The organism is Sorangium sp. So ce281 (assembly GCF_051527395.1).
GTDB lineage: Bacteria > Myxococcota_A > Polyangia > Polyangiales > Polyangiaceae > Sorangium > Sorangium cellulosum_B.
In genome coordinates this window covers 7150143-7207813 of record NZ_CP150322.1, presented here as the reverse complement: position 1 = coordinate 7207813, position 57671 = coordinate 7150143, and the positions used below count along the sequence as shown (strand labels likewise).

The following is a 57671-nucleotide window of genomic DNA, read 5'->3' as shown; positions in this document are numbered from 1 at the left end:
CCGACGAGAACTGCCATATGGGTGGCGGCGCTCCGTGCCGCCCGATGCAGGCGTCGCCCTTCGCCGATGTCAACCTCAAGGCGGGCACCAGCGCCTTCAGCGCGGATGCGGTCGCGGGCTCCGAGGTGTGGACGGTGGACTGCCCCGATGGCGTCGACCCGTGCCCCGGAGTGAGCGGCTCGGACCCAGCGGACGATTTCAAGCCGCTGCAGTCGGGGGAGTACACTGTCACGTACACGAAGCGCGTCCCGAGCGGCGATACCCGGAGCTGCCAGTACCCGCTCTTCGTCAGCGCGGGCGGGCTGCGCGTCGAGCTCGAGTGGGAGCACGACGTCGGCGACGTCGATCTCGATCTCCACCTCCACAAGCCGAGCAACACGCAACCCTGGAGCATGTCGGGCTCGGCGGTGGACTGCGGCTTTTACAACTGCACCATCGAGCACTTCTCGTCAAAGGCCTCGGATATCCGCTGGTTCTTGAACAGCGCGAGGCTGCCGGACCCCGTGAACTGGTACCTCGATCCGGTGCCGGGCAACAACGGCTGCTTCAACGCCCCTCGGGGCGTGGGGAAGCTATGGGAGGCGAACGGTCTTGGCTGCCACAACCCGCGGCTCGACCTCGACAACTGGAGGTGCGACCCCATCGTGACGGACCCCAACGACCCAGACTTCTGCGCGCCGGAGAACATCAACCTCGACTATCCGCCGAAGGGTCAGTGGATGCGCATCGGCGTGTATTACTTCGGTCAGGGGAGCGTGAAGGACGATATCCACCCCCGGATCAAGATCTTCTGCGACAGCGCGCTCGGGGCCGATCTGGGGCACACGGGGTTCTACAGCCCAGAGCGGCGTGTCGCGTTCAAGCCCACGGACGGACACACCTTGTTCTGGCTCGTCGCCGACGTGCTCTTCCCCGAGCCGGACGAGTGCGGCCAGGCGGCCTGCGTCGTGCGGCCGCTCTACGAGAGCGCCAGCGCGAAGACGCCGCTGCTCACCACGCGGGACGACGTCGAGGCGAGCTTCGGTCCCGCCTACCCGACGCTGCCGTGACCCCGAAGGGCGCGCGCCGGCGCGAGCGCGCGAGCTCTGCCGACGCCGCCTCGCCCCGCGCGCAGAGGTCGTGAGGCGCAACGCCACACCGGCCAGCACGGCGAGCATCGTGGTGATCTGTCTGAGGATGATTTCTCTGGCTCCTCGGGTGAGTTGGTGGTTCGCCTGACGACGCATCCGGCGAGAGCGCGTCTCGCCGGCTGAAGGCGGCTCATTGTGGCCATCGCCGGCCGGCGTCCGTGCTAGGGAGTCCTCCTCCAGCGACTCACCCTGCTGAGTCTGCATGGCAGGTGTCCTTGTTGCTCGATGAGGGTCGAGGCTTCGTGATCCGCCGTCCCGAGCCGCGCTTTCGCGCGCGCTGGGGAAACCGGTATCCGCTTTGCATCACGCCGTAGTGCCTGGTGCGCGGCGCGCTTCGCCGTCGCGCGGAGCGGGCGCAGGCCGCCGCGACACCGCGTCTAGGTCTCCAAGTGGAGGTATCATGTCTCGTCTTCGTGTCTCCTCCGTGCTCCCCGTCGTGATCGCGATCGCGGCGTCGGGCGCCGGTTTCGCGGCCGGCTGCAGCGCCGAGGGCAAGCGGCTCACGTTCGATCCGACGACGGGCGGCGGCGCGCACGCCGACGAGGCGGGCAGCGCCGCCGGGGCGGGCGGCGCCGGCGCGGCGACCGCCCAGCCCGGCGGCTCGGAAGGTTACGGCGGCTTCCTTGGCGACCCCGGCGAAGGGACGCACGAGGGCTTGCCGGTGACGGTCAACCCGTGCGGGAGCGCCTGCGGTCCGACGGAGCTCTGCGGCGTGGATGAGCTCGGCGTGGATCACGCCGGGCTGGACGACGACTGCAACGGGATGATCGACGAGAATTGCGGGTGCATCGCCGGGCAGGCGCACTCCTGCTTTCGCGGCGATCCGTCGTTCCGGCGCAGCCCGGGGTGCTTCCCCGGGACCCAGATCTGCGACGAGACGGGCACGTGGGGCCCCTGCGTCGGCGGCGTGCACGCGGACCAGGACTGCCACCGGAACGACGTGGCGGGCTGCCACCCGCTCCAGGCGGCGCCGTTCGCCACCGTCGATCTGAAGGAGGGCACCGGCTCGTTCAGCGAGGACGCGCGTCCGGGCTCCGAGGTGTGGACGGTGACGTGCCCGCCGGGCGTGAGCCCGTGCCCCGCGGTGGGCGGGCAGGGGCCGGCGGACGATTTCAAGCCGCTCCAGTCGGGCGAGTACACGGTCACGTACACGAAGAGCCTGGCGAGCGGAGAGACCGCGACCTGCGTTTACCCGCTGTTCGTCGGCGCCCGCGGCCTCCGCGTCGAGCTCGAGTGGGAGCACGAGCCGGCCAGCGTGGACATGGACCTCTACCTCCACAAGCCGGACAGCATGCAGCCCTGGACGGTCGGCGGCTCCAGCGCCGCGTGCGGCTACGGGAACTGCACGCTCGACAGCCTCTCGGGCGGCTCGGCCATCACGTGGTTCAGCGACACGGCGACGCCCCCCGAGCCGGTGAACTGGTACCTGGATCCGGAGGAGACCAACAACAGCTGCTTCTACGCGCCTCGCGGGGTGGGGGACGACTGGCGCGACCACGGCAGGGGGTGCCATAGCCCGCGGCTCGATCTCGACAACATCTCCTGCTCCCACCGCACCACGGACCCGGACGACCCGACCTTCTGCGCGCCCGAGAACATCAACGTCGATTTCCCGCCCAAGGCCAGCTGGATGCGCATCGCCGTGCACTACTTCGGCGGCAGCGTGTCGTTCGACGTGCACCCGCGGATCAAGATCTACTGCAACGGCGAGCTCGGGGCCGACCTCGGGCCCACCGGTTTCTACGACCCCGAGGTGCCCGTCGCCTTCGTTCCGGAGGACTCAGGCGACAGGTTCTGGCTCGTCGCCGACGTGATCTTCCCCGAAGCGGGGGAGTGCGGAGGCGATACGTGCGTCGTCAGGCCGCTCTACCGGGACGAGACCGTGAAGACGCCGTACCTCTCGACGGTCCGCGACGTCCGCAACGACTTCGGTCCGGCCTACCCCAGCCTGCCGAGCCCCTGACGGCGCGGCGCTGGCCGGCGGCGGGCGCGCCCCTCACGCCTCGACGCCGGCCCGCCGGAGGAAGGCGAGCGCGGGGCCGAGCGCGTAGGCGGGCGCCTTGCCCAGGCGCAGCTGCTCCCCGGTCGACAGGTGGAGGAGCAGCCAGCGCGGCGCGAGGCCCGGCTCGTCGACGTCCGCGTCCGAGGCGGGCGGGGTCGAGACGCCGACGATCGCCTGGATCGGCAGGATCCGCCGGAAGCCACGGCCGTCCTGGATGAGCTCGTCCCGCTCGAAGTCGAGGCGGAACAGCCCGTGGAGCCGGCGGCGCCGGCGGACGGCGAGCAGCGCGGCGGCGGCTCCGGCGGTCCACATCCCCGCGATGAAGAGGATGGGAAAGGGGGCCGCGTGCGCCGCCACGATGCCCGCCACGATGCCCGCCACGACGAGCGCGAACGCGGCGACGCGATGGACGGCGAGGTCGAGGCCGTCGCCACGGCACTCGCAGACGAGCACGGCGGGGCCTTGCGCCAGGATGGTGCCGTCGGTGTTCGAGAGCAGGACGTCTCCGTCAGGCACGGTGTTCCTCCCGATCGGGTGAGGTGGTCGAATACCGCAGCCTCGCGAGCGAGGCGAGGGGGCGGCGGGAGAGAAGCGCGCGCCGAGCCTCCGGGGCCCACGGCGGACGACTGGAACAGCCGAGCTGCTGGCCGCTTGGAACAGGCCATTTCCGTCCCAGCCCGGAGAGGCTCGGCGAACGGGGGCAGCGGCCGTCAATCGGCCGTCAATCGCCTGACGCCCGGCGGCGCAGCGCGGCCGCGCGGTGAGCGGGGCGCGAGGCGGAAAAGGCATTGAATGCCCGTGGATTGGCCAGGAATGGCGAGGGTGGGGCGCGCGTGGTACGTGGTATGCCGCGGTGCCGGCGAGGGCGAGCAGGCGCGCCCCTCGCGCGACCGGGGCGGTCGTCGCGGTGACTCGGGCCGAGGTTCTCATGGGGGCATGCGCGCTCGGGGCCGAGCTGCCAGAGGAGGACTCTGCGATGAGGTGGATTGTGAGACAGGCATTGCTCGCGGCAGCGGTGTGCTCGATCGCGGGCTGCGCCGAGGAGCGGCCGGCCATCAGCCAGGTGCAGGCGAACGCGCTGGCCAAATCGTTCTTCGTCGGCGCCGATCTGCAGAGCAGGGAGGACGATCCCGAGTTCTGGGCGCGGACCACGGTGGTCGACGTGGGCTACGGCGCCTCGCAGGACGGGCTCTTCTCCTCCTCGTACGCTCAGGCCGACGTCGCGCGCATCAAGTGGATCATCCAGGAAGACCTCCTGCTCGGGCGCCTCACCTACGAGCGCGTGAACGACAGCGACGGCAAGGGCGCCGGCGCCGCCACGGACGATGGCGTCGTGGTCGTCGCCTACAAGATCCTCTCGCACTTCGACGTCCAGCGCGATTACAACCGGGCGACGGGCGAAGAGAGCAACGTCGTCGTCGAAAACACGACCGATCGTCCGTGGTATGAGCGCGAGTACATGCGGGTCGACTGGTCGAAGAACCTGAACGTCGACTCCTACGACTTCGACACGCTGTCGCTCATCGGCGTCTACGGCGGCGTGCAGTACGAGCCGCTCTCCTACTACGTCAGCGACCCGAGCCACCCCGACGCGCCCCATTTCGACCCCGAGGAGGGGTATTTCGACGTCACCAACAAGGCCTTCGCGGTGCCTCAGCTCGTCGATCTCAGCCACCTCGGCTGGGGCATCGACAGCTTCCCGGCCTGCATGCTCGACACGGACTTCGCGGGCGGCACCGCGCCGGTCGGATCGTGCAACCCCGTCGAGATCACCCTCCGGCAGTCGTTCCGGCGCGTCGTCGATCGGGACTACGAGCCGGCCGAGTGGGACGGCTACCGGTTCCGGGCGTTCGGCGCCTTCGTGCGAGAGCGCTTCGGCTACGCCCGCAACTACGGCATGAGCGACGCCAAGTGGCACCGCCTGATCTCCCGTTACAACATCTGGGAACGCAGCCACTACTACGACGATCCGGAGCGCATGACGGGCGAGATCCCGTGCTTCACGCCCGAGACCACCCCCGCCGGCGCAGATCCGCACCGCGACCAGGACCGGAACGGGACCGAGGACGAGTGCGAGGCCGTCACCGGGGCGTTGATGGCCCGGGATGGAGGGATGGAGGCGGTGGGGCCCGGCTCGCGGTGCGATACCTTCAAGCAACGGTGCACCCTGCCCTACCAGCGGCGCGAGGCCGTGCCGCAGGCGTGGTACGTGACCTCGGACAGCAACCCCGACTATTTCGTCGCCACGGACATGGCGGCCCACGAGTGGGACGTCGCCCTGCGCAGCGCCGTCGTCACCGCCAAGTACGCCGAGTGCGTCCGCACGCAAGGGGACGCGGCGCGCTGCAGCGAGGCGTTCCCTGTCTACGACGGGCAGATGGACGATGACGCCGACGCCATCGCGCTCTCGCGCGAGGTCGACGCGTGCCGGCGCGGCGCGGCGCGCGAGGGGCAGCCCTGCGAGGCCCTCGCCGACGAGATCGGCGCGCGGCGCGGGACCTCGAGGGGCGTCATCGCGCTCGCGAAGATGCCCGAGATGATCGTGCTCTGTCACAGCCCCGTCGAGGCGGCCGACCCCGAGGCGTGCGGCGGTCCGCGGCTCCCGGCGGGCGTGACCGCCCGGATGTGCAGCGACGAGCGCCGCAAGCAAGCAGGGCGGGACCCGGCGCTGATGAAGGCGTGCCGCGAGGCGCTGAACGCGCGGATCGGCGACCTGCGCTATCACCAGATCAACAACTTCGAGGCGCCGCAATCGCCCTCCGCCTGGGGCATCTACAGCGACTCGGAGGACCCGCTCACCGGCGAGAAGGTCGCGGCGAGCATCAATGTCTGGACGCACGTCAGCGACATCTGGAGCCAGGGCGTCGTGGACACGGCCCGCTACATCAAGGGAGAGCTCAAGACCGAAGACGTGACCGACGGCGATTACGTCCGGGACTGGGCGCAGGCGAGCGAGGGCGCCTCGAGGGGCGGCGCGCTGCCGCGGCTGACGCGGGAGGAGCTGGCGCGGCGGATCGCCCGGTCCGCCGGGGTGGACGAGGCGGCCGTCTCCGAGGGCACCGGCCAGATGGCGCAGAACCCAGCGCTGCGCGAGAGCCTCCGGCGGCTCTCGAAGGAGGTGCGCGGCATCGCGGCCGACGCCACGGCGCCCGACAGCATGCGCGGGGTCTACGAGGCGCGCCGCAGGGCCGCGGCGGGCTCGGAGCTCGAGGCCGAGCTCACGACGAAGGCGATCCAGCAGCTCACCGGCGTCGAGGGGCTGCCGCTCACGGACGAGGTGATGCGCCTCGCGTCGCCGCTCCGAGGGGCGAACCCGAGCGTGCGGCGCGAGCTCGCGAACCTGAAGGAGATCGCGCTCGCCGAGCGCGGCGCGTGCGTGATGCACGAGGCGCCGGCGCCGCTCGCGACCGCCGACCTGGCGGACCTCCTCGAGGAGAAATTCGCGAGCAAGCACGGGCGGTTCGGCGAGGGGGACGCCGCGCAGAAGGCCCGGCGCGCCGAGGCGATGCGGCGCTACCTCGCGCAGCGGGCGCACACCTCGGTGATCCTCCACGAGATGGGCCACTCCGTCGGGCTGCGGCACAATTTCGTGAGCTCCTCCGACGCCTGGGGCTACCGGCCGCAGTACTGGCAGCTCCGCACGAGCAATGGACGGGTGAAGACGCGGTGCGAGACGCTCTCGGAGGACGGCGAGGCCTGCGTCGGGCCGAGGTATTACGACCCCGTCACCGAGAACGAGCGGAAGAACCTGATCTGGATGTTCATGCAGTCGTCGACGATGGATTATGCCGGCGAGCCCACGCAGGACCTCATCGGGCTCGGCGCCTACGATTTCGCCGCGGCCCGCCTGTTCTACGGCGATGCGGTCGCCGTGCACGCCGACCCGAGCTACAAGGCGACCACCCCGCGCGGCAAGGGCGTGCTCGCGAAGATCGACGATTTCGGCGGCATCCTCGGCATCCAGCCCGAGTACGACGACGAGGACATCCATTACTCCGAGCTGCAGAGCAAGTACGAGCTGATCGCGCCGCGCAGCTGCGTCGAGGTCGACCCGAGCGCGTACGTGCCCTCGGACTGGGACGAGGAGCTGGACGGCGTCTGGCACCCCTTGCTCGACGGCCAGCTCGTGTCGATCGGCGGCAAGACCACGCGGTGCCGGCAGCAGAAGGTCGATTATGTCCCCTGGCGCGCGCTGGAGACGCCGAAGGACGTGAAGGGGCCCTCGGTGGACCCGGCGGGGCGGACCCGCCTGCCGTACGGCTTCGCGACCGACCGGTGGGCCGACCTCGGCAACCTGAGCGTGTACCGGCACGACAACGGCGCGGACGCCTACGAGCTCTTCAATTTCTTCGTCACGCAGCAGGAGGTGAACCACATCTTCGACAACTACCGCCGCGGCCGGCAGGCCTTCAGCGTGCGCGCGGCGTCGGAGCGGACCCTGAACCGCTACAACGCGAAGATGCGCGACGGCGCGAAGGGCCTCGGGCTCATCATGAACATCTACCGCGAGTTCGCGCTGGACCGCGGCTACGATTTCGACACGTTCTGGGTCCAGGCCGCGAACAGCCTCTTCAAGGAGAACACCCTCGCGGCCGGGATCGCGTTCGATCACTTCTCGCTCCAGATGGCGCGCCCGCAGCCGGGAGAGCACTTCCTGCCGGACGGGGACAACGTCCTCCGGTCATCGAGCGACGTGTTCGGCGATCCCGGGGAACCGCTGGTGGTCGTCCCGAACGGCGCGACAGGCTATTTCGGTGACATCGCCGTCGGGGGCAAGCCGCTCGAGAACGCGCTCGCGGCGGACAAGGGCGAGTACGACTCGTCGTACACGATGAACGCCGGGGCCTATTACGACAAGGCGTGGGTGTCGATGCTGATGACCGAGTCGGTCGACAACTTCATCAGCGACTCGCGGCACGACTTCCTCGACGCGCGCTACCGGGCGGTCTCGCTCGCCGACGTCTTCCCGGAAGGGTACCGCCGCTGGCTCGCCAACAACCTCACGGGCGACGACGCCCTCAAGGGCGTGCGCGTCGAGGCGGACCAGCGCGGCCGGCCGGTCCGGGACGCGAGCGGGTATCCGGCCGGCGCGCTCGGCTGGACCTCGTGGTGGGCCGAGAGCGGGCCGGAGAGCTGCTTCCCCGCGGCCGGGAGCATCGTCTGCAGCTCCTATGGCGCGCCCGACAGCGCGCCGTGGAACCCGCGGGCCCCGGCCAAGGTCGCCATCCTCGATCCGCAGATCGGATGGGAGCAGCAGAAGTTCCTCATCGCGTGGACCCTGCTCTACCTGCCCGAGAACCAGAAGCAGAAGTGGCTGGACATGATGCACGTCTGGGAGGCCGGGGCAGACACCGATCCCGGCTTCCCGGACCGGATCGAGCTCCACCACCCGTCCGGGAAGGTGTTCGTGGCGAAGGCCTACGGGACCGAGACCGTCTTTGGCAAGGTCGTGCAGAAGGGCATCGGCGCGCGCGTCCTGGAGTACGGCAATGAGCTCCTGGCGAAGGCGTATGTCACCGAGCCGGGGCCCGACCTCGACGGCGACGGCAAGGCGGACTGGCACAAGGTGAAGCCGAACCCGGAGACCGGGCAGCCGATCGTGCGGTGGGATCCGACGATCGCCGCCATCGCGGACGACGGCGAGGTCCTGCGGGAAGGCGTGGACGGCTGCAAGGCGGACGCCGACGCGGACGACGACGATTTCAGCGATTTCTACGAGTGCACGTGCTCCTCGAACCGCGCTTGCGGCGCGCTCGAGAGCTACCTGTCGGTGCCCGCCTTCATCCGGCAAGCGCTGGCGGCGTTCAAGCTGGGCGATCCGACGATGAAGGGCCTCCACTGAGCCCACGCCCCCGCGCGCGGGCCCCCCTGTTCCCCGGTCTTCTTGGCGCCCCTGTCGGCTTGGCGGTTCGCTTCCCCGGCCGACATCCCGCAGTGGAGCCAGCGACGCCACGCGGGTCGGGGCATCTTGCCGCATGGGGCGATTCGCCCCACGCGGTCGCGCGTTCACCGCGGCGCTCCAGGTGCGCCGGCGTGGCTCGGGTTTTGCTGAACTTTTCCATGAAATGACGTGCTGCTGGATACCGCCCGCCCCATGCGGCTCCTGTGTCGGTGACGCAGGACGGCCGGGCGGGTCGCGGTGCCGATGAGCTGCAACCCGGGCCTGCCGTCGTGGCGCGCGGATTCGATCGTAGCGCCGCCGCCGGGACACGGGAAACGCAGAGCAGAGTGGCTCTCCTGCGCCGCGAGCGCCGGGAGAGCCGCTGGCTCGAGGTACGGAGAGGACCAGCGATGGAGTTCGAGAATGTCACGCACGCCCGGAGCGCGCAGGCGCGGGTGGGGACGTCGCTCAACGGCGTGTGGCGGCTGGACGCGCTGATCGGCCTCGGCGGGACGGCGGCCGTCTATGCCGCGACGCACCGGAGGGGCCAGCGGGTCGCGATCAAGCTGCTGCACCCCGAGCGGGCGAGGGATCGGGGCGATCGCGCGCGGTTCCTCCGCGAGAAGGCCATCGCGCAGACCCTCGATCACCCGGGGGTCGCCGCGGTGATCGCGGACGACGTGACCCAGGATGGAGCGCCGTTCCTCGTGATGGAGCTCCTCGAGGGGGAGAGCCTCCTCCAGCGCTGGAAGGCGCAGAGGGGCCCGCTCCCGCCGGCCGAGGTCCTCTCCGTGAGCGAGCAGATCCTGGAGGTGCTCGAGGCCGCGCACGCGAGGGGCGTCGTTCACCGGGATCTGAAGCCTGACAACATCTTCCTCACGCGAGAGCGCGGGGTGAAGATCCTCGATTTCGGCATCGCGCGCCTGCGGGCCCCCTCGGGGCAAACCTCCCTCGTGGGGCTCCGCGCGATGGGCACGCCGGCGTACATGCCGCCCGAGCAGGCCCGCGCGCGCTGGGATCTCGTCGATGCGCGGACGGACCTCTGGGCGCTGGGCGCGACGATGTTCTCGCTGCTGACGGACCGATACGTCCAGGAGGCGCCGACCGTCAACGAGCTCTTCTTCCTGAGGATGACCTGCCCGATTCCGTCGCTCGCGCGGATCGCGCCGTCGATGCTTCCGGCCGTGGTGCGGGTGGTGGACCGCGCGCTCGAGTTCGCGCAGGCGGATCGCTGGCCGGATGCGCGCTCGATGCTCGCCGCTGTGCGCGAGGCGCACGCCGCGCTCGCGCTCGCGCCGCCCCGGAGCACGCTGGTGCCGCCGCCCCGGAGCACGCTGGTGCCGCCGCCCCGGAGCACGCTGGTGCCGCCGCCCCGGAGCACGCTGGTGCCGCCGCCCCGGAGCACGCTCGCGCCGGCGACGGGCCTGCGCGACCTCGGCGCGCTGGACGAGCGGCCGCCTTCGGGTCGTCCCCAGGCGCGGCTTTCCCGGGCGGCGGCGCTCTCGTCGCCGCCGTCGCTCGCGACGAACGCGCGCGCGCGCTCGACGATCCCTCGCGTGCCGTGAAGCGCGCCGGAGGCAGCGACGGCCTGCCCCCGGCGGCGGGCGACGCGCTTGCCGCGTCGTTTGCGTTTCGCCCCGGGTGTGTGGATCGTGGGGCGAGCCTGCGAGCGGCTCGCCGGGTGATGCGGGCGAGCCTGCGAGCAGCTCGCCGGGTTATGCGTTCAGGCCCGCGAGCAGCTCGCTCGGCCGAATCACGCCTCGCCGCTCCGACTCGCGCCGGGCGAGGAGGGTCTCGTAGATATCCATGTAGCTCGCCATCATGCGTTCGGCCGAGTAGCGCCGCAGCGCGAGCTTCCTTCCGCGCTTGCCCATCGCCGCGGACTGCATGGGATCCCCCTTGAGCGCGGCGAGCTTGGCGGCGAGCGCGCCCTCGTCGTCCGACGGCACGAGGAAGCCCGTCTCCCCGTCGGCGATCAGGGCAGGGATGCCGCCCACGGCGGTCGAGACCACGGGCAACCCCGTCGCCATGGCCTCCACCATGGAGAGCGGCAGGCCCTCGGACTTCGACGACAGGACGAAGACGTCGCTCGCGGCGAGCAGCCCGGGCACGTCGTGCCGTTCGCCTGCGAAGACGACGCGGTCGCTGATGCCGAGCTCTTCGGCGAGGGCGCGCAGCGAGGCGGCTTCCGGCCCGTCTCCGACCAGGAGGAGGCGCGCGCTGTCCGAGTCGCCCGACAGGATCCCGGCGGCCGCGGCCGCGCGGAGCAGGAGCGCGTGGTTCTTGACCTGCGACAGGCGGCCGACCGCCCCGGCGACCCACGCGTCCCGGGGGATCCCGAGCTCGGCCCGGATGCGGTGCCGGGCCGCGGCGTCCGGCCTGAAGCGGGAGAGGTCGATTCCGTTCAAGATCACATGAAGCTTCGAGCTCGGCACCTCTTTGTGCTTCAGCATGAAGTCGGCCGTGGACTGCGACACGGCCACGTGCGCGTCGGCGAGCCTGGCGGCCATGTGCCGCAGCCACGCCCTGCGCCCCTGATCGAACATGGCGCCGTGCAGCGTGTGGCACACAGGCACACGGTGCAGCCGGCCAGCGGCCGTGGCGTAGATGAGCGGCAGCTGATTGTGCGAGTGCACGATCGAGACACCGTGCTTGGCGAAGAACGCCGCGAGCTTCCCGGGGAGCTTGAGGTCGAAGCCGGAGCGCTTCGGCATCATGTGCACCGCGACGTCGCGCTCCCGGAGCTGCGCCGCGCGCGGCCCGTCGGGGTTCGTCTCGATGCCCACGACCATCACCTCATGCCCCGCGGCACGCTGCAGCCCGGCCAGATCCACCACGACCTGCTCGGCGCCGCCCACCTGGAAGGAGTTCAGTACGTGTGCGATCACGAGACGGTTGTGGCGTGCTCCGGTCATCGTCGCATGCTCGGTGGTCTTCATATCGTAATCTATGCTCATGGTTCCCCTCTGGGGTGCGCTTCGGGCACATGTGGTCCGACCTGAGAGAAACCCCTCCTTCGTGTCCGCGTCCCCGGGGGGGCAAATTACCACAGCATCTACGAAGCGAGGAGATTTCTCTGTGTGTCTCCTCGATATGCCGGGTACCGCTGGATTGACGTGAGGGGATGTCTTCATCGGCCCGTCCGCTGACTACGTGCAATCGCGCCTGTGGCAGATGGCAACAGCTGTGACAAAGAGCGTCGCGGCTTCACGTGCGTGCCAGGGCGGCTCTCCCTGATCCAGGACAGCAGCGATGCCACGCCGACATTCCGGCAGAAATGCCGGAAATCGCGCATTTTTTTCGGAACGTGGAAGAGTCCGATGTTCACGCAGGCCACGGGCGAGGAATTCATGCGAAAAGCGTGCAAGCCGCCTCACGCTTGCCGGCGGGGCATCTGCACCCCCGATGCCGCGATGCGGATGGATGTGATCTTCTGTGGGTGAGTGTGCGGGCGATGGTGTCCCTGGTGAACGCGGGCCGCTGATCCGGCGGTGTAAGGGGTTCAGGGGAGGGCTGCGACTGGGCCCGGTGGCGTCGCGGGTCGTGCTCCGGGGGGAGCACGGGCGGACCGCGGTGGTCTGTGCAGGCGGGGCGACAGGTGGGGGGCTGTGCGGCAATGGCACGGTGTGCCGCGGTGCGGCGTGTGGGGAGCACCGTGAGGTGCGGAGCCAGCTGTCCCCCGCCCTCGCGGTCACGGTGGACGGGCGGGGGACAGCTGCTCGAGAGATGGGCTCGTGCTCATGCGAGCATGGCCCGCCGGTCTTTCGGGATCAGCGCTCGGACAGCTCGGCGCACACGGCGAAGGTGGTCAGCGACACCGTCTGCGCCTTCTTGCCGAAGCCGCTCTCGAAGACGGCGGTCGATGTCCAGCCCGCGCGGCCTTCGGTGGGGTCGAACGGCGAGTTCTCGACCACCCTGCTCGTCGCCTGGGCGCCGCCGGAGATCGAGAATCCGCCGCTGATCACGACTTCACCCGCGTTGCAGAGCGCCTTGACGTTGACGAACGCGCTCGTGGGCGACGCCTCGCGCGTCACGGAGACCACGTGGATCTTCACGAGTCCAGGCGCTCCGGTCGGCCCCTGGGGGCCACGCTCGCCCCTGGGTCCAGCGGGGCCCTGAAGACCGCGCGCGCCGTCGATGCCCTTGAGGCCCTGGAGACCGACGATCCCCGCGGGGCCCGCGGGGCCGCGCTCGCCGCGCTCGCCCTTGGGTCCGGCCGGCCCCTGGGGGCCACGCTCGCCCTTGGGTCCAGCGAGGCCCTGCGGACCGCGCGCGCCGTCGGCGCCCTTGAGGCCGTGAGCGCCGTCGGCGCCCTTGAGGCCGTGAGCACCGTCAGCGCCCTTGAGGCCCTGGAGGCCCTGAGGACCGACGAGCCCTGCGGGGCCGCGCTCGCCGCGCTCGCCCTTGGGCCCGGCCGGCCCCTGGGGACCCGCCTCGCCCTTGGGTCCAGCGGGGCCCTGCGGGCCGCGCGCGCCGTCGGCGCCCTTGAGGCCGTGAGCGCCGTCGGCGCCCTTGAGGCCCTGGAGGCCCTGAGGACCGACGAGCCCTGCGGGGCCGCGCTCGCCGCGCTCGCCCTTGGGCCCGGCCGGCCCCTGGGGACCCGCCTCGCCCTTGGGTCCAGCGAGGCCCTGCGGGCCGCGCGCGCCGTCGGCGCCCTTGAGGCCGTGAGCGCCGTCGGCGCCCTTGAGGCCCTGGAGGCCCTGAGGACCGACATGCCCTGCGATGCCCTGGGGGCCGGGCTCGCCACGCTCGCCCTTGGGCCCCGCCGGCCCCTGCGGACCGCGCGCGCCGTCAGCGCCCTTGAGGCCCTGAGGACCCATCTCGCCCTTGGGCCCTACCGGCCCCTGAGGACCCATCTCGCCCTTGGGTCCTACCGACCCCTGCGGACCACGCGCGCCGTCAGCGCCCTTGAGGCCCTGAGGACCGATGTGCCCCACCGGCCCCTGAGGACCCATCTCGCCCTTGGGTCCTACCGACCCCTGCGGACCACGCGCGCCATCGATGCCCTTGAGGCCTTGAGGACCGATGAGCCCCACGGGTCCCTGAGGACCCATCTCGCCCTTGGGCCCCTGCGGACCACGCGCGCCATCGATGCCCTTGAGGCCCTGAGGACCGATGAGCCCCACGGGTCCCTGAGGACCCATCCCGCCCTTGGGACCCATGGGCCCCGCGGGTCCCTGAGGACCCCGCGCGCCGTCGGCGCCCTTGAGGCCCTGGAGGCCCTGGGGACCCTGAGGACCCCGCGCGCCGTCGGCGCCCTTGAGGCCCTGGAGGCCCTGGGGACCCTGAGGACCCCGCGCGCCGTCGGCGCCCTTGAGGCCCTGGAGGCCCTGGAGGCCCTGGGGACCGATGAGCCCCGCGGTGCCTGCTGGCCCTTGCCGTCCGGGCTCGCCGCGCTCGCCCTTGGGCCCCTGCGGACCCCGCGCGCCGTCGACGCCCTTGAAGCCCTGGAGGCCCTGGGGACCGATGAGCCCCGCGGTGCCTGCCGGCCCCTGCGCTCCGGGCTCGCCGCGCTCGCCCTTGGGCCCCTGCGGACCCCGCGCGCCGTCGACGCCCTTGAAGCCCTGGAGGCCCTGGGGACCGATGAGCCCCGCGGTGCCTGCTGGCCCCTGCGCTCCGGGCTCGCCGCGCTCGCCCTTGGGCCCCTGAAGACCCTGAGGGCCGCGCTCGCCCTTGGGCCCCTGAAGACCCTGAGGGCCGCGCTCGCCCTGCGGCCCAGCGGGCCCCCGCTGCCCCATGGGCCCCCGGGGGCCGCGCTCCCCCTTCTGATACTGCTGATACTGCTGTCCGACGAACCCCTTGTGCTTGCCGGGCATGTGGTGCCCGACCTCGTCGGACGCCCCGGCCTCCGCCTTGACGTCACGAGAATCGCCGGCCCAGCTCGCGCCTGCGCTGGCCATCAATCCGGCAAACCCGGCGAGGATTCCAGCAGAAACCGCACTCGCTCGATACTTTCGCATGTGACTCCGCCTTTCTATCGATTCCGAGCTTCAACGCGCTCGATCCCGCAGACAGCCGCGTTCAGATGAGGTGGAGCCCAGCAGGCGAGTGAATCGGGCGAAGGCCGACTCCGGGGCGGATCTCCGCCCGTGCCCCGCACCGACTTCTCGATGAGAGTCCCACCAATTGCCGGCACGAAAAGTCAGGGCGATTCGTCGATGCGGCACCCGACAGGCCACGCCACGGCGCGGGCGCGGTCAGGTGCAGCCAGCGCTCGAAGGCTCCAGTCGCCAACCCGCTGTGTCTGGAGCGATCCTAAGTTAATGGGGGCGGTTCACCAAGCCCCCGAGGAGGGGTTGACAGCCGCGACCCCTGTCGAGCAATCGGCGTTCATTCGCGCTCGCGCCGGGGGAGCGCCGCGCCCGCATGCGAAGCCGGGGTATTTGCAGGCATCGAGCGCTGAGCAGGGCGAACGCGTGGAAAGACAGCAGCTCGCGCATGGGAGCACGCAATGGCGCGAAGGGAGCACCAACGCGAGAATCAGGAGACGGCCGCGGACGGGACAGGAAATGGCGAACACGGCGCGCTGCGAGTCGGCGCTCGGCGCGCCTCCGGTGGGCCGGCGCGGCGAGCACGCGGCGCGCTCGTCAAGCCGCGGCAGCACGGCTTCGCTGGAACATCCGGTGCCGATTCAAAAGCGTCCGACATGGCTTCAGGCGCGTCCGACATGGCCTCAGGAGCGCCCGACATGGCCTCAGGAGCGCCCGATACGCTGTCGAGCGCGATCCTCTCCAGCGACCGGACAGGCTCCACCGGCGGCCGGCGGCCACCGTGACGCGCCGACACGTGCCGCATCACCCGCGGGTGGCGCACGCACCTCGGCTCGGCGCCGGTGCGCGCCAGAACGATGCGCGCCGGCGCCCGTGATGCGCGAACGCTGGGTGGTGCGGTCATTTGCGCAGAGAGGTTCCACATGAAGGCGGGAAGGCGGGAAGATCATTGAGGTTTTCTTCCCGCCTTCCCGCCTTCATGTTCAAATGACTGCACCACCGAACGCTGCGCCGCCGCGGCGGACCGGGTAAGATCGCCGGGTGCCCGGCCTCGACACCGACGACGACGCGCTCCTCCTGACGGAGCGCCTGCGCCTCCGCCCCCACCGGCGGTCGGACGTCCCGTTCATGATGGAGCTGAACTCGGATCCCGAGGTGGTCCGCTACACCGGCGATACCGCGTTCGCGTGCGAGGACGAAGCGCGCGCGGTCGTCGCGCGGCTCGCGCGCCAGTTCGAGGACTTCCGCATGGGCCGGTTCATCGTCTCGGACCGGAAGACGGGGGAAAAGCTAGGCTGGTGCGGCCTCAGGTGGCACGACGACCTCGGGGTCGCGGACCTCGGGTACCGCTTCTTCCGCGAGCACTGGGGCAGAGGCTACGCCACGGAGGCGGCCGCCGCGTGCATCCGGTACGCGGTCGAGGAGCTCCGGCTCTCACACCTCGTCGCGCACGCGATGCTCGAGAACGTCGCGTCGGTCAGGGTGCTGGAGAAGCTAGGATTCCGCCGGACGGGGCCGACCGTGTTCAAGGGGCTCGTGGCCGAAGGGTTCGAGCTCCTCCTGAAGGCCTGAGCCGCCGGCGCTCTCCCCCGACCCGAAGGCCCCTGAAATAGGTGAGACCCGGGACTGTGGCCTAGTCCCGGGCCTCGGTTTGCCGCCATCTGCGCACACCCACACGTTTAAGGTCGAAGGTCAGTCCTTACACCGCCGTGTTCTGCCATTGAACTACCGGCCATCATGGACCGCGCGCCGGGGCGGGAGCGCCCCGGCGCCGCGCGAGGAGAGGCGACGCCTCACCGCGGCGCGGGCTGGCCAGGCTGGAATTGAACCAGCATCCGACGATTCAAGCCTCCTCCCGTTCGATTGGGTGATCGGCGGCGAATGCTCGAGCCTGGAGTGAGAGCTTGAGACCATTGAACGGGCCGGCGCTGCCTCTTCCGAGCTGGGCTACCCCGCCGCGAGAGAAAATGAGGTGGCGGGGGCAGGATTCGAACCTGCGCTTGGGCGCCGAGCCCATCAAGCTGAGCTTGAGCTTCAACTTGCACTCCGCGGCCACGATATCGCTCCGGCGGCCGCGGCGCAAGCGCGGCCGGGGCAGGGCGGCGCGCGTCAGGCGCCGAACAGGAAACCGAGGACGGCGGCGCCGACCTTCTGCTCCTCGACCGTCTGGTTGTTCGCCTCCTCGCGGGCGAACTTGACCGCCTTTTGCAGCTTCTCCACGCGATCGAGCAGCTCGTTGATGCGCCGCGCCGGCAGCGCGCCCGAGAACTTGACCGTCTTCCAGTAACCGACGACCACGTCCTCGTGATAGACCTCCACCTGCGCCGGGTGTTTGTCCGTCGCCTCGGCCTTGACGTGGTTGCGCGGGATCTTCTTGGTCCGCGCCGTCTGCACCGGCTCCGTCGCCCAGGAGTCCGCCGAGGGATCGAACGTCCAGCTCTCCGACGCGTCGAGCACCGGCAGCTTCTTGATGAAGGTGTTCATGTCGACGAGCTGCTTCTCCAGGAAGAGCAGGTAAGTCACGGGCGCCCCCGTGAGGAGCACCTTGCCGTCGACGACCACGTCCGCGCGGGCCTTGCAGTTCGCATAGTCCTTGGTGGCCGTGACGTCGAAGAGCTCGCCCAGGATGTCGGCGGTGCTCCGGATGATGTCCTCGGCCTTCGCCTGGACCCTCGTCGCCTCGGGCGGGAGCTGCTCGCCCTCCTCGTCCTTCGACCGGTAGGTGCGCGAGATCCCGGAGAGCAACGCCGGCTTCTGCAGCGCGTGGTGCGCCTCGGTGAGGCGCTGGTGGGAGCGGGCCTTGACGCCCTTCTCGATGGCGATGATCTGGTTCAAGCGAGGCATGGCGGTCTCCTAGGAGGACCACCCTATCAGAGGAGCAAAGCGCCTGTCAGCGCCGTCGCGTGAGCCCGCAATGGGCCCCGGGAGCGCTGTCGTGAGCGCGTGAGCGCCTAGGCCGACGGGAGCAGGGCCCCTTCTCCTTGGCCTGCGCCCTCGGCCGCCGTCTCCGCCTCGGCCGGGCGCAGGGGGAGCTCGACGATGAACGCGGCGCCCGCGCCCGGCGCGCTCTCGACGCGGATGGTGCCGCCGTGGGAGGTGACGATCCACCGGACGATGTAGAGGCCGAGGCCGAGGCCGCCGAAGCTGCGGGCGGAGACGGCGCGCTCGAAGCGCTCGAAGATCCTGGCCTGGTCGGTCTCCGTGATGCCGATGCCGTGGTCGCGGACGACGAGCAGCGCGCGGCCTTCCAGGCCGCGCACGACGACGTGAACGGGGGCCCCCGCGCCGTACTTGATCGCGTTGGACAGGAGGTTGATGAGGACCTGCTCCATGCGAGAAGCATCCCAGTCCCCGATCACGGGCCCTTCCAGCTCGAGCCGGGTGCGGCAGCAGGCGTCGTCGAGCTGCTGGTGCATCCGCTCGACGACCTCGCGCGTCAGGGCCGCCAGATCGACGGGCGCGCGCGCGAGGGTGAGCCGGCCGGCGTTGAGGCGGGTGACGTCGAGCAGCTCGTTGACCAGGTGGGCGAGGCGCGCGATCTGGCGGCTCAGGACCTGGAGCGCGGCGTCGATGCGCTCGGGAGCGACCTCGGCGCGCTGGAAGCGGGGCAGGAGCCGGGCGAGGAGGTGGGCCTGCATCTTGAGCGAGGTGAGCGGGGTCTTGAGCTCGTGCGAGGCGACGAGGAGGAACTCGTTCCGGCGCTCGATCGCCTCCTGGGCCTCGGCGAACAGGCGGCTGTTGTCGAGGGCGAGCGCGGCGCGGCTCGCCAGCTCCTGGGCCAGCCCCAGGTCGGCGGGGCCGTAGCGGCGCCGGGGAGCGGTCGCCAGCAGGGTCATGACGCCGAAGCACCGGTCGCGCGCGAGGAGCGGGGCCCGGAGGAAGGAGTGAACGCCGAGCGGCTCGAGGAGGGGCGCGGCGCGGACGTCGCCCACCTCGGGGCGTTGCAGCGACGCCGCCGAGAGCGGCTGCAGCGCGTCGAACACCGCCCCTGCGAGCTCGGCGGGCACGCCCGCGGCGATCGTGTGTCCCGGGGCGCCGCGCGCGAGGTCCACGTCGATGACGCACCGGTCGGCCAGCTCGGGCACGGCGAGCTGCGCGACGCTGTCGAGCGTGGCGCCGTAGCCGAGGGCCATGAGCTTGCGGCTCGCGTCGGCGAGGAAGCGCTCGGCGAGCTCGGCCCGCCTGCGCTGGGTGATGTCGGTGGAGATGCCGCAGAGCACGCCGGGCATGACCCGCTCGCCGAGCGGGAACTTGACCGACAGGAACGTGTGCGGCCCGTCGTCCAGCAAGAGCTCCTCCTCGCACTGCAGCGGCTCGCCCGCGTCGAGCACCTTCCTGTCGTTGTCACGGAGCAGCTCGGCGGTCGAAGCAGGAAAGATCTCGGCGTCGGTCTTTCCGCGGATCCCATGGAGCGACAGCCCGACGGCGCTCTCCGCGTGGCAGTTGGCGAGCAGATACCGGCCGTCGCGATCCTTCAGGTAGATGGCGGCGGCGGAGTTGTCGACGATGGCCTGGAGCGTCTTCTGGTTGGCCTGGAGCTCGCGCTCCGCCCGGCGCCGCTCGGCGTTCTCCTGCTCGATATCGGTATAGAGCATGGCGTTCTCGAGCGAGATGGCCGATTGCGAGGCGAGCAGCTCGATCACGGTGAGCCGCCCGGGCGTGAACGCCCCGGTGATGAGCCTGTTCTCCAGGTAGAGCAGGCCGAGCAGCCGCGTTTGCCGCACGATCGGCAGGCACAGCACCGAGCCCGCCCCCCTCTGCCTGAAATAGTCGTCCTCCGAGAACGGGTGCCGCCCGGCGGCGTCGTCGAGCAGCACGCGCTCGTGGCTCCGGCGAACGTAGTTGAGGACCGACCGCGGCAGCGCGGTCGCCGCCGCTTCGCCCGCGTCGAGCAGCCGCGCCCCGCCCCCGGACGTCGAGATCGCCGCCGCGATCGACAGGCGATCCTCCCGGACCAGGAGCATGGCCCCCTCTCCGGCGCCCGCGTGCTCGACCACGATGCGCAGCAGCATCTCCAGAAGGCGCGGGAGCTTGAGCTCGCCGGAGATGCTCTGAGAGGCGGTGACGACCGACAGGACGTCGAACTGCTCGGCCCGGACGGCGAAGGTGACGGTGGGCGCGATCGGCTTGCGCGGGGCGAGGTACGGGTAGCGCTGGTCGAGCTGCTCCACCTTGGCGTGGGCGCCCCAGCGGAAGTAGGCGGCGCGGGCGTTCTGGAGGTGGGCGTCGGCGGCGGTGGCGAGGCCGCACGCGCGGTAAAACCCCGCGGCGAGCTCGCAGGCGATGGCCTCGTGCTGGACGAAGCCGTTCTCCCGCGCCGAGGAGATGGCTTGCTCGTAGAGCCGCATCGCCTGCGGTTCCTGGCCGCGGAGCCGGGCGATCTCGGCGCGGACCAGGGCGTGCTTGTGGAGGAAGTTCTCGGGGCAGCTCCTGGCCCACGCGCCGAGCTGCCGCTCGCACTCGAGCAGCTCCTCGCTGGGTTCCCCCCGCGGGGCGGGCCGCGCCTCATGCGCCTCGCCGGAGAGGGCCGCGAGCGAGAGCGCGAGGTAATAAGAGCTCTCGGCGATGATGACGTTCGACTCGACCTTGTAGGGGTGCTCGGCGCGCCCGCGGGTCACCGCGGCGAACGCCGCTCCGGGAGGGCCGATCAGGAAGCGCGCCTGCGCCTTCAAGTTGTAATGGATGGCGCGGACGAGCGGAGGATTCCCTTCCTCGATCGACGCCTCGAAGGCCGGCAGATCCAGCTCCGAGCCGTCCACCGCCGAGAGGCGCACCGGCCTCCCGCGCAGCGCCTGGATCATGGCGTAGATGCTGAAGAGGACGCAGTAGGGTAACGCGTAACCGGCCCTGCGCACGAAGCCGAGGCGCTCTTCGACCGCGCGGAGCACGTCCTCCAGCGGCTCCCCGGAGAGCAGCGGGAACATCTCGGCCCACATGCAGTTGTAGCAGGCGTCGTTCAGGTTGCCGGACTCGACCGCGGCGCTGAAGCCGGCGCGTATGTACGGATACGTCTCTCGGTAATGGCGCGTCCAGAAGACGATGTGCTGTCCAAACATGGTGAGCACCACCGATTTTGTGGTGAGGAGGCCGCTCCTCTGCGCCAGGTCGTGGCCGAGCTTGCCGAACAGATATCCTTCCTGATATCGCCCGTACCTCGGGCCGATCACCCTCGCGAAGAAGGTGTACGCGTTGGAGGAGCTGTCGGCGTTGCCGTGGCGCAGGCTGAGCTGGACCATGCGCAGGACGATGAGGTAGTGCAGGTTCGCGTCCATGAAGAACGCGGGGAGAGACACCTCGTTCAGCACGCCCATCGCGCTCTGGATCTCCGGATGCGCCATGCGGGGCAGGTGGATCAGGTCCGCGATCGCGCGATCGCCCAGGTCCCGCCAGACGTGCTCGGTCTCCTCGTCGACCTGTGCGTCGCTGGGGCAGCGCGGAAGCGCGATGTCGCAGGCGCGGAGCCACCCGAGCCCGATCTCCACCGCGCGAGCGTGTCGCCCTCGGGTGACGTTCAGCGCGACGGCGAGCTCGACGGCGGCGGCCGTCTCGGCCCTGGTCCTCGCGCGCTCCATGAGCTCTTCGAGGAGCCGCTCGGCCTCGTCGAAGCCGCCGGTGATGTACGCGACGTGCGCGCGCTCGAAGGTCAGATCGTAGGTCAGCTCGTGCCGCGTCTCCCAGCGGCTCGGCGCGAGCAGGGAGAGGCCCGCGGCGAGGAGCGCGGCGGCGGACTGGAAGGCCGCGGCGGCCTTGGCCTTCCTGCCGGCGCGGAGGTTGAGGGCGGCGAGCTCGTCGCGCTCCACCTCGGAGCGGAGGAGCGCGGCGCCGCGGTTGAGGTGGCCGACGACGTCGAAGAGCGACTCGTCGCGCTCGCCCGGGCGCCGGCCCTTCAGGAGCAGCTGGCCGATCCGGAGGTGCACCTCGGCGAGCTGCTCGGCCGGGATGAGCGAATACGCGGCCTGCTGCACCCGGTCATGGAGGAAGCGGTAGCCAGCGTCCCGCCGGAGGAGCAGCCCCTCCCGCACGGCCTCCTCGAGCGCGCCGCGGAGCGCTTCCGCCGACCTCCGCGCGACGATCGCGAGGGTGTCGAGGTCCAGGCCGCTGCCGAGGCAGGCGGCGAGCTTGAGCGCGTCCCGCGCCGGGATGGAGAGCCGCTTGAGCTTGCCCACCATCAGCTCGACGACGTTGTCGGTGAACCCCTTGTCGTGGATGGCGGCGATGTCCCAGCGCCATACGCGCTGCTCGGCGTCGAACGTGATGAGGCCTTCCTGGTGCAGCTCGAAGAGGAACTGGAGGACGAAGAACGGGTTGCCGCCGGTCTTCTCGTAGACGAGCCGCGAGAGCGGCTCGACCTCCTCGGCTGGGGCGTGGACCGCCTCGGCGACGAGCGCCTCGACGTGGGCGGCGGAGAGCGGCGCGAGGACGAGCTCGGAGACGGCGGCGCCGCGCTTCCGCACCTCGGCCAGGGTGAGCCGGAGCGGGTGCGCGGGGCCGACCTCGTTGTCGCGGTAGGCGCCGATCAGCAGGAGGTGCTCGGACCCGGCGTAGGTGGCGAGCTGCTCGAGCAAGAGGAGGCTGGCCGCGTCGGCCCATTGCAGGTCGTCGAGGAAGAGGGCGACGGGGTGCTCGTTCCGGGCGCACGCCGCGACGAGGCGCTGGAGCGCCGCGTGCATCCGGCCCTGCGCCTCGGTGGGCGGGAGCTCGGGCACGGGCGGCTGGGGGCCGAGGAGGAGCGTGAGCTCGGGGAGCACGCCGGCGAGCAGACCGCCATCCTGGCCGAGGGCCTCGCGGAGGCGCTCCCGCCAGCGCTCGAGCTGCTCCTCGCTCGCGCTCAGGATCTCCTGCAAGAGCGCCCGGAACGCTTGAAGGAGAGGGAGATAAGGGACGCCGCGCTTCAGCTGCTCGAACTTGCCGGAGAGGAAGAAGCCGCGCTCGCGCACGACGGGCCTGTGCAGCTCGGCGACGAGCGAGGACTTGCCGATGCCCGAGTAACCCGACACGAGCGCGAGCTCGGGCCGGCCCTTCGCGACGACGCGCTCGAACGCGGCGAGCAGCGCCTCGATCTCGCGCTCGCGGCCGTAGAGCCGCTGCGGGACCCGGAACCGGTCGGAGAGGTCGCGCTGGCCGAGCGGGAACGGCTCGATGGCGCCGGTCGCCCGCAGCTGGGAAAAGCACCGATCGAGGTCATGGCGCAGGCCGAGCGCGCTCTGGTAGCGCTCCTCGGCGGCCTTGGAGAGCAGCTTGAGCACGACCGCCGACAGGAGCGGGGGAATCGAGGGGACGAGCGCCTGCGGCGGCTGCGGCGGCTGGGCGATGTGGCAATGTACCCACGCGACGGGATCGCTGGCCTGGAACGGCAGGGCGCCCGTCAGCATCTGGTAAAACGTGACGCCGAGGGAGTAGAGGTCGGTCCGCTCGTCGATCCAGCGGTTCATCCGGCCTGTCTGCTCCGGCGCCATGTAGGCGAGCGTGCCCTCGATGAGCCTGTCGCGGGCGAGGTCCTGGGACTCGCGGGGCAGCAGGCAAGCGATGCCGAGATCGGTGATCTTCACCTCGCCGGTGTCGGGGTTGCAGAGCAGGTTCTGGGGCTTGATGTCCTTGTGGATGATGCGGTGGCGGTGCAGCTCGGCCAGCGCGTCGGTCAGGCGGAGGGCGAGGGGGAAGAAGCGCTCGATCGACATCCCGCGCATCCCGCGCATCGGGCCCATGGGCCCGTCGCCATCGAGCAGCTGGTCGAGCGAGCGGCCGCCGAAGTCCTCCAGGACCAGCGCCACCTGATCGCCGAACACCTCGATTGCGCGGGCCTTGACCACGGCCGTCGTGTCGAGCGCACTGGCGAGCTCGTACTCGTGGTGCAGCCGGCCGAGGGCGCGCGGGCTCGCGTGGTCGCGCCGCAGGACCTTGAGCACCACCGGCCGGCCGTCCTCCGCGCGCCGCGCTCGGTAGAGGATCGTCTCTGCACCTTGGTGCAAGACCCCCACCACGAGGTAACGCGGACTTTCTGGCATAGGCAAGATCGTCGGCAGCCGGAGCGGCCTCCGAGGCGTCGGCGTCTGGCCTGATGGTGCCAAAAGCGCCGTGCTTCGTCACGGGAAATGGCGGCATGCGCTCGCGCCGGCTCGCCTGCAGAGCGCATGCGCCGGTCGCCCCGGGAGCCGCCGGTGAACGTCGATTCTATGCCGGTGAGAGGAAGGTGCCCTGGCCATCTGTCTCGTCCTCCGCCGCACGCAAAGGGAGCTCGACGATGAACGTGGCGCCCGCGCCCGGCGCGCTCTCGACGCGGATGGTGCCGCCGTGGGAGGTGACGATCCACCGGACGATGTAGAGGCCGAGGCCGAGGCCGCCGAAGTTGCGGACGGAAACGGCGCGCTCGAAGCGCTCGAAGATCCTGGCCTGGTCGGCCTGCGCGACGCCGATGCCGTGGTCGCGGACGACGAGCAGCGCGCGGCCTTCCAGGCCGCGCACGACGACGTGAATGGGGGCCCCCGCGCCGTACTTGATCGCGTTGGACAGGAGGTTGATGAGGACCTGCTCCATGCGAGAGGCATCCCAGTCCCCGATCACGGGCCCTTCCAGCGCGAGCTGGGTGCGGCAGCGGGCGTCGGTGAGCTGCTGGTGCATCCGCTCGACGACCTCGCGCGTCAGGGCCGCCAGGTCGAGGGGGGCGCGCGCGAGGGTGAGCCGGCCGGCGTTGAGGCGGGTGACGTCGAGCAGCTCGTTGACCAGGTGGGCGAGGCGCGCGATCTGGCGGCTCAGGACCTGGAGCGCGGCGTCGATGCGCTCGGGAGCGACCTCGGCGCGCTGGAAGCGGGGCAGGAGCCGGGCGAGGAGGTGGGCCTGCATCTTGAGCGAGGTGAGCGGGGTCTTGAGCTCGTGCGAGGCGACGAGGAGGAACTCGTCGCGGCGCTCGATGGCCTCCTGGGCCTCGGTGAACAGGCGGCTGTTGTCGAGGGCGAGCGCGGCGCGGCTCGCCAGCTCCTGGGCCAGCCCCAGGTCGGCGGGGCCGTAGCGGCGCCGTGGCGCGGTCGCCAGCAGGGTCATGACGCCGAAGCACCGGTCGCGCGCGAGGAGCGGAGCCCGGAGGAAGGAGTGGACGCCGAGCGGCTCGAGGAGGGGCGCGGCGCGGACGTCGCCCACCTCGGGGCGTTGCAGCGACGCCGCCGAGAGCGGCTGCAGCGCGTCGAGCACCGCCCCTGCGAGCTCGGCGGGCACTCCTGCGGTGGCCGTGCGCTCCGGAGCGTCCGGATCGAGGCGCACGTCGACGACGCACTGGTCAGCCAGCTCGGGCACGGCAAGCTGCGCGACGCTGTCGAGGGTGGCGCCGTAGCCGAGGGCCATGAGCTTGCGGCTCGCGTCGGCGAGGAAGCGCTCGGCGAGCTCGGCCCGCTTGCGCTGGGTGATGTCGGTGGAGACGCCGCAGATCACGCCGGGCATCACGTCCTCGCCGAGCGGGAACTTGAGCGACAGGTAGGTGTGCGGCCCGTCCTCCAGGAACAGCTCTTCCTCGAACTCGAGCGGCTCGCCCCTGTCGAGCACCTGCCGGTCGTGCGCGTCCAGCGCCACGGCGCGCGCGGTAGGCAGGAGCTCGGCGCTGGTCTTTCCGATGATCTGATCGAGCGGCCTGCCGAGGGCGCGGCTCACCCCGCGGTTGGCGAGCAGGTGCCGGCCGTCGCGATCCTTCAGGTAGATGGCCGCGGCGGAGTTGTCGATGATGGCCTGCAGCGTGGCCTGGCTCTCGCGGAGCGAGCGCTCGGCCCGGCGCCGCTCGGCGTTCTCCTGCTCGATATCGGCGTAGAGCATGGCGTTCTCGAGCGAAATGGCCGACTGCGACGCGAGCAGCTCGAGCACGGTGAGCCGCCCCGGGGTGAACGCCCCCGCCACGAGCCGGTTCTCCAGGTAGAGCACGCCGAGCAGCCGCGCCTGGCGCACGATGGGCAGGCACAGCACCGACCGCGGCTTCTTCCGCGTGAAGTACTCCTCTTCGAGGAAAGGGTGCCTCCCGGCGGCGTCGTCGAGCAGCACGCGCTCGTGGCTGCGGCGAACGTAGTTGAGGATGGACTGCGGCAGCGCGGCCGCCGCGGCCTCGCCCGCGTCGAGCAGCCGCGCGGCGCCGCCGGACGCGGCGATCGCCGCCGCGGTCGACAGGCGATCTTCTCGGGCCAGGAGCACGTAACCTTCCTCGGCGCCCGCGTGCTCGACCATGGTGCGCAGGAGCATCTCGAGCAGGCGCGGGAGCTTGAGCTCACCGGAGATGCCCTGAGAGGCCTTGACGACGGAGAGGACGTCGAACTGCTCGGCGCGGACGGCGAAGGTGACGGTGGGGGCGATCGGCTTTCGCTCGACGAGGGAGGGATACCGCTGGTCGAGCTGCTCGACCTTGGCGTGCGCGCCCCAGCGGAAGTAGGCGGCGCGGGCCTTCTGGAGGTGGGCGTCGGCGGCGGTGGTGAGGCCGCGCGCGCGGTAGAACGCCGCGGCGAGCTCGCAGGCGATGGCCTCGTGCTGGACGAAGCCGCCCTCCCGCGCGGCCGACGCGGCCTGCTCGTAGAGCCGGGCCGCCTCCGGTTCCTGCCCGCGGAGCCGGGCGATCTCGGCGCGGACCAGGGCGTGCTTGTGGCGGTAGTTGTCGGGGCCGCTCGCGGCCCACTCGCCGAGCTGCCGCTCGCAGTCGAGCAGCCCGTCCGGCAGCTCCCGCTCCGGCGACGGCGGCGCCTCGCGCGGGCTGCGCGCGTCGTGCGCATCGTCGCCGGCGAGCGCCGCGAGCGCGAGCGCGTGATAATAGAAGCTCTCGGCCACGAGCGCGTGCGGTTCGCTCCGCCAGGGCCTGTCGACGATCACCCGGCGCGTCGCCTCGCACGCCTCCCCCGGGGAGCCGAGCAAGAACAGCCCCTGGGCCTTCAGGCTGCACGAGAAGCCGAGCACGCCGCCCATGTCCCCGGGAGGCAGCCGCGCCTCGAACGCGCCGGGATCCAGCTCGGATCCATCCATCATCGGGAGCCGGGCCGGCCTGCCTCGCAGCGCCTGGACCAGCGCGTAGGCGCTCAGGAGGATGTTGTAGACGAGCTCGTATCCGGTCTTGCGCACGAAGCGGAGGCGCTCGTCGACCTCGCGGAGGACGTCCTCCAGCGGCTCGCCGGCGAGCAGCGGGAACAGCGGGGCCCAGATGCAGAGGAAGCACGCGTCGTTCAGGTTGCCGGTCTCGACCGCGGCGTTGAAGCCGGCCCGGGTGTACGGAGTCGTCTCTCGGTAATGGCGCTTCCAGAAGAGGATCTGATTGCCAAACAGGGAAAAGACCATGGCCTTCATGGCGAGGAGGTTGTCCCTCTCCACCAGGTCATGACCGAGCTTGCCGAACAGATATCCCTCCTGGTATCGCCCGTATTTCGGGCCGATCACCTTCGCGAACGCCGCATATGCGTGAGGGGAGCTCGCGGCGTTGCCGTGCTGCAGGCTGAGCTTCACCATGCGCACGACGACGAGGTAGTTCAGGTCCGGGTGCACGAAGTACGCGGGGACAGCCACGCTCGCCAGGACGCTCATCGCGATCTTGCACGTCGGGTGCGTCATGGGGGGCAGGTGGATCAGGCCCTCGATCGCCCGGTCGCCCAGGGCCTGCCAGACGCCCTCGGTCTCCTCCGCGAGCCGCGCTCCGGTGAGCGGGATCGACAGGTCGACGTCGCAGGAGCGGAGGAACGTGAGCCCGATCTCCGCCGCGCGGGCGGCCTGCCCGCGGGTCACGCTCAGGGCGATGGCGAGCTCGACGGCCGCGGCTCGCTCGGCCTCGGTGCTCGCGTGATCCATGAGCTCTTGCAGCAGCCGTTCGGCCTCGTCGAAGCCGCCGGTGATGTACGCGGCGTGCGCGCGCTCGAAGGTCAGATCGTAGGTCAGCTCGCGCCGCGCCTCCCAGCGGCCTGGCGCGAGCAGGGAGAGGCCCGCGGCGAAGAGCGCGGCGGCCGACTGGAAGGCCGCGGCGGCCTTGGCCTTCCTGCCGGCGCGGAGGTTCAGCGCGGCGAGCTCGTCGCGCTCCTCCCGGGAACGGAGGAGCGCGGCGCCGCGGTTCAGGTGCCCCACGACGTCGAAGAGCGCCTCCTCGCGCTCGTCCGCGCGCCGGCCCTTCAGGAGCAGCCGGCCGATGCGGAGGTGCACCTCGGCGAGCTGTCCGGCGGGGATGAGCGCGCGGGCGGCCTGCTGCACCCGGTCATGGAGGAAGCGGTAGCCAGCGTCGCGGCGGAGCAGCAGCCCCTCGCGCACGGCCTCGGCGAGCGCCTCGCCGAGCTCGGCTGCAGGGCGGCTCGCGACCAGCGCGAGGGTGTCGAGGTCCACGCTGGCGCCGAGGCACGCGGCGAGCTTGAGCGCGTCCTGCGCCGGGACGGGGAGCCGCCTCAGCTTGCCCACCATCAGCTCGACGACGTTGTCGGTGAAGCCCTTGCCGCGGATCGCGGCGATGTCCCAGCGAAAGGCGCCTGCCTTCGCGTCGAAGGCGATGAGGCCTTCCTGGTGCAGCTCGAGGAGGAACTGGATCGCGAAGAAGGGGTTGCCGCCGGTCTTCTCGTGGACGAGCCGCGAGAGCGGCCCGGCGCGCTCGGCCGCGGCGTGGACCGCCCCCGCGACGAGCGCCCCGACGTCGGAGGCGGAGAGCGGCGCGAGGACGAGGTCGCTGAAGATCGCGCCGCGCTTCCGCGCGTCGGCCAGCATGAGTGGCAGCGGGTGCGCCGGGCCGACCTCGTTGTCGCGATAAGCGCCGAGGAGCAGGAGGTGCTCGGTCTCGGTGTAGGTGATGAGCTGCTCGAGCAGCTGGAGGCTGCCGGCGTCGGCCCACTGGAGATCGTCGAGGAAGAGCACCATGGGGTGCTCCTTCTGGACGCACGCCGCCACGAAGCGCTGGAGCGCCGCGTGGAACCGGTGCCGGGCCTCGACGCCCGGGAGCTCCGGCGCGGGCGGCTGCGGGCCGAGGAGCAGCGCGAGCTCGGGGAGCACGCCGGCGAGCAGCGCGCCGGTCGCGCCGACGGCCTCCCGGAGGCGCTCTCGCCAGCGCTCGAGCTCCTCGTCGCTCACGCACAGGATCTCCCGCAAGAGCGCCCGGAACGCCTGGAGGAAGGCGTGGTAAGGGACGTCGCGCCTCAGCTGCTCGAACTTGCCGGAGAGGAAGAAGCCCCGCTCGCGCACCACCGGCCCGCGCAGCTCGGCCACGAGCGACGACTTGCCGACACCCGAGTAGCCCGACACGAGCACGAGCTCGGGGCGGCCGCTCGCGACCACGCGCTCGAACGCGGCGAGCAGGGCCCCCAGCTCGCGCTCGCGGCCGTAGAGCCGCTGCGGGATCTGGAACCGATCGGAGAGATCGCGCTCGCCGAGCGGGAAGGGCGGAATCGCCCCGCTCGCTTGCCACCTGGCGAAGCACTCGTCGAGGTCGCGCTGCAGGCCGAGCGCGCTCTGGTAGCGATCCTCGACGGACTTGGAGAGCAGCTTGAGGACGACCGCCGACAGCTGCGGGGGAATCGAGGGGACGAGCGCGTGGGGCGGGGATGGGTGGAGGGCGACGTGGCAATGCACCCATTCCACGGGATCGCTCGCCTGGAAGGGCAAGGCGCCGGTCAGCAGCTCGTAGAAGGTGACGCCGAGGGAGTACAGGTCCGTCCGCTCATCGGTGGAGCGGTTCATCCGGCCCGTCTGCTCGGGCGCCATGTACGCCAGCGTCCCCGCGATGAGCCCGTCGTGGGAGGCGTCGTGGCATTCGCGGGGCGAGAGGCAGGCGATCCCGGGATCGGTGATCTTCACCTCCCCGGTGTCGGGGTTGTAGAGCAGGTTCTGGGGCTTGATGTCCCTGTGGATGACGTGGTGTCGATGCAGCTCGGCGAGCGCGCCGGAGAGGCGGAGAGCGAGGGGGAAGAAGCGATCGATCGACATCGGGCGCGTCGGCCCCTCGATGAGCCGGTCGAGCGAGCGGCCGCCGAAGTCCTCGAGGACCAGCGTCATCTGATCCCGGAACGCCTCGATCCCGTGGGCCTTGACGATGGCCGTCGAGTCGAGCGCCCTGGCGACGTCGTATTCGTGGCGCAGCCGCCCGAGGGCGCGCGGGCTCGCGTGGTCGCGCCGCAGGACCTTGAGCACCACCGGCCGGCCGTCCTCCTCGCGCCGGGCTCGGTAGAGGATCGTCTCGGGCCCGTCGTGCAGGACCTCGATCACGAGGTAGCGTGGACTATCGGCCATAGGAGGGTCTTCGAAGGCCAGTGCGGCGGCCTCCGAGGCGTCGAGCGTCGGTGCATGTTGCCAAACGCGCCGCGCTCCGCCATGGGAAATGGCGGGGCGCCCTCGCGCCGGCTCGCCCGCGATGACGAGGGGGAAGAGCGGGAATTCGCCGACGATCCGCCGCCGCCGGGCGGGCGGGCTCGCTGCGCTGTTTCTGCCGCAGTCCGGCGGCCAGCCGTCGTGCGACCGTGGAGCTATGTGCCGCAGCGCTGGACCGTGTGATCGCCGTCGACCGGCCAATTCTCGTCGCCCGCGCCGCGCACCTTCACGAACAGCGAGGTCTCGTCGCTGCTGACGATCTCGAGCGTGCCCCAATGGCCGGGGCCCACGCCGCTCCCTCCACCGCAACCGGGGAGGATCACAGTTTTGGAGAAGGGGATGTGCATGGCGGAGAGATCGATGAGACCTGGCTTGTTGAGCTCGGGCGGGATCGTCAGGATGAATTGCCAGGTGCCCGCCTTGTCGCAGTCGACGTCGAGATCGAGAGCGATCACGGGCTGGGCGCATTGGTCGACAGCGTTGCTGAAGTAGAGGACGAGCGCGTCAGGGGTCTCCCAGGCCGCCGGGCTGCTCGTGAAGGGGATGGATCCGGGGACCACATCGCTGCCTCGCAGCGCGATGACGTGGACGCCCGAGGCGCCGTCGTCCGCGTCGTCCACGTCATCGTCGTCCACCTCCTCGTCGTCGTCGGGCACGATGGGGGCCGGGGGGCCATCCCAACCCCCGTTTTGGATGGGATTGAAGACGATCTCCTCACATCCGCTGTTCATCACGGCCATCGCTCCGAAAACCATCATCCATCGTTTCATTCGAACGACCTCCAGGTCAGGCTCCAGAGGTGAAGTCCTTCCGGCGCGTGACGGCGGCTCATAAAAACAGATCGATCTCGATGCCGGCTGAAGAGAGGATGAACGGTTTGCCCCAGGTCGCCGTCTCTCGCTCGACGAACCGGACGGAGACACGCTCGACGAGCACGCTGGCGACGGCGTCGGCGCGCAGCCGGAACGTGGGAGTCAGGGCGAAGGAGAGGCCGACGCCCGCGAATGGGCTGGCGGTCACCGTGGCGGATGCGCTCGAGCGGAAGCCTTTGCTGGCCACCCCCGTGCTCCAGAGCAACACGGCAGAGAAGCCGAGATCCGCCGAGGCCGCCCACGGGCTGTCGCGCGGGGCCAGCTGGAAGCGCGCGCCCCCGCCGGCGAGCAGGACGGAGAGCTCGGCGGTGCCTTGCGATCGCTCGATCTGGTGGGAGCTCACCGGAATCGCGGCGAACGCGATCGCGCCTACGTTCTCGCTCGGCAGCCAGGAGAGGCCGACGTCGATGCTGACCGCCGCGCCGAAGCCGCCTGGGCTCAGCAGCACACCGGGAGCGAGCGAGAGGCGGAGCGCCGGCGACGGACTATGGGCCGGCGCGGGCAGCGTGTCCGGCGCGCGGACCCGCAGCTTCTCGCGGATCTCGGGCGTCGCGGGCACCTCTCCGGGCGGGGGCGCGGGCAGGCCGGCCTCGAGGAGGCTGGCGCGCAGGAGCTCGACGGCGCGGAGCGCGAGCGCCGCGTCGCGGTCGGGCGTGCCGTCGTCGTCCGCCATCTCGCGGAGGACGGTCTTGCCGGTCACCCGATCGGCGATCCAGATCTCGACGCCGCGCTCGGAGGGGACGGCGCGGATCGCGGCGATGGCGCCCACCTCGCGCGCCGAGGCCTCGAGGGACGCGCGCGACGCCGGCTCGGCCGCGGGGTCGAGGCGCTCCGCCCGGAAGCCCAGCGACTCGATCTCGGCCACGATCCGCAGGCCGAAGCGATCGCCCGGGGCGCAGAGGACAGCGATGGTCGAGGCGGCCTCGGTCCGGGTCTCGCCGGCGCGCGCGCCCTCCGCGAGCGCGGCCCCTGCCGCGAGCGTGGCCCCGGCGAGGAAGGCGAGGAAGAGGAGCGTCGCGGCGCGGCGTCTCACGGCGAGGGAGGCTCGGCGGCAGGGCCCGGCTCGCCGGGCGAGCCTCCGGAGGGGACGGGCCTGGCAGGCGAGCCTCCGGGGGGGACGGCCTTCGATCCGCGCGCGAGCACGTGCTTCGCGTACCCCGCGTGCGAGCCGCTCGGATGAGCGGCGAGGTACTGCTCGGCCGCCCTTCGGGCGCCCGCCTCGTTGCCCCGCCTGTCCTCGGCCTCGACGAGGCGCCCCGCGGCATCGGCGGCGAACGCGCCCGCCGGCTGCTCGCTCAGGTACCGGGCGAACCAGCGCGCGGCGGCCGCGTGGTCCTTGCTCTGGTCCTGGGCGATCCTCCCGAGGATGAACGCCGTCGACGTGGCCTCGGGCGAGCTGGGGAACCGGGCGCGGAGGGACGCGAAGGCCTGGGTGGCGCGCGCCGGGCTCCCGCCGAGCCGGGCCGCATCGCCGAGCGCGTGCAGATCGCTCGCGCTCGCGGCGTCGCAGAGCGCGTCGAAGCCCTCGCTCTCCGCGGCGGCCAGGGCGTCCCTGTACCTGGCCTCGAGGACCAGGGCGCGCCACGACGGCGTCTCTCGGTGCGCGGGCAGGGGAGCGACCGAGCCCTCGCCGCCTGCTTGCCCTTGCAGCGCGGCCGCCCCGGCGCCCGGGGCGCGGGCGCTTGCCAACGGCCCGCTCGTCGAGGGCGCAGCCGCGCCCGGAGCGGCCTCGCTCGGGGCAGGGGCGCCTGGAGCGGCCGCGCTCGGAGCGCCTGCGTCGAGATGGGCCGCGCTCGGGGCAGCCGCGCCGGGCGTGGCCGCCGTCGATGTGGGGACGGAGGCGGCGTCGATCGAGCCGACCTCGAGGGTGTTCGTCGCGGGCGAGATGGTGAGCCGCTCGCCGGCGCGGACGGCGCGCGAATCGCCCACGACCGGCCCGGAGACCGTGATCGCCCCCTCGTGCAGCGCGACCACGAGCTGCTCGGTCACCGGGTCCCATCGGGTCTCGAAGCGCGTCCCGATCACGCGGACCTGGAACGGCCCGACCCGCACCGTCCAGCGCGCGCCCTCGCGGTGGACGATCGAGAGATCGAGGGCGCCTCGCTCGAGGGAGAGCTCCGCGCCGTCGGCGCCCACCGAGGCGACGCGGGCGCGCCCCCCCGGCGCGAGGCGGAGCAGCGAGCCGTCGGAGAACCGGATCGGCAGCTCCGCCGTGGCCGGCGCGGCGATCCACGCGCCGACGACCCCTGGCTCGGCCGCCCCGAGCGCGAAGCGCATCGGAGCGCGGGGGCGCGCCCCGAGCGCGACCACGAGCGCGGCGGCGAGCAGGGCCACCGCCGCCAGCGAGGCGGCGAGCCGCACCGCGAACGGCCTTCCAGGCCACGTCCGCCGCCGCGCCCAGGAAGACTCGCGGCGGGGCCGCTCTCCGCGCCCGGCCGTCTCCGCACCGGGCGCCGGCGCCGCCGCGAGCAGCCGCGCTCGCCCGCGCTCGCGATCGAGCCGCGCCGCCGGCATCCGGTCCTGAAGCTCGGCCACGTGCCGCCCCAGGAGGGTCAGCGGGCGCTCGGATTGCCCCACCGGGTACCTCCATCGAGCCACGCCTCGAGCGCGGGTTGCTTGCGGGCTTCGGCCTCGAAGCGGGCGCTGGCGCGGGCGAGCCGCCGCTTGATCGTCGCGAGCGAGGTCTCGCACGCCGCGGCGACCTCGGTGAGCTCCATGCCGTCGATGAACCGGAGAGCGAAGGCGATCCGCTCGTCCACCGGGAGCGCGTCGAGGACCGCGTAGGTCGCGCGCAGGGCGTCCAGCACGTCGCCCGACGCCGCGCCGGACTCGACCTCGGGCAGCTCCTCGCTCGGCAGGAACCAGAGCCAGCTGCGCCGCTTCCTGCGGGTGATCGACGATCGCGCCACGTGCACCGCGATCATCGTGAGCCAGCCCTTGAGGGCGCTCGGGTCCTCCAGGCCCGGCAGCGAGCCGAGCGCGCGGACGAAGACGTCGTGGTGCAGGTCGGCCAGGTCGTGGCTGAAGCCGAGGAGCCGGTAGAGCACCCGGTGGACGTGATCCGCGAACCGGTCGTAGAGGGCGGCGCGCGCCCCGGGGTCGCCCCGCCGGAACGCGTGCACGAGGGTCGCGTCGTCACCGGCGAAGGCCCGCTTCGGGGCGGGCGGCGGCGGTCGGACGAGCTTCAAGGGGCGGGTCAAACGGGGCTCCTCTGCTGAAGTCCCGCGAGGGGAGGCGCACGGCTCAGGGGGTCGCACGATCGTCCCCCGAGGCCCAAGGAGCGCCCGAAGAACCGTGGCTTCACACGAGAGCCCTGACCCTGCGCTCCGTCGCAGAAGCGCTCTTCGCGCCGCGGTCGCGCGGCCACGGCACCGCCTTTGCTTCAGGGCCGTCGCGCCCCGGGCTCGGGGGCACGCTTCGAAAGGGGAGCACGATGCGCAACCTGCTTCTTCGCCTTCACGTCGTCCCGATCCTCGTCGCCCTCGCCGCCGGGTGTTCGGGCGAGGGGAGCCAGCCCCCGCCCGGCACCGACGGCACCCAGCTGCCGTCCACGGAGCTCGGGCCCGAGCAGCAGGCGGAGCTCACCGCGCTGCTCGCCGAGCGGGATGCCTCGGCGAGCATGAGCGCCGCGGATTTCGCCGCGCGGTACCCCGTGCCCTTCGCGTCGGGCCTGCCCTATGCGCCGGCGGACGCCGAGGGCCTCTCGCTCCTCCAGGGCACCGCGCTCGCCCTCGACGAGGACGAGCTCGCGAAGCTCTCCGCGAACGGCTTCGTCATTTCGAGCAAGAAGTCCTTCCCGACCTTCGTCTACGGCTACGAGAGCATCTACTCGCTCGACCTGCCGCTCTACGTGTCCGCGGACTCGGTCCTGTTCGCGGTCCACCGCTCGTACGACGCGATCCTGAAGGCGGTGGAGCTCGCCTCGCTCGCGCCCGAGCTCGGGAAGATGCTGACGCAGATGCGCGCGCGGCTCGCCTCGGGCGCCGGAGCGGAGCTCGGCGCCGAGGCGCGCGCGGACGCGGATCTCTTCACGGCCGTCGCGCTCGCGTTGCTCGACGGCGCGCCCGTCGCCCCCGTCGCGGGCGCCAGCGCCGCGGCGATCGACGAGCTCGTCGCGGGCGCCGAGGCCCACCAGGGCATGGGGGAGGTCCGCCTCTTCGGCACGGACCGGCTCATGGACTTCTCGCAGTTCGAGCCCCGCGGCCACTACCTCGACGAGGAGCGCCCCGAGCTCGCGCGCTACTTCCGCAGCATGATGTGGCTCGGCCGTGTGGATTTCCGCTTCCTCGAGACGCAGCAGGACGGCACCCAGCGCTTCCAGCGGCGGCACCTCGAGGGCGCGTACGTGCTGCGCGCCCTGGCCGACGCGGAGACGGTCGCCCGCTACAAGCGCATCGACGACGCCATCCAGGCCTTCGTCGGCGAGAGCGACTATATGACCCTGCCGGAGCTCGACGACCTGCTCGCCGACCTCGGCCTCAGCGACGCCGCCGGCCTGGCCGGCGTCCCGGACGCGCGGATCGCCGAGGTCATCGTGAAGGAGGGCCACGGGACGCAGCGGATCTCGAGCCACATCATGATCAACGGGCTCGGCAAGGGCACGCTGCCCCTCTCGTCGAGCTTCGCGCTGCTCGGCCAGCGGTACGTCGTCGACTCCCACGTCTTCTCGAACGTGGTCTTCGACCGGGTGAAGGGCGGTTCCGTCAAGCGCATGATGCCGGACCCGCTCGACGTGGGCTTCGCCGCGCTCGGCAACGATCAGGCGGGCCAGCTGCTCGCGCCGGAGCTCGGGCAGTTCGACTACGCGCCCGACCTGCACATGATGCGCGTGCTCGTCGACGCGCACCCCGGGGACTTCTGGGGAAAGAACCTTTACAATCGCTGGCTCGGCGCGCTGCGGGAGCTGTCGCCGGCGCGGGCGATCGGCGACGGCGAGGGGCTGCCCGGCGTGGCGAAGACCGAGGCGTGGGGCCGGCGCCTGCTGAGCACCCAGCTCGCCTCCTGGGCCGAGCTCCGCCACGACACCCTGCTCTACGCCAAGCAGTCGTACACGGGCGGGGACACGTGCGAGTTCCCGGACGCGTACGTCGACCCGTACCCGGCGTTCTTCGCGCGTATCGCCGAGCTGGCCGAGCACGGCGCCGGGATCGTCGGCGCGCTCGATCTGTCGAGCGATCCGTCGCTCGAGAAGGCGGTGCCGGCGTACTTCTCGCAGCTCCACGACGTCGCGCGGACGCTCGGCGAGATGGCCGCGAACGAGCGCGCCGGCCTGCCCCTCACCCAGGAGCACCTCGATTTCATCAACCAGGCCGTGCAGATTGAGTGGGAGGGGTGCGGTGGGCCCACGGGCGTCCACGGCTGGTACAGGCAGCTCTTCTTCGACCAGATGAAGAGCCTGGAGCAGGACCCGACGATCGCCGACGTGCACACCCAGCCGACCGACGAGGGCGGCGCGCCGGTCGGCCGCGTGCTGCACGTGGGCACCGGCCTGCCGCGGCTCATGGTCGTGACGGCCGATCCCTGCGGCGGCGCGCCGCGCGCGTTCGTGGGGCTCGCCTCGTCGTACTTCGAGGCCGTCACCGAGAACTTCGAGCGCATGGACGACCGGCAGTGGGCCGGCTCGGTCCTGGGAACGACCCCCGACGTGCCCTGGATGACGGACCTCGTCGCCCGTTGATCCGGCGATGCAGCGCTCGGCGCTGGCGACGGCGCTCCCCTGAGTCCGTGCCGAGCTGTGTCGATTTGTGCCAACCTGACGCTGCTGCGCGCCAGCGGGATCATGGTGCTCGATCGAGCCCGTCAGCCCCCGGAACGTACCGCCCGCCTGAGGCCGCTCCGGGACCGCGGCGACACGCACCGGGGCAGCGCGTCAGCGCGGCGTCCAGGTGCCATTCGTTGCTTCGCAGAGCGGCTTGACGATATCCGCCGTGAGGAGCTCTGTTTCATAATGGTACGTCGTCATGGTCTCGCCGTCGCCGGTGAGGACGCAGGTGCCGAGCACGCCGTCGGTAGAGCATCGATCGACGAGCTTGGCTTCGAGGTTGGACCTGTCCGTGCACTGGCTTTCGTGCTTGTCCGGGTCGTCGGTCTCGAGCTCGGCGCAGCTATTGACCGTCACGCCGCCAGGGGTGCTGCCGGTGAACTCGCAGGCCACCCAGCGCGCGGCCGGAGCCTCCCCGCCACATCCCACGATGAGCACGAACACGACGATGAGAACGTTGCGCATGGCCAATCCTCCTTGATGAGCGCTCGAAGGAGCGCGAAACGATGACAATCACTGCTGTGTCCCCGAGCTCCTCCAGAGGCCGACCCAGGAGACACGAGCGCGATGGCGGGCACGACAGGGCCTGCCGGAGCGCTGGTCCCGGAGCGAACTCCCCTGGAGGCGCTCGGGGGATGACCCGCCAGAGCACCGATCCGCTTGGAAACCGGAGAAATGAACCGCCAAGCGCGCCAAGGACGCCAAGAGAAATACAAGAATTATGGCGCCTCGGCGGTTCGACTCCTCGCTGTTCGCATGTGGCTTCAGCCCGTCTGTCGCTCTAGAACTTGCCCGAGACCGTGAGACCCACGTCGCCGTCGGGTCCTGAAGGCGCGACCCGCAGGCCGGCCCTGCGCAGGTCCCGCTGGTAGGACTGCGCCGGATGTTCGGGATCGAACATGGCGCCGAGCGACCACACGGAGGCGAGGAGACCGGACGTCAAGCTCAACATCCGCCTCTCCGCTGGCAGATCGCCGTCCCACGCGGGCGCGGTGGCGGCGACCCCGCCGAGCGCGACCGGGAGGTAGATGGCCCAGCTCGGGATCGCGGGCGCGGTGGCCAGCAGATCCCGTTCGATGCTCGCGAGCTGTGCGCCTGACAGCCGCGCGCGCCATTCGGGCGCCGCCACCAGCGCATGGTCGGCGCGGAGGCGGGAAGCAGGCGTGTAGTCGGACAGCGCCAGGTTCAGCCCGGAGAGCAAGCCGGACACGTAATATCCCGACGACAGCGCGATCGGCGTCGCCCTCGCGAGGCCGCTGTCTGTGAAGAGCGCGAGCCCGAGCCAGAGGCTGCCTTGGGAGAGCTGCGCGGCGGCCCCCAGCGTGTCGCGCCGGTACGCCTCCGGCACGGCGAGCGCGGTGATGCCTCCCGCGAGCAACGCCGCGGAGCCAGCGGTCCAGGCGAGGAAGGGAGGCTCGGCCGGGGCCACGGTCAAGGTCAAGGCGAGGCTCGCCCCGCCGATACCGCTGACGAGGATGGGCACCCCTTTCCCGGCGGAGCGCAGCCTGATCGCGTCGTGGAGGTGCGTCGCAAGGAGCGCGGCGCGCTCGCGCCGCTGGGCGATGTCTTCCCGACGCTCGGTCTCGTCCCGCGCCGGGGCGATCGCCTCCTGCGCCGCGGCGCTCATCGGCAGCGAGAGGCGCGCCATCGCCGCTCCCACAAGGACCGCCTTCCGCGCGTGGCGCTTGCGCCATGTCGACCAGACCATACGAAACCTCTCTGCTAAACCATCTCACGCTGACAGCGCTCGAACCGTTCGACGAACCGAACACGATAGGCACGCTCTCCGGCGCCCTCGAAAGCACGTTGACGCAGGCGGGCGAGCAGGTCACGCGAGGCGCGCGCCGCTCGATCAAGGCTCGTTCGCCGCGCCGAGGAGAGCGCGCACGCCCGAGGCATGCGCGCTCGTCGGGCGCGAGGCGAGGAAGCGCTGGCCCAGCTCGGCGGCGCGGGCCCGATCGCCGAGGCGGATCAGCGCCTCGACGCGGAGCACGGTGGCCTCCTCTCCCATCGCGCTCCGAGGAAACTTGCTGTCGTGGGCGTCGAGCGCCGCGAGGCACCCCGCCGCGTCGCCGGCGGCGAGCGCGTCGCGCGCGCGATCGATCATGGCGACCTGCTCGCCGAGCGCGTCGCTCGGCGCGCCGGGAGCGGATCCCGCGCGCGGCGCGGCGCTCTTCGGGCGCAGCGGGCTCGCGGCGGCGGGCGCCGGGATCGGCGGGGCGCTCGCCTGGAGCGGGAGCGGCGCGCGCGTCGCGGGCCCGGAGGGAGCCGGCGCGGGCGCGATCGGCGGCGCGGTCGCCGCCGGCGGATCGCCGGCGGTGGGCGGCGTGAGCGTGGCCTGCGGCTCGCTCGACGGTGCCGCCTCCGAGGGAGGCGCCGACGGCCGGAGGAGCGCGACGCCCGCGCCGATGAGCCCGACGCCGATCGCCGCCCCGAGGCCCCACTTCGCGAGCGCCAGCAGCTTGCCGGCGCCCGCCTTCGACGCGGGCGCGGCAGACGGGGAGGGCGCAGCGGTTGTCCCCCCTGCGACCCCGCCCCCTGCGACCCCGCCCCCTGCGACCCCGCCCGCGGCGAGCCCGGCGATGGCGAGCGCGCGCGCGCGCGCCGACGAGGACGGAGACTCCTGCTTCCACGAGCGGAGCAGCGCGCGCTCGAACTCGGTCGCCTCCTCGTCTCCAAGCGGCTTCGGATCGGTCATCGCTCGCCTCCTCGGTGCAGCGCCCTCGCCTGGACGCGCCTCGCGATCGCGCGAAAGTCCTCTCGCGCGCGGCGGAGGCGGGAAGCGACGGTGCCCCTCGCGAGGCCGAGCATCGCGGCGATCTCCTCGGTCGGGACGCCCTCGAGCTCGAAGAGGACGAAGACGACGCGGAGGTCCTCTTCCATCGCGTCGAGCACGTCGTCGAGCAGCGCGCGCGCCTGCTTCATCTCGATGAGCTGCTCCGGGTTCGGCGCGTCGTCGGCCGCGGCCGCCATCGCGCCGTCGTCGCAGCGCTCGCGCCGCCGCGCGCCGGCGCGGCGCGCGTTCGCCGCGACCCCCAGCGCCGTCCCGAAGAGGAAGGAGCGCTCGCGATCGGGCGCGATCTCGGCGAGCTTCTGGTAGGCGATCAGGAAGACGTGCTGCGCGGCGTCGTCGGCCGAGCCGGCGGGCACGCCGAGCCCGCGCAACGAGCGCCAGATGAAGTCGAAATGCGCGTCGACCAGCGCGCGGTAGCGCTCCGCGGAGGGCGACGGCGCGCGCTGCTCGGCGCGCTCCGCAGGCGCCGTCATGGCGGCGTCGCGCACCACCTCTGCGCGCGCAGGGGGTCGGGATCGAGTCGCGCTGATCATCGTCTCCTACCGCTGCTATGTTCGGAGGTGAGCGCCGGGATCACGGAATCGTCAACCCGAGCCCGAGCGCCGCGACGCTCTCGATCGGCGGCGGGCGGGCGGCGGCGTCGGCGCCGTCGGGGAAGAAGCCGCCGCGCAGCAGCGGCAGGCGTACCCCGGCGTCGGCGTCGAGCACGAACGGGCCCCAGAGCGGCAGCCGCGCGCGCACCGGCAGGCCGAGCGCCAGCCATCCGCGCGTCACGCTGCGCGCGGGGGCGATGCCTCGGCGGCTCGCCGAGACGAGGCCGCCCTCGACGCGCGCGCAGGGGGAAAGGCGCAGGACGCCGAGCGATGCGCCGAGCGGGCACGCGTCGGCGCCGAGGGCCGCGCGCAGAAACGATGCAGAGCCACCCGCCACGGGGACGTCGGAGGACACCTCGAGGTCCGCGTCGAAGCGCGCCGGGCCGACGCCGCGGGTCGTGACGGCGAGGGGAGGCTCCGCGGAGATGCGCGCGCCGAAGGAGGGGACGCCGATCATCTGGCCGACGAGGAGCTGCGCGCCGAGCACCAGGTGCGTCGTTGCGTCGGGCTCCGGCGCCGGCGGCCGCGCCCGCGCGTTACCGGCCGGCGGGGCGCCCGCAGGCGGGGCGCTGGCAGGCGGCGCACCGACCGGCGGGGGCGGCGCGGCGACGGCGCTCGGGGACGCGGAGACCGCGGGTGTGGCGGCCGCTACGGGGGCGTCCCCGGCCTGGGCATCGACGGCGAGCGCGGTCACGACCGCGAGCGCGGCGACGACATCGTCGCAGGTATCACCCGCGACATCGCGGTCGGACGCCGTCCCGTCGGCCGCGCGGACGCTGAGGCGCCCGATGAAGCGGCGATCGCGCTGCTCGATGATCACGACGTACGCGCTCGCTGCGTCCGTCTCCGCGATGTTCCGCCGGAGGCGCGCGCCGACGCGCGCACGAAACTCCGCCTCTGCCGGGCATCCGGCCTCCGCGCGGTACTCGAACCGCAAGGGCGCCGCGGAAGGCTGGGCGTGCGCGACCGCGCTGCCGCCGAGCGCCGCGGAGATCACGAAGAGCGGCGCTGCCGAGGAGCGTGACCTCACCGTGGGGCCAATGTGGCGTCCCAGAGCCCGGAGCGCCACTCCACATCGTCGCGCTCGCTCTCGCCCGGAAACGTCGGCGCTGCGCCCCTGGCCGCCCCACCGCCCGCGCGACGAGGGAAGAACCCGGGCGACGCGGAGCTAGGCCTGTGGGAGCAGGTCCCCTCCCTCGGCCGCCGTCTCCGCCTCCGCCGGGTGCAAAGGCAGCTCGACGATGAACGCGGCGCCCGCGCCCGGCGCGCTCTCGACGCGGATGGTGCCGCCGTGGGAGGTGACGATCCACCGGACGATGTAGAGGCCGAGTCCCAGGCCGCCGAAGTTGCGGACGGAGACGGCGCGCTCGAAGCGCTCGAAGATCCTGGCCTGATCGGCCGCGGCGATCCCGATGCCGTGATCGCGGACGACGAGCAGCGCGCGGCCTTCCAGGCCGCGCACGACGACGTGAATGGGGGCGCCTGCGCCGTACTTGATCGCGTTGGACAGGAGGTTGATGAGGACCTGCTCCATGCGAGAAGCATCCCAGTTGCCCACCACGGGCTCGTCCAGATCGAGCTCGGTGCGGCAGCGGGCGTCGGTGAGCTGCTGGCGCATCCGCTCGACGACCTCGCGCGTCAGGGCCGCCAGATCGATGGGTGCGCGCGCGAGGGTGAGCCGGCCGGCGTTCAGACGGGTGACGTCGAGCAGCTCGTTGACCAGGTGGGCGAGGCGCGCGATCTGGCGGTCGAGGACCTGGAGCGCGGCGTCGATGCGCTCGGGAGCGACCTCGGCGCGCTGGAGGCGGGGCAGGAGCCGGGCGAGGAGGTGGGCCTGCATCTTGAGCGAGGTGAGCGGTGTCTTGAGCTCGTGCGAGGCGACGAGGAGGAACTCGTCGCGGCGCTCGATCGCCACCTGGGCCTCGGCGAACAGGCGGCTGTTGTCGAGGGCGAGCGCGGCGCGGCTCGCCAGCTCCTGGGCCAGCCAGAGGTCCGCGGGGCGGTAATGGCGTCGCGGCGCGGCCGCCAGCAGGGTCATGACGCCGAAGCGCCGGTCGCGCGCGAGGAGCGGGACGCGGAGGAAGGAGTGAACGCCGAGCGGCTCGAGAAGCGGCGCGGCGCGGACGTCGCCTATCTCGGACCGGTCCGGCGAGGTCGCTGCGAGGGCCCGCAGCGCGTCCATCACCGCGCCCGCGAGCTCGGCCGGCACGCCCGCGGTGACCGCGGTGACCGTCCGCCCCGGGGCGTCCTGGGCGAGGTCGACGTCGATGACGCACCGGTCGGCCAGCTCGGGCACGGCGAGCTGCGCCACGCTCTCGAGGGTGGCGCCGTAGCCGAGGGCCATGAGCTTGCGGCTCGCCTCGGCCAGGAAGCGCTCGGCGAGCTCGGCGCGCTTGCGCTCGGTGATGTCGGTGGTGATGCCGCAGAGCACGCCGGGCATGACGTTCTCGCCGAGCGGGAACTTGACGGACAGGCCGGTGCGCAGCTCGCCGTCTATCAGCACCTCCTCCTCGAACTCCATCGGCTCGCCCGAGTCGAGCACCTTCCGGTCGTGGTCGTCGATGGCGTCGGCGACCGCGGCAGGCAGGAGCTCGGCGGTCGTCTTTCCGACGATCTGCTCGGCCGGCCTGCCGAGGGCGCGGCTCACCTCCCGGTTGACGAGCAGGTGCCGGCCGTCGCGATCCTTGAGGTAGATGGCTGCAGCGGAGTTGTCGACGATGGCCTGGAGCGTCTTCTGGTTGGCCTGGAGCTCGCGCTCCGCCCGGCGCCGCTCGGCGTTCTCCTGCTCGATATCGGTATAGAGCATGGCGTTCTCGAGCGAGATGGCCGACTGCGAGGCGAGCAGCTCGAGCACGGTGAGCCGCCCTGGGGTGAACGCGCCGGCCACCAGCTTGTTCTCCAGATAGAGCAGGCCGAGCAGCCGCGCTTGCCGCACGATCGGGAGACACAGCACCGATCTCGGCCGCTTCCGCGTGAAATACTCGTCCTCCGAGAACGGGTGCCGCCCGGCGGCGTCGTCGAGCAGCACGCGCTCGTGGCTCCGGCGAACATAGTTGAGAATGGATTGCGGCAGCGCGTCCGCCGCCGCCTCGCCCGCGTCGAGCAGCCGCGCGGCGCCGCCGGACGCGGCGATCGCCGCCGCCGTCGACAGGCGATCTTCCCGGAGCAGGAGCACGTGCCCCTCTCCGGCGCCCGCGTGCTCGACCACGATGCGGAGGAGCATCTCGAGCAGGCGCGGGAGCTTGAGCTCACCGGAGATGCCCTGAGAGGCCTTGACGACGGAGAGGACGTCGAACTGCTCGGCGCGGACGGCGAAGGTGACGGTGGGGGCGATCGGCTTTCGCTCGACGAGGGAGGGATACCGCTGGTCGAGCTGCTCGACCTTGGCGTGGGCGCCCCAGCGGAAGTAGGCGGCGCGGGCCTTCTGGAGGTAGGCGTCGGCGGGCGTGGACAGGCCGCGATCGCGGTAGAGCCGGGCGGCGAGCTCGCAGGCGATGGCCTCGTGCTGGACGAAGCCGCCCTCGCGCGCCGACGAGACGGCCTGCTCGTAGAGCCCGATGGCCTCCAGGTCCTGCCCGCGGAGCCGGGCGATCTCGGCGCGGACCAGGGCGTGCTTGTGGAGGAAGTTGTCGGGGCCGCTCGCGGCCCACTCGCCGAGCTGCCGCTCGCAGTCGAGCAGCCCGTCCGGGAGCTCCGGCCGGGGCGACGGCGCCGCCGCGCGGTCCTCGTCGTCGTCGACGAGCGCGGCCAGCGCGAGCGCGCGATAATAGAAGCACTCGGCGTACAGCGCGTTCGTGTCCATCTTCCAGTCGTAATCGACGACCACACGGGTCGTCGCCGCGAGCGCCTCCCGGTGAGCGCCGAGGACGAACGTCGCCTGCGCCTTCATGCTGAAGTGGAAGCTGCGGGGGACGACCGCCCCCTCCCGGTCGAGACGCGCCTCGAAGGCCGCCTGATCCAGCTCGGCGCCGTCGAGCATCGAATAATGGGCCGGCCGCCCGCGCAGCGTCTGGATGAGGTGCCGTGCGCCGAGGAGGACGTCATACACGAACGCGTAACCGGCCTTGCGCACGAAGCCGAGGCGGTCTTCGGTCAGGTGGAGGGCGTCCTCCAGCGGCTCGCCGGACAGCAGCGGGAACATCGCTGCCCAGATGCAGTTGTAACATGCGTTGTTCCAGTCGCCGCCCTCCATCGCGGCGTTGAAGCCCCGGCGAGCGTAGAAGCCGGTCTCCCGGTAGTGGCGCGTCCAGAAGACGACCTGCTGCCCGAACAGGGTGAACACCGCGCCCTTCGTGGCGAGGGCGTGGCCCCTGTCCGCGAGATCGTAGCCGAGCTTTCCGAACAGGTAAGCCTCACGGTATCGCCCGAACAGCGGGCCGACCATCCGCGCGAAGGCGGTATACGCCTGGGCGGAGCTCTCCGCGTTGCCGTGGCGCAAGCTGAGCTTGACCATGCGCACGAGGAGCAGATAGTGCAGCTTCAAATCCACGAAATAGGCGGAGATCATCACGCCGAGCAGGACGCGCATCGCGACCTTGATCTCCGGGTGATCCATGGCCGGCAGGTCGGCCAAGGCTTCGATCTGCCGGTCGCCCAGCGCTTGCCAGACGCCCTCGGTCTCTTCTTTGACCTGCGCGTCGGTGACGGGGAGCGACAGCTCGATGTCCCAGGCGCGGAGGCACGAGAGCCCGAGCTCCACGGCGCGGGCGCACTGGCCGCGGGTGACGTTCTGCGTGACGGCGAGCTCGACGACCGCAGCGCGCTCGATCTTGGTCCTCGCGCGCTCCATGAGCTCCCCGAGCAGCTGCTCGGCCTCCTCGAAGCTGCCGATGGCGTAGGCGGCGTGCGCGCGCTCGAGGCTCAGATCGTAGGTCAGCTCGTACCGAGTCTCCCAGCGCTCGCGGGGATCCTGCGCGAGGAGGGCCATGCCGGCGGCGAAGAGGACAGCGGCGGACTGGAAGGCGGCGGCGGCCTTGGCCTTCCTGCCGGCGCGGAGGTTGAGGGCGGCGAGCTCGTCGCGCTCGGCCTGGGAACGGAGGAGCGTGGCGCCGTGGTTGAGGTGGCCGACGATATCGAAGAGCGCGTCCTCGCGCTCTTCGGCGCGCCGTGCCTTCAAGAGCAGCTGACCGATCCGGAGGTGCACCTCGGCCAGCTGTCCGGCCGGGATGAGCGAGGTTGCGGCTTGCTGCACCCGGTCGTGGAGGAAGCGATAGGCGCTGTCCCGGCGGAGCAGCAGCCCCTCCCGCACGGCCTCCTCGAGCGCCTCGCGGAGCTCCTCCGCCGGCCTTCGCGCGACGATCGCGAGGGTGTCGAGGTTCAGGCTGCTGCCGAGGCAGGCGGCGAGCTTGAGGGCGTCGCGCGTGGCGACGGGGAGCCGCTCCAGCTTGCCCGCCATCAGCTCGACGACGTTGTCGGTGAAGCCCTTGTCGCGAATGGCGTCGATGTCCCACCGCCATGCGCCCTCGTCGGCGTCGAAGGTGATGAGCCCCTCGTCGTGCAGGGCGATGAGGAACTGGAGAACGAAGAAGGGATTGCCGCCGGTCTTCTCGTAGACGAGCTGCGAGAGCGGCTCGACCTGCGCGTCAGGCGCATGGACCGCCTCGGCGACGAGCGCTCCGACGTGGGCGACGGAGAGCGGCTCGAGGACGATGTCGCCGACGGTGGCGCCGCGCTTCTGCACCTCGGCGAGGGTGAGCCGGAGCGGGTGCGCGGGGCCGACCTCGTTGTCGCGATAAGCGCCGATCAGCAGGAGGTGCGCGTCGCCGGGGAGGGGGGCGAGCTGTTCGAGCAAGAGGAGGCTACCGGGGTCGGCCCATTGCAGGTCGTCGAGGAAGAGGGCGACGGGGTGCTCCTTCCGGGCGCAGGCGGCGACGAAGCGCTGGAGCGTGGCGAGCAGCCGGCTCTGGGCCTCGGCGGGCGGGAGCTCGGGCACGGGCGGCTGCGGGCCGAGGAGCAGGGCGAGCTCGGGGAGCATGTCGGTGAGCAGCCTGCCGTTCTGGCCGAGAGCCTCGCGGAGGCGCTCTTTCCAGCGCTCGACCTGCTGCTCGCTCGCGCCGAGGATCTCCTGCACGAGGTCCCGGAAGGCGTGAAGGAGGGGGCGGTAGGGGACGTCGCGCTTGAGCTGATCGAACTTGCCGCAGAGGAAGGAGCCGCGCTCGCGCAGGACGGGCCCGCGCAGCTCGGCGACGAGCGAGGACTTGCCGATGCCCGAGTAGCCCGAGACGAGCACGAGCTCTGGCCGGCCGCCCGCGACGACGCGCGCGAACGCGGCGCGCAGCGCCTCGATCTCGCGCTCGCGGCCGTAGAGCCGCTGCGGGACCTGGAACCGGTCGGAGACGTCGCGCAGTCCGAGCGGGAAGGCCTCGATGGCGCCGCCCTGGCGCAGCTGGGAAAAGCACGTGTCGAGGTCGTGGCGCAGGCCGAGGGCGCTCTGGTAACGCTCCTCGGCGGCCTTGGAGAGCAGCTTGAGGACGACGGCGGAGAGCTGGAGTGGAATGGAGGGGACGAGCGCGTGGGGCGGCCGCGGCGCCTGGGCGATGTGGCAATAGACCCACGCGACGGGGTCGCTGGCGTGGAAGGGCAGGGTGCCAGTCAGCATCTCGTAGAAGGTGACGCCGAGGGAGTACAGGTCGGTCCGCTCGTCGACGCGGCGGTTCATGCGGCCGGTCTGCTCCGGGGCCATGTAGGCGAGCGTGCCCTCGATGAGCCCGTCGTGCGCGAGCACCTGGGCGCCGCGGGGGGAGAGGGAGGCGATGCCGAGATCGGTGATCTTCACCTCGCCGGTGTCGGGGTTGTAGAGGAGATTCTGGGGCTTGATGTCCTTGTGGATGACGTGGTGCCGGTGCATCTCGGCGAGCGCGGCGGTGAGGCGGAGGGCGAGCGGGAAGAAGCGCTCGATCGACATCCCGCGCATCGGCCCATCGATGAACCGGTCGAGCGAGCGGCCGCCGAAGTCCTCGAGGACCAGCGTCACCTGGTCGCGGAACGGCTCGATCCCGTAGGCCTTGACGACCGCGGGCGACTTCAGTGCCCTGGCGACCTCGAGCTCGTGCTGGAGCCGGCCGAGGGCGCGGGGGCTCGCGTGATCGCGCCGCAGGGCCTTGAGCACCACCGGCCGGCCGTCCTCCTCGCGCCGCGCGCGGTAGAGGATCGTGTCCGCACCCTGGTGCAGCACCTCCAGCACGCGGTAACGTGGACTATCGAGCATAGGAGAATCTTTGACAACCGGGGCGCCGGCGGCGTGTTGCGATTCAGCCCGGTACACTGCCAAAAGCGCCGCGCCTCGTCACGAGCAAACGGCGCGGAGCTGCGCCGGCTTCGGCCCCCGGTGAACGCTCACGCCGGCGGGAGAAAGGTGCCGTGGCCTTCCGTCTCTGCCTCCGCCGCATGCAAAGGCAGCTCGACGATGAAGGCAGCGCCCGCGCCCGGCGCGCTCTCGACGCGGATGGTGCCGCCGTGGGAGGTGACGATCCACCGGACGATGTAGAGGCCGAGGCCGAGGCCGCCGAAGTTGCGGACGGAGACGGCGCGCTCGAAGCGCTCGAAGATCCTGGCCTGATCGGCCTCGGCGATCCCGATGCCGTGATCGCGGACGACGAGCAGCGCGCGGCCTTCCAGGCCGCGCACGACGACGTGAATGGGGGCGCCTGCGCCGTACTTGAGCGCGTTGGACAGGAGGTTGATGACGACTTGCTCCACGCGAGAAGCATCCCAGTTGCCCACCACGGGCTCGTCCAGATCGAGCTGGATGCGGCAGCGGGCGTTCGCGAACTGCTGCCTCATTCGCTCGACGGCCTCACGCGTCAGGGCGGCCAGATCGACGGGCGCGCGCGCGAGGGTCAGCTGGCCGGCGTTGAGGCGGGTGACGTCGAGCAGCTCGTTGACCAGGTGGGCGAGGCGCGCGATCTGGCGGTTGAGGAGCTGGAGCGCGGCGTCGATGCGCTCGGGAGCGACCTCGGCGCGCTGGAGGCGGGGCAGGAGCCGGGCGAGGAGGTGAGCCTGCATCTTGAGCGAGGTGAGCGGGGTCTTGAGCTCGTGCGAGGCGACGAGGAGGAACTCGTCGCGGCGCTCGATCGCCACCTGGGCCTCGGCGAACAGGCGGCTGTTGTCGAGGGCGAGCGCCGCACGGAGCCCGAGCTCCTCGGCGACCCACAGGTCGGCGGGGCCGTAGCGGCGCCGTGGCGCGGTCGCCAGCAGGGTCATGACGCCGAAGCGCCGGTCGCGCGCGAGGAGCGGGACGCGGAGGAAGGAGTGAACGCCGAGCGGCTCGAGGAGGGGCGCGGCGCGGACGTCGCCTATCTCGGGGCGCTCCGGCGAGGTCGCTGCGAGGGGCCGCAGCGCGTCCATCACTGCGCCCGCGAGCTCGGCCGGCACGCCCGCGGTGACCGTCCGCCCCGGGGCGTCCTGGGCGAGGTCGACGTCGATGACGCATCGGTCGGCCAGCTCGGGCACGGCGAGCTGCGCGACGCTCTCGAGGGTGGCGCCGTAGCCGAGGGCCATGAGCTTGCGGCTCGCCTCGGCGAGGAAGCGCTCGGCGAGCTCGGCGCGCTTGCGCTCGGTGATGTCGGTGGAGATGCCGCACAGCACGCCGGGCATGACCTCCTCGCCGAGCGGGAACTTGACCGAGAGGAAGGTGCGCGGCCCGTCCTCCATCATCACCTCTTCCTCGAACTCGAGCGGTTCGCCCGAGTCGAGCACTCGCCGATCGTGATCGCCGATGATCTCGGCGAGCGCAGCAGGCAAGAGCTCGGCGTCGGTCTTTCCGAGGAGCTCATGGCTCGGCAGGCCGGCGACGTCGCTCGCCTGGCGGTTGACGCGCAGATACCGACCTTCGCGATCCTTGAGGAAGATGGCTGCGGCGGAGTTGTCGACGATGGCCTGCAGCGTGGCCTGGCTCTCGCGGAGCTCGCGCTCCGCCCGGCGCCGCTCGGCGTTCTCCTGCTCGATGTCGGTGTAGAGCATGGCGTTCTCGAGCGAGATGGCCGACTGCGAGGCGAGCAGCTCGAGCACGGTGAGCCGCCCGGGGGTGAACGCGCCGGTGACGAGGTTGTTCTCGAGGTAGAGCAGGCCGAGCAGCCGCGTTTGCCGCACGATCGGGAGGCACAGCACCGACCTCGGCCTCTTGCGGCCGAAATGCTCGTCTTCCGAGAACGGGTGCCGCCCGGAGGCGTCGTCGAGCAGCACGCGCTCGTGGCTGCGGAGGACATAGTTGAGGATGGATTGCGGCAGCGCCGCCAGGGCCTCGCCCGCGTCGAGCAGCCGCGCGGCGCTCCCCGACGCGGTGATCGCCGCTGCGGTCGACACGCGATCTTCCCGGACCAGGAGCGCAACCCCCTCTGCGGCGCCCGCGTGCTCGACCACGATGCGCAGCAGCGTCTCGAGCAGGCGGGGGAGCTTGAGCTCACCGGAGATGCCCTGAGAGGCCTTGACGACGGAGAGGACGTCGAACTGCTCGGCCCGGACGGCGAAGGTGACGGTGGGGGCGATCGGCTTTCGCTCGACGAGGGAGGGATACCGCTGGTCGAGCTGCTCGACCTTGGCGTGCGCGCCCCAGCGGAAGTAGGCGGCCCGCGCCCGCTGCAGGTGGGCGACGGCGGGCGTGGACAGGCCGCGGTCGAGGTAGAAGCGGGCGGCGAGCTCGCAGGCGATGGCCTCGTGCTGGACGAAGCCGCCCTCTTGCGCCGAGGAGATGGCTTGCTCGTAGAGCCGGATGGCCTCGGGCTCGCGCCCGAGGAGCCGGGCGATCTCGGCGCGGACCAGCGTGTGTTTGTGGAGGTAGTTGTCGGGGCCGCTCGCGGCCCACACGCCGAGCTGCCGCTCGCACGCGAGGAGCCCTTCGGGGAGCTCCCGCTCTGGCGAGGCCGCCGCGTCGCGCGCGTCGTCGAACGCCGCGGCGAGCGCGAGCGCGTGAACATAGAAGGTCTCGGGGATCTCGGCGCACGCGTCCATCCTCCAGTCGTAATCGACGACGACACGGGTCGACGCCGCGAGCGCCTCCGCGGGAGAGCCGAGGAGGAACAGCGCCTGCGCCTTCAGGCTGTAATACAAGCTATGAGCTCCGTACGAGGATCCCGGAGGCAGCCGCGCCTCGAAGGCCTCCTGATCCAGCTCGGAGCCATCCAGCATCGCGTAATGGACCGGCCTCCCGCGCAGCGTCTGGATGAGGTGCCGGACGCTGAGGAGGATGCCATGGATGAACGCGTAGCCGGCCTTGCGCACGAAGCCGAGGCGCTCCTCGGTCAGGTGGAGGACGTCCTCCAGCGCCTCCCCGCAGAGCAGGGGGAACACCGACGCCCAGACGCAATGGTAACATGCGTTGTTCAAATCGCCGCACTCCACGGCGGCGTTGAAGCCGAGGCGATTGTAGGGGTAGGTCTCTCTGTAATGGCGCGTCCAGAAGACGGTCAGCTGCCCGAACAGGAAGAACACGGTGGGCTTCGTGGTGAGGTGCTCGCTCCTCTCCGCGAGGTCGTAGCCGAGCTTGCCGAACAGGTAAGCCTCCTTGTATCTCCCGAACCGCGGGCCGAGCACCCGCGCGAAGGCGGTGTACGCATGGGCGGAGCTCTCGGCGTTGCCATGGAGGAGGCTGAGCGTGACCATGCGCTCGAGGACCACGTGATGCAGGTTCTGGTCCACGAAATACGCAGCGACGGACACGCTCTTCAAGATGCTCATCGCGATCTTGATCTCCGGGTGCGTCATGGGGGGCAGGTGGATGAGGCCCTCGATCGCCCGGTCGCCCAGGGCCTTCCATACGCTCTCGGTCTCTTCGTCGATGCGCGCGTCGGTGAGGTGGTTTGGCAGATGGATGTCGCAAGAGCGCAGGAAGGAGAGACCGAGCTCCACGGCGCGGGCGCTCTGCCCGCGGGTCACGTGCAAGGCGACGGCGAGCTCGACGACGGAGGCGCGCTCGATCCTGGTCATCGAGCGATCCGTGAGCTCCTCGAGCAGCCGCTCGGCTTCATCGAAGCTGCCGAGGATGTACGCGCAGCGCGCTCGCTCGAAGCTCAGGGCGTGGGTCAGCGCGTACTGCGTCTCCCAGCGTTCCTGGGGCTCGTCCGCGAGGAGTGCCATGCCGGCGGCGAAGAGTGCGGCGGCGGACTGGAAGGCGGCGGCGGCCTTGGCCTTCCTGCCGGCGCGGAGGTTGAGTGCGGCGAGCTCGTCGCGCTCGGGCCGGGAACGGAGGAGCGTGGCGCCGCGGTTGAGGTGGCCCACGATCTCGAACAGCGTGTCCTCGCGCTCGTCCGGCCTCCGCCCCTTCAAGAGCAGCTGGCCGATCCGGAGGTGCACCTCGGCGAGCTGTCCGGCCGGGATGAGCGAATAAGCCGCTTGCTGCACCCGGTCGTGGAGGAAGCGATAGGCGCTGTCCCGTCGGAGCAGCAGCCCTTCCCGCGCGGCCTCCTCGAGCGCCTCGCGGAGCTCCTCCGCCGGCCGCCTTGCGACCACCGCGAGGGTGTCGAGGGTCAGGCTGCTGCCGAGGCAGGCGGCGAGCTTGAGCGCGTCGCGCGTCGGGACCGAGAGCCGATTGAGCTTGCCGACCATCAGCTCGACGACGTTGTCGGTGAAGCCCTTGTCGCGGATGGCGGCGATGTCCCACCGCCATGCGCCCTCGTCGGCGTCGAAGGTGATGAGCCCCTCGTCGTGCAGGGCGATGAGGAACTGGAGAACGAAGAAGGGATTGCCGCCGGTCTTCTCGTAAACCAGCCGTGAGAGCGGCTCGACCTGCGCTTCCGGTGTGCGGACCGTCTCGGCGACGAGCGCCCCGACGTGGGCGACGGAGAGCGGCTCGAGGACGATGTCGCCGACGGTGGCGCCGCGCTTCTGCACCTCGGCGAGGGTGAGCCGGAGCGGGTGCGCGGGGCCGACCTCGTTGTCGCGATAAGCGCCGATCAGCAGGAGGTGCGCGTCGCCGGGGAGGGTGGCGAGCTGTTCGAGCAAGAGGAGGCTACCGGGGTCGGCCCATTGCAGGTCGTCGAGGAAGAGGGCGACGGGGTGCTCCTTCCGGGCGCAGGCGGCGACGAAGCGCTGGAGCGTGGCGAGCAGCCGGCTCTGGGCCTCGGCGGGCGGGAGCTCGGGCACGGGCGGCTGCGGGCCGAGGAGGCGCTCGATCTCCGGCAGCATGTCGGTGAGCAGCCTGCCGTTCTGGCCGAGGGCCTCGCGGAGGCGCTCTTTCCAGCGCTCGACCTGCTGCTCGCTCGCGCCGAGGATCTCCTGCACGAGGTCCCGGAAGGCGTGAAGGAGGGGGCGGTAGGGGACGTCGCGCTTGAGCTGATCGAACTTGCCGCAGAGGAAGGAGCCGCGCTCGCGCAGGACGGGCCCGCGCAGCTCGGCGACGAGCGAGGACTTGCCGATGCCCGAGTAGCCCGAGACGAGCACGAGCTCTGGCCGGCCGCCCGCGACGACGCGCGCGAACGCGGCGCGCAGCGCCTCGATCTCGCGCTCGCGGCCATAGAGCCGCTGCGGGACCTGGAACCGGTCGGAGACGTCGCGCAGTCCGAGCGGGAAGGCCTCGATGGCGCCGCCCTGGCGCAGCTGGGAAAAGCACGTGTCGAGGTCGTGGCGCAGGCCGAGGGCGCTCTGGTAACGCTCCTCGGCGGCCTTGGAGAGCAGCTTGAGGACGACGGCGGAGAGCTGGAGTGGAATGGAGGGGACGAGCGCGTGGGGCGGCCGCGGCGCCTGGGCGATGTGGCAATAGACCCACGCGACGGGGTCGCTGGCGTGGAAGGGCAGGGTGCCAGTCAGCATCTCGTAGAAGGTGACGCCGAGGGAGTACAGGTCGGTCCGCTCATCGACGCGGCGGTTCATGCGGCCGGTCTGCTCCGGGGCCATGTAGGCGAGCGTGCCCTCGATGAGCCCGTCGTGCGCGAGCACCTGGGCGTCGCGGGGGGAGAGGGAGGCGATGCCGAGATCGGTGATCTTCACCTCGCCGGTGTCGGGGTTGTAGAGGAGATTCTGGGGCTTGATGTCCTTGTGGATGACGTGGTGCCGGTGCATCTCGGCAAGCGCGGCGGCGAGGCGGAGGGCGAGCGGGAAGAAGCGTTCGATCGACATCCCGCGCATCGGCCCATCGATGAACCGGTCGAGCGAGCGGCCGCCGAAGTCCTCGAGGACCAGCGTCACCTGGTCGCGGAACGGCTCGATCCCGTAGGCCCTGGCGACGACCGGCGAAGCGAGCGCCGTCGCGACCTCGAGCTCGTGCTGGAGCCTGCCGAGGGCGCGGGGGCTCGCGTGGTCGCGCCGCAGGGCCTTGAGCACCACCGGCCGGCCGTCCTCCTCGCGCCGCGCGCGGTAGAGGATCGTGTCCGCACCCTGGTGCAGCACCTCCAGCACGCGGTAACGTGGACTATGGGGCATAGGAGAATCTTTGAATCCGGGACGTCTGCGCCTTGCTGCGGTTCAACTTGGTACATTGCCAAAGGCGCTGCGACCCGTCACGAGCAAACGGCGCGGAGCTGCGCCGGCTTCGGCCGCCGGTGAACGCTCACGCCGGCGGGAGAAAGGTGCCCTGGCCTTCCGTCTCGGCCTCCGGCGGGCGCAAAGGCAGCTCGACGATGAACGCGGCGCCCGCGCCCGGCCTGCTCTCGACGCGGATGGTGCCGCCGTGGGAGGTGACGATCCACCGAACGATGTAGAGGCCGAGGCCGAGGCCGCCGAAGTTGCGGACGGAGACGGCGCGCTCGAAGCGCTCGAAGATCCTGGCCTGGTCGGCCTCGGCGATCCCTATGCCGTGATCGCGGACGACGAGCACAGCACGAGCGCCCTCGCGGCGCACGATGACGTGAATGAGGCCTCCCGCGCCGTACTTGATCGCGTTGGACAGGAGGTTGATGAGGACCTGTTCCATGCGAGACGGATCCCAGTGTCCCATCACGGGCTCGTCCAGATCGAGCTGGGTGCGGCAGCGGGCGTCGGTGAGCTGCTGGCGCATCCGCTCGACGACCTCGCGCGCCAGGGCCGCCAGATCGACGAGCGCGCGCGCGAGGGTCAGCTGGCCGGCGTTGAGGCGGGTGACGTCGAGCAGCTCGTTGACCAGGTGGGCGAGGCGCGCGATCTGGCGGTTGAGGAGCTGGATCGCGGCGTCGATGCGCTCCGGAGCGACCTCGGCGCGCTGGAGGCGGGGCAGGAGCCGGGCGAGGAGGTGAGCCTGCATCTTGAGCGAGGTGAGCGGGGTCTTGAGCTCGTGCGAGGCGACGAGGAGGAACTCGTCGCGGCGCTCGATCGCCACCTGGGCCTCGGCGAACAGGCGGCTGTTGTCGAGGGCGAGCGCGGCGCGGCTCGCCAGCTCCTGGGCCAGCCAGAGGTCCGCGGGGCGGTAATGGCGTCGCGGCGCGGCCGCCAGCAGGGTCATGACGCCGAAGCGCCGGTCGCGCGCGAGGAGCGGGACGCGGAGGAAGGAGTGAACGCCGAGCCGCTCGAGGAGAGGTGCGGCGCGGACGTCGCCTATCTCGAGCCGGTCCGGCGACGTCGCTGCCAGAGGCCGCAGCGCGTCCGTCACCGCGCCTGCGAGCTCGGCCGGCATCCCCGCGGTGACCGCCCGCCCCGGGGCGTCCTGGGCGAGGTCCACGTCGATGACGCACCGGTCGGCCAGCGCCGGCAACGCGAGCTGCGCGACGCTGTCGAGGGTGGCGCCGTAGCCGAGGGCCATGAGCTGGCGGCTCGCGTCGGCGAGGAAGCGCTCGGCGAGCTCGGCGCGCTTGCGCTCGGTGATGTCGGTGCAGATACCGCAGACCACGCCGGGCATGACGCTCTCGCCGAGCGGGAACTTGAGCGACAGGTAGGTGTGCGGCCCGTCCTCCATCATCACCTCCTCCTCGAACTCCAGCGCCTCGCCCGCCTCGAGCACCCGCCGGTCGTTGTCTCGGAGGACCTCGGCGTCCGCACCATGATAGAGCTCGGCGTCGGTCTTTCCGAGGAGCTCATGGCTCGGCACGCCGGCGACGCTCCCTGCGTGGCGGTTGGCGAGCAAATACCGGCCGTCGCGATCCTTGAGGAAGATGGCCGCGGCGGAGTTGTCGACGATGGCCTGGAGCGTCACCTGGTTGGCCTTCAGCGCCTGCTCCGCCCGGCGCCGCTCGGCGTTCTCCTGCTCGATATCGGCATAGAGCATGGCGTTCTCGAGCGAGATGGCCGACTGCGAGGTGAGCAGCTCGAGCACGGTGAGCCGCCCTGGGGTGAACGCCCCGGTCACGAGCCCGTTCTCCAGGTAGAGCACGCCGACCAGCCGGGCCTGCCGCATGATCGGGAGGCACAGCACCGATCTCGGCCTCTTGCGGCCGAAATACTCGTCCTCCGAGAACGGGTGCCTGGCCGTCGCGTCGTCGAGCAGCACGCGCTCGTGGCTGCGGAGGACATAGTTGAGGATGGATTGCGGCAGCGCCGCCAGGGCCTCGCCCGCGTCGAGCAGCCGCGCCGCACCCCTGGACGTCGCGATCGCCGCCGCCGCCGACAGGCGCTCTTCCCGGACCAGGAGCACGACCCCCTCTCCGGCGCCCGCGTGCTCGACCACGATGCGGAGGAGCATCTCGAGCAGGCGCGGGAGCTTGAGCTCTCCGGAGATGCCCTGAGAGGCCTTGACGACGGAGAGGACGTCGAACTGCTCGGCCCGGACGGCGAAGGTGACGGTGGGGGCGATCGGCTTTCGCTCGACGAGGAAGGGATACCGCTGGTCGAGCTGCTCGACCTTGGCGTGGGCGCCCCAGCGGAAGTAGGCGGCGCGGGCGTCCCGCAGGTAGGCGTCGGCGGGCGTGGACAGGCCGCGATCGCGGTAGAACCGGGCGGCGAGCTCGCTGGCGATGGCCTCGTGCTGGACGAAGCCGTTCTCCCGCGCCGAGGAGATGGCCTGCTCGTAGAGCCGGATGGCCTCGGGCTCGTGCCCGAGGAGCCGGGCGATCTCGGCGCGGACCAGCGTGTGTTTGTGGAGGAAGTTGTCGGGGCCGCTCGCGGCCCACTCGCCGAGCTGCCGCTCGCTGTCGAGGAGGCCCTCGGGGAGCTCCTGCGCCGGCGACCGCCGCGCTTCGTGCGGCTTGGGCGGCTCGGGCGCGCCACCGTCGGCGTCGACGAGCGCCGCGAGCGAGAGCGCGTGAACATAGCAGTTCTCGGCGATGAGCGCGTAGGGCTCGCTCCTGAAGGGGTGGTCGACGATCACGCGCGTCGCCGCGGCGAGCGCCTCTCCGTAAGAGCCGAGGACGAAGAGCGCCCGGGCCTTCATGCTGAAATGGAGGCCGCGGACGCCCCGCATATCCCCCTCGTCGAGCCGCGCCTCGAAGGCCGGCGGATCCAGCTCGGAGCCGTCGAGCGTGGAGAAGCGGACCGGCCTCCCGCGCAGCGTCTGGATGACGGCGTGGGCGCTGGCCAGGACGCCGTAGGCGAACGCGTAACCGGCCTTGCGCACGAAGCGGCTGCGCTCCTCGACCTCGTGGAGGACGTCCTCCAGCGGCTCGCCGGCGAGCAGCGGGAACAGCGGAGCCCAGATGCAGTTGAAGCACGCCGTGCGCATATCGCCGGACTCGACCGCGGCGCTGAACCCGGCGCGCGTGTAGGGGTACGTCTCCCGGTAGTGGCGTGTCCAGAAGACGACTTGCTGTCCGAAGAGGGTGAATACCAGCGCCTTCACGGTGAGGAGATCGCTCCTGTCCGCGAGGTCGTAGCCGAGCTTTGCGAACTTGTAGGCGTCGCGGTATCGCCCGAACCGCGGGCCGAACATCCGCGCGAAGGCCGCGTACGCGTGGGCGGAGCTCTCCGCGTTGCCGTAGCGCAGGCCGAGCTTCACCTGGCGCAGGACGATGAGGTAGTGCAGGTCCTGGTCCACGAAGATCGCGGGGCCGGCCACGCTTTGCAGCACGGCCATGACGACCTTGCACTCCGGATGCTCCATGGGGGGCAGGCGGATGAGGTCCTCGATCGCCCGATCGCCGAGGGCTTGCCAGAGGCTCTCGGTATCCTCCCTGACCTGTGCGTCGGTGGGGTGGAGTGGAAGATCGATATCCCGGGCGCGGAGCCACGCGAGCGCGAGGTCGACGGCGTGGTCGGAGCGCCCTCGGGTCTGATAGAAGCTTACGGCGAGCTCGACGACCGCGGCGCGATCGAGCTCGTTCCTCGCGTGCTCCAGGAGCTCCTCGAGCAGGCGCTCGGCCTCCTCGAAGCTGCCGGTGGCGTAGGCGGCGTGCGCGCGCTCGAGGCTCAGGGGGTAGGCCAGATCGTACCGGGTCTCCCAGCGCTCGCGGGGATCTAGCGCGAGGAGTGCCATGCCGGCGGCGAAGAGTGCGGCGGCCGACTGGTAGGCGGCGGCGGCCTTGGCCTTCCTGCCGGCGCGGAGGTTGAGGGCGGCGAGCTCGTCGCGCTCGGCCTGGGAGCAGAGGAGCGCGGCG

At 71.5% G+C, this 57671-nt stretch carries 24 protein-coding genes (1 of these 24 only partly in view); 6 read left to right on the top strand and 18 right to left on the bottom strand.

Features of this window, described 5'->3' with window-relative positions; genetic code table 11:
- The first annotated feature begins 44 nt into the window (after window positions 1-44).
- Window positions 45-1049 carry a hypothetical protein gene (locus tag WMF27_RS27155; RefSeq protein WP_437765965.1) on the top strand — a complete coding sequence of 335 codons (1005 nt, stop codon included), beginning with the start codon at window positions 45-47 and terminating at the stop codon, window positions 1047-1049.
- Between the two features lie 481 nt (window positions 1050-1530).
- The gene (locus WMF27_RS27150; RefSeq protein WP_437765966.1) at window positions 1531-3093 is read left to right on the top strand and encodes a hypothetical protein; all 1563 of its coding nucleotides are present in this window, start codon (window positions 1531-1533) and stop codon (window positions 3091-3093) included.
- Window positions 3094-3126: 33 nt separating this feature from the next.
- Here WMF27_RS27150 and WMF27_RS27145 read toward each other — a convergent pair whose 3' ends face one another.
- On the bottom strand, window positions 3127-3648 hold the full coding sequence (locus WMF27_RS27145; RefSeq protein WP_437765967.1) for a hypothetical protein: 522 nt from the start codon (window positions 3646-3648) through the stop codon (window positions 3127-3129).
- Window positions 3649-4108: 460 nt separating this feature from the next.
- Between WMF27_RS27145 and WMF27_RS27140 the strand changes: the two genes are divergently transcribed.
- Window positions 4109-8974, top strand: a complete 4866-nt coding sequence (locus WMF27_RS27140; RefSeq protein ID WP_437943083.1) for a hypothetical protein — start codon at window positions 4109-4111, stop codon at window positions 8972-8974.
- 449 nt (window positions 8975-9423) lie between these two features.
- Window positions 9424-10578 carry a protein kinase domain-containing protein gene (locus WMF27_RS27135; RefSeq protein ID WP_437765969.1) on the top strand — a complete coding sequence of 385 codons (1155 nt, stop codon included), beginning with the start codon at window positions 9424-9426 and terminating at the stop codon, window positions 10576-10578.
- 150 nt (window positions 10579-10728) lie between these two features.
- On the opposite strand, the gene WMF27_RS27130 is transcribed toward WMF27_RS27135, so the two are convergent.
- Together WMF27_RS27130 and WMF27_RS27125 are read right to left on the bottom strand one after the other, a co-directional pair.
- Entirely contained in the window at window positions 10729-11970 is a 1242-nt protein-coding gene (locus tag WMF27_RS27130; RefSeq protein WP_437765970.1) for a glycosyltransferase, read from the bottom strand.
- Window positions 11971-12783: 813 nt separating this feature from the next.
- Window positions 12784-14913 carry a collagen-like protein gene (locus WMF27_RS27125; RefSeq protein WP_437765971.1) on the bottom strand — a complete coding sequence of 710 codons (2130 nt, stop codon included), beginning with the start codon at window positions 14911-14913 and terminating at the stop codon, window positions 12784-12786.
- Between the two features lie 1131 nt (window positions 14914-16044).
- Here WMF27_RS27125 and WMF27_RS27120 point away from each other — a divergent pair.
- On the top strand, window positions 16045-16575 hold the full coding sequence (locus WMF27_RS27120) for a GNAT family N-acetyltransferase (RefSeq protein WP_437765972.1): 531 nt from the start codon (window positions 16045-16047) through the stop codon (window positions 16573-16575).
- Window positions 16576-17112: 537 nt separating this feature from the next.
- Here WMF27_RS27120 and WMF27_RS27115 read toward each other — a convergent pair.
- The 7 genes from WMF27_RS27115 to WMF27_RS27085 form a co-directional block, all read right to left on the bottom strand.
- A complete protein-coding gene (locus tag WMF27_RS27115) occupies window positions 17113-17847 on the bottom strand; it encodes a DUF7873 family protein (protein ID WP_437765973.1) in 735 nt (244 codons plus the stop codon).
- 107 nt (window positions 17848-17954) lie between these two features.
- Window positions 17955-24008: an AAA family ATPase gene (locus tag WMF27_RS27110; protein WP_437765974.1), complete on the bottom strand. Its 6054-nt coding sequence runs from the start codon at window positions 24006-24008 to the stop codon at window positions 17955-17957.
- A 166-nt stretch (window positions 24009-24174) separates the two neighbouring features.
- Complete coding sequence (locus WMF27_RS27105; RefSeq protein ID WP_437765975.1) at window positions 24175-30207, bottom strand: AAA family ATPase; 6033 nt, start codon at window positions 30205-30207, stop codon at window positions 24175-24177.
- A gap of 233 nt (window positions 30208-30440) precedes the next feature.
- Window positions 30441-31043, bottom strand: coding sequence for a hypothetical protein (locus WMF27_RS27100; RefSeq protein WP_437765976.1), 603 nt, complete (start codon window positions 31041-31043; stop codon window positions 30441-30443).
- Window positions 31044-31113: 70 nt separating this feature from the next.
- Window positions 31114-32190, bottom strand: coding sequence for a hypothetical protein (locus tag WMF27_RS27095; RefSeq protein ID WP_437765977.1), 1077 nt, complete (start codon window positions 32188-32190; stop codon window positions 31114-31116).
- The gene (locus WMF27_RS27090; protein WP_437765978.1) at window positions 32187-33734 is read right to left on the bottom strand and encodes a FecR domain-containing protein; all 1548 of its coding nucleotides are present in this window, start codon (window positions 33732-33734) and stop codon (window positions 32187-32189) included. The genes WMF27_RS27095 and WMF27_RS27090 overlap by 4 nt, the downstream gene beginning before the upstream one ends.
- Window positions 33710-34357: an RNA polymerase sigma factor gene (locus WMF27_RS27085; RefSeq protein WP_012238084.1), complete on the bottom strand. Its 648-nt coding sequence runs from the start codon at window positions 34355-34357 to the stop codon at window positions 33710-33712. The genes WMF27_RS27090 and WMF27_RS27085 overlap by 25 nt, the downstream gene beginning before the upstream one ends.
- A gap of 233 nt (window positions 34358-34590) precedes the next feature.
- Here WMF27_RS27085 and WMF27_RS27080 point away from each other — a divergent pair, with 233 nt between their 5' ends.
- The gene (locus tag WMF27_RS27080; RefSeq protein WP_437765979.1) at window positions 34591-36834 is read left to right on the top strand and encodes a DUF3160 domain-containing protein; all 2244 of its coding nucleotides are present in this window, start codon (window positions 34591-34593) and stop codon (window positions 36832-36834) included.
- Between the two features lie 192 nt (window positions 36835-37026).
- Here WMF27_RS27080 and WMF27_RS27075 read toward each other — a convergent pair whose 3' ends face one another.
- From WMF27_RS27075 to WMF27_RS27040, 8 genes are all read right to left on the bottom strand, one after another.
- Entirely contained in the window at window positions 37027-37383 is a 357-nt protein-coding gene (locus WMF27_RS27075) for a hypothetical protein (RefSeq protein WP_437765980.1), read from the bottom strand.
- A 316-nt stretch (window positions 37384-37699) separates the two neighbouring features.
- The gene (locus WMF27_RS27070; protein ID WP_437765981.1) at window positions 37700-38626 is read right to left on the bottom strand and encodes a hypothetical protein; all 927 of its coding nucleotides are present in this window, start codon (window positions 38624-38626) and stop codon (window positions 37700-37702) included.
- Between the two features lie 144 nt (window positions 38627-38770).
- The gene (locus WMF27_RS27065) at window positions 38771-39616 is read right to left on the bottom strand and encodes a hypothetical protein (RefSeq protein WP_437765982.1); all 846 of its coding nucleotides are present in this window, start codon (window positions 39614-39616) and stop codon (window positions 38771-38773) included.
- Window positions 39613-40185 carry an RNA polymerase sigma factor gene (locus WMF27_RS27060; protein WP_437765983.1) on the bottom strand — a complete coding sequence of 191 codons (573 nt, stop codon included), beginning with the start codon at window positions 40183-40185 and terminating at the stop codon, window positions 39613-39615. Before WMF27_RS27060 ends, WMF27_RS27065 begins: the two co-directional genes overlap by 4 nt.
- Window positions 40186-40285: 100 nt before the next feature.
- Window positions 40286-41335, bottom strand: coding sequence for a hypothetical protein (locus WMF27_RS27055; protein WP_437765984.1), 1050 nt, complete (start codon window positions 41333-41335; stop codon window positions 40286-40288).
- A gap of 138 nt (window positions 41336-41473) precedes the next feature.
- Window positions 41474-47512, bottom strand: coding sequence for an AAA family ATPase (locus WMF27_RS27050; RefSeq protein ID WP_437765985.1), 6039 nt, complete (start codon window positions 47510-47512; stop codon window positions 41474-41476).
- A gap of 128 nt (window positions 47513-47640) precedes the next feature.
- A complete protein-coding gene (locus tag WMF27_RS27045) occupies window positions 47641-53658 on the bottom strand; it encodes an AAA family ATPase (RefSeq protein ID WP_437765986.1) in 6018 nt (2005 codons plus the stop codon).
- Window positions 53659-53785: 127 nt separating this feature from the next.
- On the bottom strand, window positions 53786-57671 hold the 3' portion of the coding sequence (locus WMF27_RS27040) for an AAA family ATPase (RefSeq protein ID WP_437765987.1). It continues 2150 nt past the right edge of the window; the window shows 3886 of its 6036 coding nt (coding positions 2151-6036); its start codon lies off the right edge, out of view; its stop codon occupies window positions 53786-53788.

Coding starts and splice junctions, on each gene's coding strand:
- WMF27_RS27155 (WP_437765965.1), top strand. CDS start 45: ATGCAGGCGTCGCCCTTCGCCGATGTCAACCTCAAGGCGGGCACCAGC.
- WMF27_RS27150 (WP_437765966.1), top strand. CDS start 1,531: ATGTCTCGTCTTCGTGTCTCCTCCGTGCTCCCCGTCGTGATCGCGATC.
- WMF27_RS27140 (WP_437943083.1), top strand. CDS start 4,109: ATGAGGTGGATTGTGAGACAGGCATTGCTCGCGGCAGCGGTGTGCTCG.
- WMF27_RS27135 (WP_437765969.1), top strand. CDS start 9,424: ATGGAGTTCGAGAATGTCACGCACGCCCGGAGCGCGCAGGCGCGGGTG.
- WMF27_RS27130 (WP_437765970.1), bottom strand. CDS start 11,970: ATGAGCATAGATTACGATATGAAGACCACCGAGCATGCGACGATGACC.
- WMF27_RS27125 (WP_437765971.1), bottom strand. CDS start 14,913: ATGGCCAGCGCAGGCGCGAGCTGGGCCGGCGATTCTCGTGACGTCAAG.
- WMF27_RS27115 (WP_437765973.1), bottom strand. CDS start 17,847: ATGCCTCGCTTGAACCAGATCATCGCCATCGAGAAGGGCGTCAAGGCC.
- WMF27_RS27110 (WP_437765974.1), bottom strand. CDS start 24,008: ATGCCAGAAAGTCCGCGTTACCTCGTGGTGGGGGTCTTGCACCAAGGT.
- WMF27_RS27105 (WP_437765975.1), bottom strand. CDS start 30,207: ATGGCCGATAGTCCACGCTACCTCGTGATCGAGGTCCTGCACGACGGG.
- WMF27_RS27100 (WP_437765976.1), bottom strand. CDS start 31,043: ATGATGGTTTTCGGAGCGATGGCCGTGATGAACAGCGGATGTGAGGAG.
- WMF27_RS27080 (WP_437765979.1), top strand. CDS start 34,591: ATGCGCAACCTGCTTCTTCGCCTTCACGTCGTCCCGATCCTCGTCGCC.
- WMF27_RS27075 (WP_437765980.1), bottom strand. CDS start 37,383: ATGCGCAACGTTCTCATCGTCGTGTTCGTGCTCATCGTGGGATGTGGC.
- WMF27_RS27070 (WP_437765981.1), bottom strand. CDS start 38,626: ATGGTCTGGTCGACATGGCGCAAGCGCCACGCGCGGAAGGCGGTCCTT.
- WMF27_RS27065 (WP_437765982.1), bottom strand. CDS start 39,616: ATGACCGATCCGAAGCCGCTTGGAGACGAGGAGGCGACCGAGTTCGAG.
- WMF27_RS27060 (WP_437765983.1), bottom strand. CDS start 40,185: ATGACGGCGCCTGCGGAGCGCGCCGAGCAGCGCGCGCCGTCGCCCTCC.
- WMF27_RS27050 (WP_437765985.1), bottom strand. CDS start 47,512: ATGCTCGATAGTCCACGTTACCGCGTGCTGGAGGTGCTGCACCAGGGT.
- WMF27_RS27045 (WP_437765986.1), bottom strand. CDS start 53,658: ATGCCCCATAGTCCACGTTACCGCGTGCTGGAGGTGCTGCACCAGGGT.